This window comes from Amycolatopsis endophytica, assembly GCF_013410405.1.
GTDB classification, from domain to species: Bacteria; Actinomycetota; Actinomycetes; order Mycobacteriales; family Pseudonocardiaceae; genus Amycolatopsis_E; species Amycolatopsis_E endophytica.
Genome location: NZ_JACCFK010000001.1, coordinates 57,451 through 112,606 on the forward strand (window position 1 = coordinate 57,451; position 55,156 = coordinate 112,606).

Consider the following 55,156-nt stretch of genomic DNA (forward strand, 5'->3'; position numbering starts at 1 on the left):
ATGAGCCCCAGCACGAGCGCGCCGACGGTCCAGCCGCCGTGCTTGACCGCTTCGAAGACGGCGAACGCGAGCAGGAAGGCGGCGACGAGGGCCCAGGCGACGCGCGTCACGGGAACACTCCTCCGAGATCGGTTATCCGACTTGAGAGCAGTGCTCTCATACGGACGAATATGGCCCGGATGGCATTCCTTGTCAAGAGCAGTGCTCTCGCTACGAATCGCCGCTCACTCGGCGGGCTGCTGCTGACTCGGCAGGCGGCCCTGGGCCATCCGCTTGGCGACGTCGTTGCGCAGCCAGAGCGCCCACAGCCAGAACGCCAGGAACAGCAGGCCGATGATGCCGATGGCCACCGTGTCGACGAAATAGGCGACCAGCGCGACCTGCAGCACCAGGATCACCGGCACCGCCCACCGCTTCTTGAGCGCGCCGCACAACAGCACGTGCAGGACGGCGATCACGATGACGCCCCAGCCCTGCAGCGTGCCGACGCCGTCGCCGAGGTTCGCGATGATCGGCACGGCCAGTCCGACGGTGATCGCCTCACAGATCAGCGTCCCGGCCATGACGCCGCGGAAGGACTTCATCGGGTCCTTCGCCGGCGGCCGCACCGTCTTCTCCTCGCTCATGCCGGTTCCTTCCCGAACAACGTCCGCGCGTCCCCCACCGTGACGACCGAACCGGTGATCAGCACGCCGCCACCGGCCAGCGGTTCGCCCGGTTCCTCGCTCTCCTCGACCAGCGCGACCGCCGTCTCGACCGCGGCGTCCAGACTGGACTCCGCGACCACCCGGTCCTCGCCGAAGATCGACAGCGCCAGGTCGTTCAGCTCGTCCAGCGGCATCGCGCGCGGCGAGCTGTTCTTGGTGACCACGACCTCCGAGACCACCGGTTCCAGCGCCTCCAGGATGCCGCGCACGTCCTTGTCGTCGAGCACCCCGATCACCGCGGCGAGCTTGCGGAAGGCGAACTCCTCCTCGATCGCGGTGGCCAGCGCGCGGGCGCTGTGCGGGTTGTGCGCCGCGTCGAGCAGCACCGTCGGCGCGGCGCGGACGCGCTCCAGCCGTCCCGGGTTCTCCACCGTCGCGAACGCCTCGCGCACGGCGTCGATGTCCAGGCGGCGGTCCTTGCCCGCCCCGAAGAACGCCTCGACCGCGGCGAGCGCCAGTAGCGCGTTGTTCGCCTGGTGGGCTCCGTGCAGCGGCAGGAAGACCTCGTCGTAGACGCCACCGAGACCCTGCAGGCTCAGCATCTGCCCGCCGACCGCGATCTCCTTGCGCAGCACCCCGAACTCGCTGCCCGCGCGCGCGACCGTGGCGTCCACCTCGACGGCCCGCTCCAGCAGCACGCGCAGCGCGTCGGGCTCCTGCTCGGCGATGATCGCGATGCCGCCCGGCTTGATGATCCCGGCCTTCTCCCCGGCGATCCCGGCCAGGTCGCTGCCCAGGTAGTCGACGTGGTCGAGGCCGACCGGCGTGATCACGGAGACCTGGCCGTCGGCGACGTTGGTCGCGTCCCAGGTGCCGCCCATGCCGGTCTCCACCACCGCGGCGTCGACCGGGGCGTCGGCGAACGCCGCGAACGCCATGCCGGTGAGCACCTCGAACTTGCTCATCTTCGGGCCGCCCGCACCGTCCACCATGCCGATGTAGGGCGCGATGTCGCGGTAGATCTCCACGTACTTCGAGGCGGCGATCGGGGCGCCGTCGACGGCGATCCGCTCGGTGACCAGCTGCAGGTGGGGGCTGGTGTAGCGGCCGACGCGCAGGCCGAGGCGGGACAGCAGCGCGTCGATCATGCGGGTGACCGAGCCCTTGCCGTTGGTGCCGGCCACGTGCACGACGGGGTAGGTCTTCTGCGGATCGCCCAGCACGGTCATCAGCGCGGCGATCCGGTCGAGCGAGGGCTCGATCTTCGTCTCCGGCCAGCGCTGGTTCAGCTCGGCCTCGACCCGCAGCAGCTCCTGGCGGGCCTGGCGCTCGATCTCCGCGAGGTCGACCGGATCGATCTCCTCCGGGTCGTCGGGCAGGGGCCCGGCCACGAAGTTGCCGCCGCTGGACAGCTCCGCCGGGTACTCCTCGTCCTCGCCCGATGTCACACGTTCTCCCTCATCAGCTGGGATCCTCTACCCGGCCGAGTCTACTTTCGCGGGTGCTGGCAGGTTGGGCTGCATGCCGTTCGACCACAACCACGCCTACCACCGGTTGTTGCTGCGGCACGTTCCGCGCGGGGCGCGCACCGCTCTGGACGTCGGTTGCGGCTCGGGGCTGTTCACGCGGCGGCTCGCGGCGGCAGGGCTGAAGGTGGAGGGCATCGACCCATCCGCCGGGATGATCGCCGCGGCGCGGGCGCTCGGAGCCGGCATCACCTACCGGCAGGAGGACATCACCGCGGCCGAGCTGGGCCGCTACGACTTCATCTCGTGTCTGGCCGCGCTGCATCATGTGCCGTTCGAGACGGTGCTGTCGTTGCGTGCGGCTCTGAATCCGGGCGGTGTCCTGGCGGTGCTCGGGCTGGCCCATCCGCGGTCGTTCACCGACTGGGCGAAGTGGGGCCTGCTCGCCCCGCCGGTCAACCTGGGCGCGCGGCTCGTGGTGGCGGCCGGGGAGCACCTGAACGGCGGACCCGACGCGGTCGCGAAGCCACCCGTGCGGGCCTGGGACATGACCATGACGCGACTGCGCCACCGGTCGGCCGAGCTGCTGCCGGGCTCGACCGTGCGGACGCTGTTGTTCTGGCGCTACCTGCTGGTCTACCGCGCCTGACGCGCGGCGATGCGCGCCTGCACCTCGGGCCGTCGCAGGGGCGGCACCGTGGCGGGCGGCTGGCGCCGGGCGGGCAGTTCGCCGAGCAACCGGGTGGTGATCCCGGCGATCTCGGCCACGGCCCGTTCGAAGGGTTCGCGAGTGGCGTCCGACAGCGTCTGCACCCCGCTCACCTTCCGCACGTACTGACGCGCGGCGGCCTCGATCTCTTCGTCCGTCGCGGAGGGCTCCAGCCCGCGGAGCACCGTGATGTTTCGGCACATGTGGGGAAGAGTACGCGCGCGCTGCCCTCGACGGGGTCACACTGATCGGGCAAGCTCGTTCCCGTGCACGAGGAGGTGTCCGCGCTGACCACGGATTTCGGCGCCTACGTCGAGCGCCACCCGTATCCCGGAACCGGAATCCCCTTCGCCGTCAAGGACTTCCTCGACGTCGCCGGTCAGACGACACGCAACGGCACGCCGGGGCTGGGGCACCACGCCGCCACGGAGGACGCCGAACCGGTCGCCCGGCTGCGTGCCGCCGGTTACGTGCCCGTCGCCCGGACCGCCGTCCCGGAGCTCGCGTGGTCGGTGCGCACGCCCGGCTGCCGCAACCCTCGGGACCCGGAGCGCGACGCGGGCGGGTCGAGTGGCGGCTCGGCGGTCGCGGTGGCCACCGGGGACGTGCCGGTCGCGCTGGGCACGGACACGGGAGGCTCGATCCGCATCCCGGCCGCGTTGTGCGGTGTCGTGGGCCTGCGGCCGACGCACGGCACCGTTCCGATGCGCGGGGTGACCGCGCTGACGCCGTCCATGGACACCGTCGGGCCGATCACGCGAACCGTCGCCGACTGCCTGGAGGTGCACCGGATCCTGGGCGGCGCGGTCGAACCCGTGCCGGACACCGTCGAGGGACTGCGGGTGGGCTGGCCGGAACACCTGTGGGGGACGAAGGCCGATCCGCCGGTGCTGCGATCGGTCGAAACGGCCAGGGACGCCCTGCGCGCCGCGGGCGCGCGGATCGTGCCGGTCGAGCTGCCGCTGGGCCACCGGCACGCCCGTTCCGCCGGGTTCACGACCATGTTGTTCGAGTCGGCGCGCCTGTGGTGGCAGGACTACCAGGACGATCCGTCCGGCCTGCGGGGACGCGCGATCGGCCAGCTCAAGGCGGGCAGCGAGGTCACCCAGGATGAGTACGACGCCGCCCGCGCGCGGGCCGACGGGATCCGGAACGAGCTGGACGCGGCGTTCGCGCAGGTGGACGCGCTGCTGATGCCGACGGTGCCGGTCACCGCGGCGCCCGCGGACGTCGACACCGTCGAGATCGGCGGACGCGCGGAGGCGATCGAGAACGCCTACTACCGGCTGACCGCGCTGGCCGCCGTGAGCGGGCATCCCGCGCTGACGGTCCCGGCGGGCCTCGCCGGCGGACTGCCCGTCGGTGCCCAGCTCGTCGGACCGCGACGGCAGGAGGCCCTGCTGTGCCTGCTCGGCACCGTGATCGAAGGAGAAACCCCGCGACCGCGCTGACCGGGTGAGGCGGCGCGGGGCCTACCCGTGCTGCCCGAGGAACGCGTCGATTTCCGCGTGACCGGGGGCGGTGGCCGGTCCCCTGCGCTGCACGGACAGTGCCGCCGCCGCGTTGGCCCGTCGCGCGGCGGTCGCCAGGTCCGCGCCCGCGAGCAGTTCCGCGGCGAGCACACCGCAGTGCGCGTCCCCGGCCCCGTTGGTGTCCACCGGCTCGACCGGGAACCCGGGAATCTTCCGCACCACACCGTTTTCGGCGAGCAGGCATCCGGCGGGGCCGTCGCGCACGACAACGGTCCCGCCCAGCACTGACGCGGCCGCGGTCAGCGAGTCCTTTCCGGACAGTGTCCGCGCCTCGGCCGCGTTGCAGCTCAGGATGTCCACGTACGGCATCACCAGGTCGACGGGCAGGTCGGCGGCGAGCGGGCCGGGATCGAACAGCACCCGCGCGCCGGAAACCGAGGGCAGCCAATCCAGCAGCGCCTCCCGGTTCGCGGGGTGCGCGAGCGTGTACCCGCTGACGTAGACCACGTCACCCGGCGACACCGCGACCGTCGCGAACTGGCCGGGTACCATCCGCCCTTCCGCGCCGGTGCCGGTCACGAACGTGCGCTCACCGCCGTCGTCCACCAGCACCACGCACACGCCGGTGTCCACATCGGACAACGGCGGGCCGGCGACCGAGATGCCTTCCGCGCCCAGCGCGGCGCGCACCGCGTCACCGAACCGGCCGATGCCGTGAGCCCCCGCGTACACGACCTCGGCGCCCGAACGCGCGGCGGCGGCCATCACGTTGAACCCGCCACCGGGGGTCAGAGCCATGCCGGAAGCGAGCAGATCACCACCGCGTTCCGGCAGGCCGGGCACCTGGAGCACCAGGTCGACGATCACCTGCCCGGTGTGCACCAGCCTGCTCATCGCGACGTCTTCCGCGCGCCGCCGAGCAGCGCGTACAGTCCGCCCGCGACGACCAGCGTGATGACCCAGCCCAGGCCGTTCTGCCCGGGCCAGGTGCCCGCGAACGGTCCGGTGAACCAGACGTCCTCGCCGGTTCCGGCCGTGGTGAACAGGTAGCCCGCGACGATCCCCGCCGCCCAGGACAGCAACGCGCGCGGCTCGACCCCGAGCCGGTACCAGTACCCGCTGGTCCGGCCCAGGTCCATCAGCGCGTCCGGGTCGTAGTGGCGGCGGCGCAGCATGTCCACGCCGAACACGCCGACCCACGCCGTGATCGGCACCGCGAGCAGGCTGATGAACGCGATGAACGGCCCGTAGAAGTTGTCCGCGACCAGCATGAAGTAGGCCGCGCCCGCGAACGTGACGACGACGTCGACGACCACCGCGTAGACCCGCTTGATCCGGATGCCCAGCGTCAGCGTGGTCAATCCGGCCGAGTACACCGACAGGTGGTTGGACAGCAGCAGCCCGCCGAACGCCGCCAGCAGGTAGGGCACCGCCATCCACGCGGGCAGCATCGAGCGGATCGCCGCGACCGGGTCGTCGGCCTGCGCCAGCGTCGGATCGCCCGCGGAGAGCAGGCTGCCCAGCCCGATCAGCAGCACGAGCGGGATCCCCGCGCCCGCCGCGGCGGAGAGCACGAGCGAACCGCCGCGCACCGACGGGGACTGGTAGCGGGACATGTCGGCGGAGGCGTTCGCCCAGCCGATCCCGGTTCCGGCGGCGATCGTCCCGATCCCGGCGATCATCGCTCCTGCCGACGCGGGTTCCGCGGCCGCGACCGCAGGCCAGTCGATCGTCGCGATCAGGCTCACCGCCACGACGATGTTGAGGGCCCCGAAGATCCACGTCGCCCAGCGCTGCACGGCGACCAGTACCGCGTGCCCGAGCCCGGAGACCACCACCGTGCAGGCGACGAAGACCGCGATGCACACGATGGTGAGCACCGGCGCCGATTTCGCGTCCGAACCGGTTCCGAACACGATGGCGCACAACGACAACAGCGCGAACGCGGCGGTCGTGGTGTTGACCGTCTCCCAGCCCAGACGGGACAGCAGTGACACCACGGTCGGGCCCGCGTTGCCCCGCACCCCGAACACCGCGCGGGACAGCGTCAGCCCCGGCGCTCCCCCGCGCCGCCCGGCGATCGACACCGCGCCGACGATCGCGAACGAGCCCACCGAGCCGATCACCGCGACGATCGCGGCCTGCCAGAAGGTCAGCCCCTGGATCGCGACGAGCGTGGCGCCCAGCGGCAACCCGAGGATCGAGATGTTCGCCGCGAACCACACCCAGAACAGCTGCCCGGGCCTGCCGGTCCGTTCGCCCTCGGGAACGGGTTCGATGCCGCGGGTCTCCAGCGCGCCCGCGCGGGACTCGACACCGGTGTCAGTCGCCATGTGACTTCCCTTCACGAAGTTCGAGCAACCCGTCGACGACGGGGCCGAAGTCCAGCCCGTTGACCTCGACGACCGCGGCGACCTCCTCGGCGGGCAGACCGGACAGACCGTGCTGCGCGCCAAGGATCGCGCCGCACATCGCGGCCACGGTGTCGGTGTCGCCGCCGAGCCCGGCGGCGAGCGCGAGGGCGTCGAAGGGACGCTCCCCCAGAGCTTCCGCCAGCGCGAGGGCGGCGACGACGGATTCCTGTGCCGCCACGGAGGTGCCGACGACCTCGTAGACGGCGTCCGCGAGCGCCTCGGGCCCCACGCCGCGGACCCAGCCGCGCGCCCAGCGGATGCGGGCGGCGATATCCCCGCCCGCGCTCCACTGTCCACAGTGGGCGCCCGCGGCGGCGGCGCGCTCGGCGTGGTCGAGCGCCTCACCCAGCGGCGCGCCGTCGATCCCGGCGGACACCGCGGCCGCGACCGCCGCCGCGCCCGCGATGCCGAGGCTGGAGTTGTGGGTGATCAGGCTGGCCGCGGTGACGGCGCCGAGCAGCGGATCGAGAGCGGGCGGGGTGGCGATGGCGACGGGCGTGATGCGCATGGCTGCGCCGTTCGTGCTGCCGCCGCGGCCGGCCTCCTCCGGGGGCACGCCGGCCTGCAACAGGTCGAGCGCCCGTTTCGTGGACGGACCGAGCAGGTCGGCGGACCCACGGCGGATCATGTCGGCTTCCCAGTCGAGCAGCGCCTTCGCGAACACCAGCGGTTCGACCCGGCCGCCACCGTCGACGAGCAATCGCGCCAGCAGCAGGGCCTGTTCGGTGTCGTCGGTGATCGATCCCGCAGGCATCCCGGGCGCGATCGGCTGGTCGGGCACCGCGTCGAGGAGCCGGTCGACGGTGCCGTAGCGGCGGGCGATCTCCGCGCGCGACATCGACTGCGTGGGCATGCCGAGCGCGTCTCCGAGTGCCAGCCCGGCGAACGCGCCGAGTGCCCTGTCCCGGGCGCTCACGGGCGGCCGAACGTGAGGTGGAACTGGAACCGCGCCGGATCCAGGAGGCTGACGACGTGCTCGACGAGCCCGCCACCGGCGTCGGTGCTGGTGCGCACCGCGCGCAGGAACAACGTGCCGGGCGGGCGTTCCAGCAGCCCGGCCGTCTCCGGGGTGAGCGCCTCGGTGCCGATCCACTGCTCACCGCCCTCGGCGCGCAATCCGGCGTCGGCCAGGGTCGCGGTCAGCGAACCACCGACGAGGCCGCGTTCGGGCAGCTCGGCGAGGATCCCGGCGGCCGGTACGAGCGCCACTTCGAGCGAGACCGGGCCCGCCGCCTGGTCCCGGCGCAGGCGGCGGACGGAGACGAAGGACTCGACTCCGAACCTCGCGGCGAGCGCGTCGTCCCGCACGTGCTCGATCGCCAGGAGATCGGTGGTGATCCCGAACCCGGACCGGGCCAGCGCGGTCGCCCAGCCGACGGCCCGGTCGAGCTGGACACCGTCGAACGTGACGAACGAGCCGACCCCGCTCTCCGTCGTGATCAGCTCACGGCGCTGGAGCTCGGACAGCGCGCTGCGGACCGTGCCCCGGCTGACCTGGTAACGCTCGGCCAGCTGGTGCTCCCCCGGGAGCCGGTCGCCGCGGGCGAGGCGGCCGGAGCGGATCTGGTCGGCGAGATCGGCGACCAGGCGGTGCCGCTTCGAGAAACCGACCTGTTCAGTCCTGTCCATACCTGTACATTACCCCGGTCGGTGGAAGACGCGGCGGCCCACCCGAATGGCGGCGGCAGCGGCGCGCGGCGAGAGTTAAGAAGAATCCATGCGCCGCAGCCTGATCGTCCTCGTGATCGCCGCCTGCACCCTCCTCGCGTCGACCCTCACCGCGTCCGCCGCGCCCCGTTACCGGCACTACGTCGCCCTCGGCGACTCCTACACCGCCGGCCCGCTGATCCCCCTGCAACGACTGGACCCGGTGGGCTGCCTCCGCTCCACCGCCAACTACCCGTCGCTGCTGGCCCTCACGCTGCGAGTGGGCTCGTTCACCGACGTTTCGTGCAGCGGCGCCGACACCCACGACCTGGCGACGCCGCAGGACGTGATCCTCGGCCCGAACCCGCCGCAGCTGGACGCGCTGCGGCCGGACACGGACCTGGTCACGCTCGGCATCGGCGGCAACGACTACAGCGTCTTCGGCACGATCATCGGCACCTGCCCCGGACTGCGGGAATCCGACCCGGCGGGCAACCCGTGCGAGCGGCACTTCACGGTCGACGGCGTGGACACGATCAAGGCCCGGCTGCCGCTGACGCAGGCCAACGTCACCGCCGTGCTGGGCGAGATCCACGACCGGGCGCCGGACGCGGACGTGCTCGTGATCGGCTACCCGCGCATCGCCCCGCCGCGGGGAACGTGCCCGGACGTGCTGCCCTTCGCCGACGGCGACTACCCGTGGCTCAACAGCGTCGAAGAGGAACTGAACTCGGCACTGGCGAAGGCGGTCGCCGACGACGGTGACGCGTCCTATGTGGACACCTTCGGCCCGTCACTCGGACACGACGCGTGCGCGCCCGCCGGTCAGGCGTGGATCAACGGCAAGGACCTGAAGCCCTGGGCCGCGAACTACCACCCGTTGTTCCGCGGAATGCAGGGCGTCGCGGCGACGACCTACGCCCAGCTCCGCGTCACCTCCTGACGCCGCACCGACTCCCCCGATGTGGCATGGGGGAACCGTCAGGCGATGGAGCGGCGCCGGGTGTCGTGCGGCAGCTGCCAGACCATGGACACCGTGGTGCCCTCGTTGCTCGCGGTGACCTCGACGTGCCCGGCCAGCCCGCGGATGAGCCGCAGACCCCGCCCGTCGGCCATGGTGCGTCCCGGTGGGGGCGGCTTCCACCGGCCGCGGTCGATGACCGTCACCGCGATCAGGTCGTGGTCGCGGCTCGCGTGCAGCTCGACCGGACCGTCCGCGCCCGCCGGGTAAGCGTGCGTCACCGAGTTCGTCAGCGCCTCGTAGCCGGCCAGCCCGATGGCGTGCGCGAGGTGCCCAGGGAGGTCGAGGTCCTGCGCCCAGCGCACCAGCTCGTACCGCAACGCGGTGATGTCGCGCGGCGAGGCGGGCCAGCGGCAGTGCAGGCTGGTCTCGGTGAGCCCTGGCCTGGGCGTCGTGTCCATCGACTTTCCCCACTCGCGGGAGTACAGGTCTGCTCATCTTCACACCGTGGCGTGAACGGGTGAAAGGGACCTTGGACCCCAGTGGGTCCCCTGCCACGCAACCCGGTGGCCTTCCCGGAACTACCTTGATATGCTTCGAGTGCGGGTCGATGAGGTAGGATGAGGAACAAATGGCGCAGGAGCTGTACACGGTCGAGCAGGTGGCCCAGCGGCTGGGGCTGCACGTCCGCACCGTGCGGAACTACGTACGGGACGGGCGGCTCAACGCCGTCCGGATCGGCAAGCAGTACCGCATCGCGCGGGAAGACCTGGACGCCTTCACCGGACGGCCGGCGGAGAGCCCGTCCACCGAACGGCGGGTGGAGGTGTCCAGCATCGTGCAGATCGAGGGGGTCGACCAGTCGGCTGCCGATCGCATCGCGTCGGTGCTCCGGGGAGTGGCGGATCCCCGGCCCGGCGAGCCACCGATGCGCATCGACACCGTGTTCGACGCCGGGCGGAGATCGATGAAGGTCGTCGTGCTGGCCGACCTGACGTCGAGCACCCAGGTGCTGCGGCTGGTGTCGTCACTGGCCGAGGAGTGAGATGACTGACGCGGCTACCCGCGTGCCTGACCGTCCAGCGTTCATCGGGTGATGAGCACCGAGCGCGGCGATGTCCGGCCGCCCAGCGGCAACGCGGACGAGAAGACGACCCCGGTGACCTTCCTGGCCTACCTGCGCGAGGCCATCGCCGCGAAGGTGCAGGGGGTGTCCGACGAGGCCGCCCGCTTCGCCGGCGTCCCGTCCGGCACCAGTCTGCTACGGCTCCTGAAGCACCTGATCGCGGTCGAGCACAACTGGTTCGTCTGGGCCTACCACGGCGACGGCTCCCTCATGGACGACAACGCCTTTCCCGCCGGCACCGACACCGCCGCGTCACTTCTCACCGAGTACCGCGAGACTATCCGGCGCTGCGACCGGATCATCGCCACCTGCCACGACCTCGACCGCCCCGGCGCGCGGCCCCTCCGCGAAACGGAGCCCCCGTCGATGCGCTGGCTGCTCGTCCACATGATCGGGGAAACCGCCCGGCACGCGGGCCACGCCGACATCCTGCGCGAACAGATCGACGGCTCCACCGGGCGCTGACCACCCACGGTGCCCCGGTGGGCCGATCGCTCCGCCCTTCGCGAAAGCGGTGCAACCGGCGGGGGAACGGGAGCACCATGGCGCAATGGATTTCGTCTTCCTGCACGGCACCACCCAGTCCCCGGCGGACTGGGACCGCCTCACCGCGCTCCTCGCCGCTCGTGGTCACCGGACCCACGCCACCGACCTGCCGACGAACCACCCCGAATGGGGCGCGGCCGACTACGTGGAGGGTTTCCCGGGGCAGATCCCCGTGGACTTCGACAGGCCGGTCGTGGTCGCGCATTCCGGCGCCGGTCTGCTGCTCCCGGCCGTCGCCGCCGCGCTGGAGATCCGCCACCTCGTCTGGATCGGCGCGGCGGTGCCGGACGTCGCCGGTGGCAGGAGCTTCGTGCAGGACCTCGTCGCGGGAGACGTGGTCGACAACGAGTGGCGGCTGGCGAGGGCCGAACCCTCCGTCCCGGCTGGATGCGCCACGCAGCCCGCGAACGCCTCGGCACCGAACCGGTCGAGATCGGAGCCGGACACTGCCCACACGTCTCGCGACCGGACACCATCGCCGACATCCTCGACCGGATCACCTAGCCACCACCGGCGAGAGCACACGGGCCGTCCGCGGGAAACCCGCGGACGGCCCCGCGAAACTCACGCCGCGGGCAACGAACCCAGCCGCGCGGTCAGGCGCTCGATATCCGCCGCCGCGGCATCACGCCGCACCTTGATCTTGTCCACGACCGCTGCCGGCGCCTTGTCCAGGAACGCCTGGTTCCCGAGCTTGCCCTCGGTCTGCTTCAGCTCCTTCTGGGCCGCCGTCAGGTCCTTCTCCAGCCGCTTCCGCTCGGCTGCCACGTCGACCGCGCCGGAGAGGTCCAGTTCGACGTGCACGGTGCCGCCGGACAGGCTCACTTCGAGCGAAGCCGAGGCGGTGAAGCCGTCCTCCGGGGCGGTCAGCCGCGCCAGCGCGCGAACCTCCTCGTCGTGGCCGGACACCTCGGTGAAGCCGTCACCGCCCACCCGCGCCGCGACGCGCTGTCCCGGTTTGAGGCCCTGGTCCGACCGGAACCGGCGGATCTCGGTGATGAGCTTCTGCACGTCGGCGATCCGGGCGTCCGCCGCCGCGTCCACGTACGAAGCGTCCGGCTTCGGCCAGGGCGCGATCACGATCGACTCACCACCGGTCAGCGCCCGCCACAGCTTCTCGGTGATGAACGGGATCACCGGGTGCAAAAGCCGCAGCACCGTGTCGAACACGTGCCCCAGCACCGCGCGGGTGCTCTCCGCCCTGCCGCCGGCGATCTGGACCTTCGCCAGCTCCAGGTACCAGTCGCACAGCTCGTCCCAGGTGAAGTGGTAGAGCCGGTCGGTGGCCTTGGCGAACTGGAAGTCCTCCAGCAGCTCGTCCACTTCGGACAGCGTGGTGGCGAGGCGGCCGAGGATCCAGCGGTCGGCCTCGGTCAGCTCGGCGGCGGGCGGCACCGGTGTCGCCACCGTCGCGCCGTTCATCAGCGCGAACTTGGTGGCGTTCCACAGTTTCGTGCAGAAGTTGCGCGAACCGGCGGCCCACTCCTCGGCCACCGCCATGTCCGATCCGGGGTTCGCGCCGCGCGCGAGGGTGAAGCGGGTGGCGTCCGCGCCGTAGCTGTCCATCCAGTCCAGCGGGTCGATGCCGTTGCCACGCGACTTCGACATCTTCTTGCCGAACTGGTCGCGGATCAGGCCGTGCAGGTAGACGTGGTCGAACGGCTGGACACCGTCACCGCCGTACAGGCCGAACATCATCATCCTGGCGACCCAGAAGAAGAGGATGTCGTAGCCGGTGGACAGCACGCTGGTCGGGTAGAACTTCGCCAGCTCCGGCGTCCGCTCCGGCCAGCCCAGCGTCGACAGCGGCCACAGGCCCGACGAGAACCAGGTGTCCAGGACGTCCGGGTCCTGCGTCCAGCCCGCACCGGACGGCGGCTGCTCGTCCGGCCCGACGCACACGGTCTCACCGTCCGGGCCGTACCAGACCGGGATGCGGTGCCCCCACCACAACTGGCGCGAGATCGTCCAGTCGTGCATGTTGTCGACCCAGTCGAAGTAGCGCTTCTCCAGCTCCGGCGGGTGGATCTTGGTGCGGCCGTCGCGGACCGCGTCACCGGCCGCGCGGGCCAGCGGCTCGACCTTGACCCACCACTGCAGCGACAGCCGCGGCTCCACGACCGTGTCACACCGCGAACAGTGCCCGACCGCGTGCAGGTACGGGCGCTTCTCCGCGACGATCCGGCCCTGCTCCCGCAGCGCGGCGACGATCGCAGGACGCGCCTCGAACCGGTCGAGCCCCTGGAACGGCCCGGCCGCGGTGATCGTGGCGCGCTCGTCCATGATCGTCGGCATCGGCAGGTTGTGCCGGCGGCCGATCTCGAAGTCGTTCGGATCGTGCGCCGGGGTCACCTTGACCGCGCCGGTGCCGAACTCGGGGTCGACGTGCTCGTCGGCGATCACCGGGATGCGGCGGCCGGTCAGCGGCAGCTCGACCTCGGTGCCGACCAGGTGCCGGTAGCGCTCGTCGTCCGGGTGCACGGCGACCGCGGTGTCGCCCAGCATCGTCTCGGCACGCGTGGTGGCCACGACGATCGAGTTCTCGCCGTCGCCATACCGGATCGAGACGAGTTCGCCCTCGTCCTCGGAGTGGTCGACCTCGATGTCCGACAGCGCCGTCATGCAGCGCGGGCACCAGTTGATGATGCGCTCGGCGCGGTAGATCAGGCCCTCGTCGAACAGGCGCTTGAAGATCGTCTGGACGGCCTTGGACAGGCCCTCGTCCATCGTGAAGCGCTCACGCGACCAGTCGACGCCGTCGCCGAGGCGGCGCATCTGGCCGAGGATGCGGCCGCCGTACTCGGCCTTCCACTCCCAGACCCGCTCGACGAACTTCTCGCGGCCCAGGTCGTGGCGCGACAGGCCGGACTTGGCCAGCTCGCGCTCCACCGCGTTCTGGGTCGCGATGCCGGCGTGGTCCATGCCCGGCAGCCAGAGGACCTCGTAGCCCTGCATGCGGCGGCGGCGGGTCATCACGTCCATCAACGTGTGGTTGAGCGCGTGACCCATGTGCAGGCTGCCGTTCACGTTCGGCGGCGGCAGCACGATGGTGAACGGAGGCTTGTCCGACGCGGCGTCGGCCGTGAAGTAGCCCGCGTCTACCCACCGCTGGTAGAGGGCGGCTTCTTCCTCGGCCGGGTTCCACGCGGCCGGGAGGGCGGACTGCTGGTCAAGGGCGTTCTCCGTCACAACCGGTAAGTGTACGAACCGGCCGATCGGCGCTGCATCCGCAGTACCCCGCGGCCCGGAATGATCCGGGGCACACGCCGTAACGATCTTCCGCTTCCGGCGACATGGGAGCGAGATCGAAGCGGCAGGCGGGTCCGAAGTGGACGAGCCCAGACCTGGAGCGAGCCGGTCGGCGGCCTGGCCGTCCCGCCCGCGGCCCGCCCCGGATCACCGGCACGATCACGGCGGCGGGGGGACGCGACGCCTCGCCCCTGGCGCTCCACGCCACCTGCTCGGTCGCCTACGCGTTCGCTCCGGGCAGCCATGCCCGACCCTGAGGCCGGGCGACATCGACGCCTTCCTCCGGTACGAGGTCGTCCGGGGTACTTCCGTCTACAGCGAACCGAACCCGGGCATCGACGACACCGGAGGCTTCGACGAGGCGGCCACGGACGACGTCACCGAGCCGATGCCCGGGTTCACCGGCAGTTGCGAGTGAGTTCGACAGGCTGAACTCAACAGCCTAGGCTGTCTAAATGACCCGCGTACCGAACGATGTCGCACGCCTCGCCGGTGCGCTGCGCGGCGTCGTCGGCCAGTTGCATCGCCGCCTGCGGCAGGTCGACAACGCCGAGGTGCTGACCCCGTCGCAGTCGGCTGTGCTCGCGCGGCTGCACCGGGACGGGCCTGCCACCCAGGCGCAGCTCGCGGCGGCCGAGCACGTGCGCCAGCAGTCGATGGCGGCCACGCTCGGCGCCCTCGACGAGCTGGGGTACCTCAGCCGCACCCGCGATCCGGGCGACGGCCGCCGCGTGGTCATCACCCTCTCCGACCTGGGTGAGAAGACCGTGCGCGGCGTGCACCAGCACCGGGAGGAATGGCTGGCCACGGCGCTCGTCGACGGCCTGACCCCCGAGGAGCACCGGAGACTCGACGAAGTGCTGCCCCTGCTGCGGAAGCTGGCACAGCGATGAGGAAGTGGTGACGACGGTTCAGCGCACGAGCACGCGATCTCCGGCCGCATACCCGCCGCGCATGGTGCTCCCCCTGGTGGCCAGCGCGGTGCTGAACCCCATCAACTCGACCCTGATCGCCGTGGCGCTGGTGCCGATCGGCGAGGCGTTCGGCGCCTGTCCGGGCGCGACGGCGTGGCTGATCACGTCGCTGTACCTGGCCACCGCCGTCGGGCAACCGGTGGTCGGCCTGTTCGTCGACCGCTTCGGCGCGCGGCGCGTGCTGATCGCCGGTGCGGTGATCGTGCTGGTCGCGGGTATCGGCGGGCTGCTCGCGTTCTCGCTGGGCTGGCTGATCGCGGTCCGGGTCGTGCTCGGGATCGGCACGTGCGCGGGCTTTCCCGCGGCGATGGCCGTGCTGCGCAAGCGCGCGGACGCCATCGGCGGCGGGGTGCCGAGCCGGGTCCTGTCGGTGCTCGCGATGTCTTCGCAGACCGTCATGGTGATCGGCCCGACGCTGGGTGGCGCGCTGATCGGCCTGGCGGGCTGGCCGGCGATCTTCGCCGTCAACATCCCGCTCGCGGCCGTCGCGCTGGTGCTCGCGCTTGTCTGGGTGCCGAAGGACCCGGTGCACACCGGCCCGCGGGAGCCGGTCGACGTCGCCGGGATCGCCCTGTTCTCCACGACGCTGCTCGCGGTGCTGCTGTACGTGATGGCGCCCGCCGTGTCCGACCTGTACCTGCTCGGGCTGGCCCTGGTGCTCGGCTGGCTCTTCGTCCGGGTCGAGCTGCGGGCCCGCCGACCGTTCGTCGACCTGCGGATGCTCGCCGGTAACGGCCCGCTGCTGCGCACCTACCTGCGGCAGGCGCTGGCGTTCCTCATCGTCTACTCGATCATGTTCGGTTACGTCCAGTGGCTGGAGTCCGCGCGCGGGCTCAGCGAGTCGGCGGCGGGCGCGCTGCTGACGCCGATGTCGGTGGTCGCCGTGCTGGCGGCGGCTTCGGCGGGCAAGCCGACGCGGCTCAAGGGCCGCCTGGTCGTCAACTCGCTGGCGCTGCTCGCCGGGTCGGTGCTGCTGCTGTTCGTCGGGGACGGCACGTGGATCGGGGCGCTGGTCGTGCTCGCCGCGGTCTTCGGGCTGGGCCAGGGGCTGACCAGTGTGACCAACCAGACCGTCCTCTACGAGCAGACCCCGCCGGAGGTGATCGGCACCGCCAGCGGCCTGTTCCGCACCGCCCAGTACCTCGGCGCGATCGGCTCGTCGACGCTGATCGCGCTGTGCTTCGGCGACCGGGCCGGCTCGCTTGGCCTGCACGAGCTGGCGGCGGCGCTGATCGTGATCGGCGCCGTGCTGTTCACGCTGACAGTGGCCGACCGGCAACTCGGTACTCGCGCGAAAGCGGCCGCTGACGCAAGATAGTGGACGTGACACGCAACGCCCCTCGCGCCGACATCGACGAAGCCGCACTCGAAGTGCACAAGCCCAAGGAGTGGGCGGCAGGAATTCCCGGGGTGGCGGTGTCACTCCTGCGCGGCGTCGAACAGATGGGCACCGGCCGCACCGTGAAGACGCTGCGCCTGCTCAACCAGCGTGAGGGGTTCGACTGCCCCGGCTGCGCCTGGCCGGAGCCGCGCGCGGAGGACGGCGAGCACCGCAAGCTCGCCGAGTTCTGCGAGAACGGCGCGAAGGCCGTGGCCGAGGAAGCCACGAAACGGCGCGTCGGCCCGGAGTTCTTCGCCCGGCACTCCGTCGAGGAGCTGCACGGCCGCACCGACTTCTGGCTCGGGCAGCAGGGCAGGCTCACCGAGCCGATGGTGCTGCGTGAGGGCGGCACGCACTACGAACCGATCACCTGGGACAGCGCTTTCCAGCTGATCGCGGGCAAGCTCAAGGCGCTGGACAGCCCGGACGAGGCGGTCTTCTACACCTCCGGCCGCACCAGCAACGAGGCCGCGTTCCTCTACCAGCTGCTGGTGCGCTCGTTCGGCACCAACAACCTGCCGGACTGCAGCAACATGTGCCACGAGTCCTCCGGCGCCGCGTTGTCGGAGTCCTACGGGATCGGCAAGGGGTCGGTGAGCCTGGCCGACATCCACCACGCGGACCTGATCGTGGTCGTCGGCCAGAATCCGGGCACGAACCACCCGCGCATGCTGTCCGCGCTGGAAGAGGCGAAGGGCCGCGGCGCGAAGGTGATCGCGGTGAACCCGTTGCCGGAGGCCGGGTTGATGCGGTTCAAGAACCCGCAGAACCCGCGTGGCGTGGTCGGCAAGGGCACGCCACTGGCGGACGAGTTCGCGCAGATCCGTCTCGGCGGCGACCTGGCGTTGTTCCAGGCGATCGGGCACCTGCTGCTCTCGTGGGAGGAGGACGCGCCGGGCACGATCGTGGACCGGGCGTTCGTCGACTCCTCCACGCACGGCTTCGACGACTGGGCGAAGAGCCTGCAGGAGATCGACTGGTCCGCGATCGGCGAGGCCACCGGCCTGGACCGCGAGCAGATCGAACGGATCGCGCGGATGATCGCCACGTCCGAGCGGACGGTCTACTGCTGGGCCATGGGGATCACGCAGCACCGGCACGCGGTCGCGACCATCCAGGAAATCTCCAACCTCGCGTTCGCGCGCGGCATGATCGGCAAGCCGGGGGCCGGCCTGTGCCCGGTGCGCGGGCATTCGAACGTGCAGGGCGACCGGACGATGGGCGTCTGGGAGAAGATGCCCGAGACGTTCCTGGGGCGGCTGGAAGACGAGTTCGGCATCCCCGTGCCGCGGAAGCACGGGTTCGACACGGTCGACGCGATCCGCGCGATGCGGGACGGCCGGGGCAGGGTTTTCCTCGGCATGGGCGGCAACTTCGCCGCCGCCACACCGGATTCGGAACTGACCGAGCGGGCGTTGCGGTCGTGCGAGCTGACCGTGCACGTGTCCACGAAGCTGAACCGGTCGCACGTGGTGCCGGGGAAGATCGCGCTGATCCTGCCGACGCTGGGCCGCACGGAGCGCGACACGCAGGCCGCGGGCGAGCAGTTCGTGACGGTCGAGGATTCGATGTCGTGCGTGCACGTCTCACGCGGGCGGTTGAAGCCGGCGAGCGCGGAGCTGCTGTCCGAGGTGGCCATCATCTGCCGCCTCGCCGCCGAGTTGTTCGGCGACGACCACGCCGTGCCGTGGCGCGACTTCGAGGGTGACTACGACCGGATCCGCGACCGGATCGCGCGGGTCGTGCCCGGTTGCGAAGACTACAACGCGAAGGTGCGCCGGCCGGACGGTTTCGTCCTGCCCCACCCGCCGCGCGATTCCCGGTCGTTCGTGACCTCGACCGGCAAGGCGAACTTCACGACCAGCGACCTGGAGTTCCCGCGTGTTCCGGCGGGACGGCTGCTGCTGCAGACGCTGCGCAGCCACGACCAGTACAACACCACGATCTACGGCCTGTCCGACAGGTATCGCGGCATCGAGGACGCCCGCCGGGTCGTGCTGGTGAACCCGGAGGACGTCGCGGCGCTGGGCTTCACGGACGGTCAGCTGGTCGACCTGGTCTCGGAGTGGGAGGACGGCAGCGAGCGCCGGGCGGACCACTTCCGCATCGTGGCCTACCCGACGGCGCACGGTTGCGCCGCGGCGTACTTCCCCGAAGCCAACGCCCTGGTACCGCTGGACTCGGTCGCCAAGAAGTCCAACACACCGGTCTCGAAGGCGATCGTGGTCCGCCTGGAACCGGCGAGCGCCAGCGAGCCGGAGTAACACCCGAAGCTGGGTGGTCATCCCGGAGCCAGCCCGTCCGGCGAGGACAATCCCTTGATCTTTGAACCCGCGCGTGGGGCAGGCGGCCGCTGGGCGCGCCGCCGTCGAGTAGTCGGTCACCACAGACCGCCCCCGCCCCTCCTCGCGGATGGTTTCGGGCTTGGGATGAGGGGCGGGGGAGGTCTGGGCCGGTCGGGTGTGGGCTTGCGTTGCCGGGCGGCGGTCCGTTCGTCCTTAGAGAACCGTGTTGCCGTACATCTCGCCGAGCGGGTCGGCGATCAGCTCGATGCGGGCACCGTCGGGGTCGCGGAAGTAGACCGAGACGTCGCTGTGCACCGCGTGCTCGACGTCGGCCTCCTCCAGCTTCGTGACGAGCCTTCGCCACCTCTCCGGATCGACCGAGATGGCGATGTGGTGCAGGCCGCCGAGCACCTCGGCGTAGGGGCCGACGTCCAGGCCCGGGAAGTCGAAGAACGCCAGGAGGTTGCCGTTGCCGATGTCGAAGAAGAAGTGCGACGAACCGGGGTAGTCGCGGTTCTCGATCAGCTCGGTGAGCGGGAACTCCAGCAGGTCCTGGTAGAAGCGGACGGTGCGCTCCACGTCGCTGCTGACGAGCGCGGTGTGGTGCAGTCCGCGCGCGGACGACGGTGGCCGCTGCCCGGCGGGTTTGAGGTGCGTGTCGCGGATGCGGTCCCGCTCCCGGCGGACCGCGTCGAGGTCGACGGAGGTCATGGCTGGCGTTCCTTTCCCAGGGTGGGCCCGGCATACCCGCCGGGCACCACCGCTATCCGTGTCAGGCGGCCTTGATCGCGGAGATCTCGAACTCGAGGGTGACCTTCTCGCTCACCAGGACACCACCGGTCTCCAGCGCCGCGTTCCAGGTGACGCCGAAGTCCTTGCGGTTGATGGTCGTCGAACCCTCGAAGCCGATCCGGGTGTTGCCGAACGGGTCCTGGGCGGTGCCCTCGAACTCGAACGGGACGGTGACGGACTTGGTCACGCCCTTGACCGTCAGGTCACCGGTCACGTCGAAGCTGCTGTCGCCGGTCTGGGCGATCGACGTGGACACGAAGGTGATCTCCGGGTGCTCGTCCATCGCCAGGAAGTCGTTGCTGCGCAGGTGCGCGTCGCGGTCGGCGTTGCGGGTGTCGATGCTGTTCGCGGCGATCTTGACCGACACCGACGAGTTCGCCGGGTTCCCGCCGTCGATCTTCGCGCTGCCGGAGAACTCGTTGAACGACCCGCGCACCTTGGTCACCATCGCGTGCCGGGCGTGGAAACCGATCCGGGTGTGGGTCGGGTCCAGGGTGTATTCACCGGTCAGCTGTGCGAACGTGGCCGAAGTGGTCATGAGGTCCTCCCCTGTGGTTGATATGTCGTCGTCACCGTGGCACAACTTAGATGACGCGTCAACTATTCCCGTATACTCGATGCCATGACCCGGTGGCTCGATGATGGCGAACAGCAGGCGTGGCGTGCGTACGTGAAGATGCAGAGTCACCTGAACGCGGCAGTGGGCCGCCGCATGCAGGCCGATTCGCAGCTGTCCCTGCCGGACTTCGAGGTACTGGTCCAGCTCACCGACACCGCCGAGGGCCGGGTCCGGGTGTTCGAGCTGGCGCGGGCGCTGGACTGGGAGAAGAGCAGGCTGTCACACCACCTGCGGCGCATGCAGAAGCGCGGCTTGGTGTCACGCGAGGAGTGCCCGGACGACGCCCGGGGCGCCTTCATCGTGCTGACGGCGGAGGGCCGGAAAGCGATCGAGCAGGCCGCGCCGCACCACGTGGAGACCGTGCGGAAGCTGGTGTTCGACGTGCTGACGCGTGAGCAGGTGGACGCCCTCCAGGCGATTTCCGAGCAGATCCTGCGCGCGGTCCGCCCGGAGGACTGCCCTCAGGACCGCAGGTAGGACGCCCCGTTGAGGTCGAGGATCGCGCCCGAGGCCCACTCGGCCTCACCCGAGGCCAGGTAGACCACGGCCGCGGCGATCTCCCCCGGCTCCGCGACCCGGCCGAGCGGTGACTGGGCACGCAGCGCGTCGCCCCGCTCCCCGGTCAGCCAGTCCGCCACCCGTTCGGTCGCGATGAACCCGGGTGCGACGGAGCTGACCGCGATGCCGTGCGGCGCCAGGTGCACCGCGAGCGACTGGCCCATCGAGTGCAGCGCGGCCTTCGTCGCACCGTAGGCGGGGTGGTCCGGCTCACCGCGGAAGGCGCCGCGCGAGCCGACGTTGACCACGCGTCCGGCGGCGCCACGGGCGATCATGTGCCGGGCGACGCAGAACGTGAGATCGGCCGCGCCGAGCAGGTTGACCTCGACCGACTGCCGCCACACCGCCTGCCAGTGCTCGAAGCTGGTGTCCGCGAGCGGGTGCGCGGTGTCGGCGGTCGTCACCACGGCCGCGTTGTTGACCAGGACGTCGACGCCGCCCAGGGCTTCCTCAGCGGCGTCGGCGATCCGCTGGGCCTCGCGAATGTCGCCCTGGACCAACGTGTGACCCTCGCCCGGTAACCCGGCCAGCGTGGCCTCCGCGTCGGCGCGGTTGCTGTTGAAGTGCACCGCGACCCGGTCGCCACGACCCGCGAAGGCCGTCGCGACCGCGCGGCCCAGCCCGGACGCGGCGCCGGTGACGAGAACTCCGCGGCTCACTTGGCGAACAGCTGCGACTCGTCGCGGAACGCCTTGAACTCCAGCGCGTTGCCCGCCGGGTCGTGCAGGAACATCGTCCACTGCTCACCCTTCTCCCCCGCGAACCGCTGGTAGGGCTCGATGACGAACTTCGTGTCCGCGGCCTTGAGCCGTCCGGCCAGCTCGTGGAAGCCGTCGACGGTCAGGACCAGGCCGAAGTGCGGGACCGGCACGTCGTGGCCGTCGACCGGGTTGCGGCCCGCCTCGCTGCGCGCGCCCTCGACGACGTGGGTGACCACCTGGTGGCCGTGGAAGTTCCAGTCGACCCATGTGGTGTCGGACCGTCCCTCGGACAGGCCGAGCACCCCGCCGTAGAAGTCCCGGGCGCGGCCGAGGTCGTCGACCGGGATCGCGAGGTGGAACGCGGGGCGGGTCATGGGGCCTCCTCTGTTCGTCGTCTCGGGCCAGCTTGACCCGGCCAATGTCGGAATGTCAACATTCGAACATGCAACCCGCCCGTCGGCGCGGACTGGCCGAGGAGGCCGCCGACCGCATCCGCGACGAGATCCTCACCGGCCGCTTCGCACCCGGCAGCGCGCTGCGGGAGGTCGAGCTGGCCGCATCACTGCAGGTCAGCCGCGGTTCGGTGCGCGAAGGGCTGGCGATCCTGGAACACGAGGGGCTGGTGCGCGGTGAGTGGCACCGCGGAACGCGGATCATCGAGCTGACCGAGACCGACATCACCGAGGTCTACGCGGTGCGCGCCGCCTTGGACCGGCTCGCGACGCTGACCGCGGCCCGCTTGGGGCGCCCGGAACAGTTCGACGAGCTGGACCGGCTGGTCGAGGCGATGGACCGCGAAGCGGGCGGAAGGGCGGACGGCGCACGGTTGGTGGCGCTGGACATCGAGTTCCACGACTGCGTCTACGCGATGGCGGGCAACGGGCGGCTGATCAGCGCGTGGGAGGCCGTGCGGTCACAGGTGCACCTGTTCCAGGCGCACCGGGTCCGGCTGTCGCATGAGCACTACCGCACCCGCGTGGTGGACGAGCACCGCGAACTGGCGACCCTGCTGCGCGCCGGGCGCGTGGAGGGCCTCGGCGACCTCGCGGAGGAACACGTGCAGTCCGCGAGCCGCGGGCTCATCGAGAGCCTGCGGAGCTGACCGCGGCGGCCAGCCGCCGGCAGAAAGCCCGCTCCTCCACCGACAGCGCCCCGAACCGCTCCGCCACACACTCCGCGAACCGGGTCCGGATCCGCTCCCGTAGCTCCTCCCCCGCCTCCGTCAGCACTACGCGGCTGACGCGCCGGTCCTTCTCGTCCGGCTCGCGCGCCAGCAGGCCACGCTTTTCCAGACGGTCGACCATCCCGGTCACGTTCGTCTTGTCGCAGCCCAGGATCGTCGCCAGCTCGCCGAGCGACGGACGCTGCGACAGGGCGCACAGGATCTGCGTCTGCTGGCTGGTCAGCTCGAACTCACGCGCGATCCCGGCGTAGAGCACCGCCGCCTCGCGGTGGAGGGTGGCGACCGCGGAAGCGAGGTCCTGCGTCATGTCGCACAGCATAGTTGACATGCTCGACCAATTAGTCGAGCATCTCGACTATCGATCATCTGGAGGAGATGTGCTGAACGACAGGGTGACGCTGGTGACCGGCGGTTCACGGGGCATCGGGCGGGGTATCGCCGAACGGCTGGGCGCGGACGGCGCGCGCGTGGTCGTGAACTACCGCGCGGACGCGGACGCCGCGGCGAAGGTGGTCACCGCCATCGAGAACAACGGCGGCCAGGCCACGGCGATCCAGGCCGACGTCACCGATCCGGCACAGGTCGTGGGCCTCTTCGACGCGGTGGAGGAGACCTTCGGCGGGCTCGACGTCTTCGTCGGCAACGCGGGCACCGCCCGCTTCTCCCCGCTCGGCGAGGCGACCGACGAGGACTTCGGGCTGATGTTCGCCACCAACACCCGTGCCACCTTCACCGCTCTTCGGGAGGCGTCGAGGCGGCTGCGAGACGGCGGGCGGATCGTGGTCATCTCCAGTGGCGCCACCGTCACGGCGCGCCCGAACAGCGGTGTGTACGCGGCCAGCAAGGCCGCCGCCGAGCAGCTCGTGCGCGCCGCGGCCAAGGAACTCGGCTCCCGCGGGATCACCGCCAACAGCGTGCTGCCCGGCGCGACCCGCAGCGACGCACTCGAAGCGGGCATATCCGCGGACCGGCTCGCGGCGACGAAGGCCCAGACGCCGCTGGGGCGCCTGGGCGAACCGTCGGACATCGCGGCGATCGTGGCGTTCCTCGCCTCCGACGACGGCCGCTGGGTCACCGGGCAGACGATCCACGCCGGCGGCGGGCTGTTCTGAGGGTCAGCCGCCGAAGAGCTTGATCACCTTGAGGATCAGCTCGTAGAGGCCGTAGAGGAAGGGAACGCCCACCCACAGCCACGCGAGGGTCATCAGCCAGACGCGGCTGCGCGCGGGCGTCTGCTCCGGCGTGCTCATTTCGCCTCCTCGTGCGCGGTTTCGGCGCGCTCGGGCTCGTGGTACTTCGCGTTGACCGGCCGCACCAGCTCATTGGCGACGAAACCCACCACCAGCAGCGCGATCATGATGTAGAACGAGGTGGTGTAGAGGTCGGGCCCCTGCTTGCCCGTCCGCTCCTGGCTGTCCGCGATCGCGTTGACGATCAGCGGGCCGAGCACGCCCGCGGCCGACCACGCGGTGAGCAGCCGCCCGTGGATGGCGCCCACCTGGTAGGTGCCGAACAGGTCCTTGAGGTAGGCCGGGATCGTGGCGAAACCCGCGCCGTAGAACGAGAGGATCACCATCGCCGCGAGGATGAAGACCACTTTGGACGAGTTCCCGACGAGCGCGATCACCAGGTACAGCAGCGCGCCGACCCCGAGGTACATGCGGTAGATGTTCTTCCGCCCAATCACGTCCGAAGTGGACGACCAGACGAACCGGCCGAGCATGTTGGTCAGCGACAGCAGTGCGACGAACCCGGCCGCCGCGGTCGCGCCGACCGGCACGGACGTGCCGCGGAAGAAGTCGGTGATCATCGGCGACGCCTTTTCCAGGATGCCGATGCCCGCCGTCACGTTGAAGCACAGGACGACCCACAGGCACCAGAACTGGGGCGTCTTGATGGCGTTGGCCGCGGACACGTTCGCCGAGGTGATCATCGACTTCGCCTTGGCCGCCGCCGGGTCCCAGCCCTTCGGCTTCCACCCTTCGGCCGGCACGCGGACCAGGAAGACCCCCAGCGACATGAAGATCGCGTAGACCACACCGTGGATCACGAACGCGGTGCCGATGCCGCTCGGGGTGGCCCCGAACGACTCCAGCATCTGGCTCGACCACGGCGAAGCGATCAGAGCGCCCCCACCGAAGCCCATGATGGCGATGCCGGTCGCCATGCCCGGCCGGTCCGGGAACCACTTCATCAACGTCGACACCGGTGAGATGTAGCCGATGCCGAGCCCGACGCCGCCGATCAGGCCGTAGCCGAGCACCACCAGCCAGTACTGCGAGGTGAACGCACCCAGCGCGGACACCAGGAATCCGGTGGAGAAGCAGGTCATCGACACGAACATCGCCCAGCGCGGCCCGTTGCGTTCGACGAGCGTGCCACCGAAGGCCGCGGACAAGCCGAGCATGACGATGCCGAGCTGGAACGGCAGAGCGCTCAGGGTCCCGGACAGTCCCAGCGCCTTCTCCAGCGGTGGCTTGAAGACGCTCCACGCGTAGGCTTGGCCGATCGCGAGGTGCACCGACAGGGCGGCGGGCGGGATCAGCCACCGGCTCCAGTCCGGGGGCGCGATGCTGCGCGAACGGTCGAGGAATGTGACGGCCACGGGAGGCTCCCCTACGCTGGTCATTGAGCCTGCAATTTCTTACTAGATAACTGACGGCACGGCAACCACCGTCGCCGATGAGCGGAACGAAGGTGACCCCATGGGGCGGGTGACGGTACGGCGTCCGGTGCGGAAGCTGACCGGCGAGGGGCAGCGGCGGCGGGCCGACCTGCTGGCCGCCGAAGAACCGCTGGAGTTGCGGGTCGACGGCAAGGCGCTGGCGGTGACCATGCGCACCCCCGGGCACGACGTCGAACTGGCGCACGGGTTCCTGCTGTCCGAGGGCGTGGTCTCCGCCCGCGCGGACGTGTTCGCGGCGCGCTACTGCGACGGCGTCGACGACCAGGGACGCAACACCTACAACGTTCTCGACCTCACCCTCGCCGAGGGCGTCGCTCCCCCGGAGACGGGCGTGGAGCGCAACTTCTACACCACCTCTTCGTGCGGCGTGTGCGGTAAGGCGGCGCTGGACGCGGTCAAGCTCAAGACCCGCTTCGCGCCCGGGGAGTCGCCGTTCGCCGTGACCACCGAGGTGCTGGCCGGGCTGCCGGAGACCTTGCGGGCGCAGCAACGCGTCTTCGCCAGCACCGGCGGGCTGCACGCCGCCGGACTGTTTCACCCGGACGGGTCGCTGCTGGCGGTGCGGGAGGACGTGGGCAGGCACAACGCGGTGGACAAAGTGCTCGGCTGGGCCCTGCTGGAGGGCCGGGTGCCGTTGTCGGACTGCGGGCTGCTGGTGTCCGGGCGCGCGTCGTTCGAACTGGTGCAGAAGGCCGCGATGGCGGGCATCCCGTTCCTCGCCGCGGTGTCCGCGCCGTCGTCGCTCGCGGTGGAGCTGGCCGAGGAGAACGGCATGACGCTCGTCGGGTTCCTGCGGGGCAGCAGCATGAACCTCTACACCGGCGACCAGCGGGTGCTGGAGGCGGCCGCGGCGTGAGGGTCAGATCCGGGGCATGACCTCGGCGGCCAGGCGTTCCATCTGCTCGGCCTGGTCGGCGAACGGGGTGAACAGGATCATCTGCGCACCCGCCTCCGCGACCTCCCGCACCCCGGCCACGCACTCGTCGGGTGTCCCGGCCACGGCGACCGCGTCCAGCTTGCGGGTGCCGTAGACGCTCGCCAGGCCCTCGGAGGCGCGGCGGTGGGCCGTGTCACTGTCGTCGTCCACGGCGATGTAGACGCGCTTGGCGATGCGGAAGTCGTCCCGCCCGGCCTCGGCCAGCACTTCACGCAGCACCTTGACCTGCCCGGCGAAGGCCTGGGTGGTCGAGGAGCCAGCGCCGAAGAAGCCTTGGCCGTAGCGCACGGCGCGCTTGAGGGCGTTCGGATGCCCGCCGCCCAGCCACATCGGCGGGTGCGGCTTCTGGAACGGCTTCGGCTGCATCGAGGCGCCTTCCAGCTGCCAGAAGCGGCCGTCGAAGTCCGTCTTCGGTTCGGTCCACAGGGTCTTCATCAGGCGCAGGCCCTCGGTGAAGCGGGCGAGGTAGGCATCCCCGTCGATGCCGAAGGCCGCGAACGGACGGTTCTTGCCACCGCTGCCGACGCCGATCTCCAGGCGCCCGCCGCTGAGCTGGTCGAGCGTGGCGAGGCTCTTCGCCAGGTGGGCGGGGCTGTGCAGCGGGGTCACGTACACGGCGCAGCCCAGGCGCAGCCGCTCGGTGCAGGCGAACGCGTAGGCCATGGTCTCGTTGGGCGCGAGCTGCGCGGACGGGCCGATGATCTGTTCCTGGGTCCAGCCGCTGTCGAAGCCGAGTTGCTCGGCCCGCTGGACGTAGGCGCGGAAGGCGGCCGGGTCGAAAGTCCCGTCGGCCACGAACTGGGGGATGGAGATCGCGAACCGCATGGGCACGAGATTAGTCCCCTCGGTGTATCGCCCGCGCTACTTCTCACGACAGGGTTATCGGGACTGATGTTGAATGGCGCGGGGAGGTCAGGTGACCGAGGACGAAGCGACCGCACCGCGCAGGCGGCCCAGCCGCCGTTCCGTGCTGATCGCGGGCGCGTCGGGTCTCGGGCTCGCCGGGGTCGCGGCCGGCGCGGCCACCGGTGTCCTGCCGGTCAGCGAGGCGGTGCAGCGCGTGCTCGGCGTGGCTTCTTCCTCTCCGGCGACGCAGCTCGGTGCCGCACGGGTCGAGCGAGTGTGGTCGCACTACCGCAACCGCATGGTCGACCTGGTGACGCTGCTGCCGACGAAGTCGCCGCCCCGGAACCTGCCGATGTCGCTGCTGCTGCACGGCCTGCGTGGCCGGGCCCGGACGGCGGCGCCGACCGGATCCCTGAACGAGCTGGCCAGTCAGGTCGCCCGGAAGCGGACCCGGCCCTACGGTTTCGTGGCCGTGGACGGCGGCGACAACTACTGGCACGAAAACATCCCCGGCGACGATCCGATGGGCATGCTGCTGGAAGAGGTCCCGCAATGGCTGCGGGAGCGCGGCCTCGGCGGTACCGATGGACTGCCGTTCGCCTGCACCGGAATGTCCATGGGCGGCTTCGGCAGCCTGCTGTACGCCCGGCGCCGAGCCGAGCGCCGTCAACCCGTGAGCGCGCTCGCGCTGCTGGCGCCCGCGCTCATGCTGTCCTGGACGGAGATGGCCAAGCGGCGCGCCTTCCACGACGAGGCGGACTGGGCCTCGATGGACCCGCTGCGCAACCCGACCGCGACGGCCGGCGTGCCCACAGCCGTATGGTGCGGGACGGAGGACGCGTTCATCAGCGGCGCACGACGTTTCATCGCGACGACCAGGCCGGAAATCGGGTACACGGCGCGGGGAAAGCACGGGGATTCGTTCAACCGGACCGTGGTGCCCAGCATGGTGGGTTTCCTGGGACGACACCGGCCGACGCCGTAGGCAGACGAGCTGACCGCTGGGCGCGTGGGCGGCCGGTAGTTGGTTCGGCTTGCGTTGCCGGGTGCCGGGCTCAGCTGACCCAGTGGCCCATCACCGAAATGAGCCACAGGCCGAGCAACGAGCCCGCGAACATCAGGCATGACCACAGCAGCAGGGGGCGGTGGTCGCTGCCCGCCGAGCGCATCCGGTGCAGCGCGTAGCAGGCCACGCCGATCACCGGGAGCGGGATCAGGGGCAGCACCGACAGTCGTACGGGGGCGGCGGCTACGCAGGCCAGCGCCATCAGCGTCAGCAGCACCAGCATGGTCTTGTACAGCACAGCGCTGCTCAGGTACGGGGTGAGGATCCGGAAGGTGAGGTCACTGATGCCACGCACGTCGTCCCGCCCCTCCGGAACGACGGTGTCCCCGGCCTCTGCCGCCGGAGCGGTGCCCTCGCCGGCACCCGAACGGGGACCAGCCCCCTCCACGCTCATCCGACTAGCTTAGCGAGCGCGGCGAAGTGGCCTACACGCAGATCAGGCCGTCTTCTCGCCACGTTCACTGCTGCGGCGCCGCGACGGCTGACGCGACACGATCGTGGGATTGACGTTCTCGCGGACGGTCTGTTCGGTGATGACGACCTTGGCGACGTCCGAGCGGCTCGGGATGTCGTACATCACCGGCTGCAGGACCTCTTCCATGATCGCGCGCAGGCCGCGGGCGCCGGTGCCACGCAGGACCGCCTGGTCGGCGATGGCCTCGAGCGCGGTCTTGGTGAACTCCAGCTCGACGTTGTCCATCTCGAAGAGCTTCTTGTACTGCTTCACCAACGCGTTGCGCGGCTCGGTGAGGATCCGGACCAGCGAGTGCTTGTCCAGGTGCGTCACGTTCGCCACCACCGGCAGACGGCCGATGAACTCCGGGATCAGCCCGAACTTGATCAGGTCCTCGGGCATGGTGTCGGAGAAGACGTCGCTCTCTTCGATCTCGGCCTTCGTGCGGATCTCGGCGCCGAAACCGAGGCCGCGCTTGCCGACCCGCTCGTTGATGATCTTCTCCAGGCCCGCGAACGCGCCGGCCACGATGAACAACACGTTCGTGGTGTCGATCTGGATGAACTCCTGGTGCGGGTGCTTCCGCCCGCCCTGCGGCGGCACCGAGGCCGTCGTGCCCTCCAGGATCTTCAGCAGCGCCTGCTGCACGCCCTCGCCGGACACGTCACGCGTGATCGACGGGTTCTCCGACTTGCGGGCGATCTTGTCGACCTCGTCGATGTAGATGATGCCCGTCTCGGCGCGCTTGACGTCGTAGTCGGCGGCCTGGATCAGCTTGAGCAGGATGTTCTCGACGTCCTCACCGACGTACCCGGCCTCGGTCAGCGCCGTGGCGTCCGCGATCGCGAACGGGACGTTGAGCATCTTGGCCAGGGTCTGCGCGAGGTAGGTCTTGCCGCAGCCGGTGGGCCCGAGCAGCAGGATGTTCGACTTGGCGAGCTCGACCGGCTCGTCCTTCGCTTCCTTGGGACCGGTCTTGTCCTCGGACTGGATGCGCTTGTAGTGGTTGTACACCGCCACGGCGAGCGAACGCTTCGCGTCGGACTGGCCGATGATGTACTGGTCGAGGAACTCGTGGATGTCGAGCGGCTTGGGCAGCTCGTCGAGCTTGACGTCGCCGGCCTCGGCCAGCTCCTCCTCGATGATCTCGTTGCACAGCTCGATGCACTCATCGCAGATGTAGACCCCGGGGCCGGCGATGAGCTTCTTCACCTGTTTCTGGCTCTTCCCGCAGAAAGAACACTTCAGCAGGTCCCCGCCGTCGCCGATCCGTGCCATGACCGTTGACCTGTTCCCCTCCGGTACGCCTGCCGGCACACCTGGTCGTGTTCCTGCCCTCGCCACCGGGCCAGCGGGAAATGATGGCCGCTGTCCCTAGACGGTACCCGCCCGGAGCGCCGCGCGGGAGGACCAGCGGGCACCGGGCGCCCCGAGACCCTAAACCGGGGGCCAGCGCGCACCGCGGACGACACGCACTGGCCCCGGGCAGGAGTCCCGGGGCCGGGACTCAGCCGTTCTGCGACGCCTTGCGGTACGGCAGCACCTCGTCGATGATGCCGTACTCCTTGGCCTGCTCGGCCGTGAGGATCTTGTCGCGTTCGATGTCCGCGCGGACCTCTTCGGGGCTCTTGGTCGTGTGCTTGGCCAGCGTGGTCTCCATCAGGCGGCGGACCCGCTGGATCTCGTTGGCCTGGATCTCCAGGTCCGAGACCTGCCCGTAGGTGCCCTCGGTGGCCGGCTGGTGGATCAGCACCCTGGCGTTGGGCAGCGCGAGCCGCTTGCCCTTGGTGCCGGCCGCCAGCAGGACCGCGGCCGCGGAGGCGGCCTGGCCGAGCGCGACGGTCTGGATGTCCGGGCGCACGAACTGCATGGTGTCGTAGATCGCCATCAGCGAGGTGAACGAGCCACCCGGCGAGTTGATGTAGATCGTGATGTCGCGGTCCGGGTCCTCGTGCTCGAGGTGCAGCAGCTGGGCCATCACGTCGTTGGCCGACGCGTCGTCCACCTGCACGCCCAGGAAGATGACCCGCTCCTCGTACAGCTTGTTGTACGGGTTCGACTCCTTGTGGCCGTAGCTGGTGTGCTCCACGTACGACGGCAGGATGTACCGGGACTGCGGAAGCTGGAAGTTGTTCATGAGAGCTTTCTCCTCGTCAGGCCCGGTCAGCGGCTGCCGTTGCTGGACGGGAGCTGGTTCTCCCTGGTGAGGACGTGGTCGACGAAGCCGTACTCCCGCGCCTCCTCGGCGGTGAACCAGCGGTCCCGGTCGCCGTCCCGGATGATCTGCTCCATCGACTGGCCGGTCTGCTCGGCGGTGATGCGCGCCAGCTCCTGCTTCCACTTGCCGAAGACCTCGGCCTGGATCGCGATGTCGGAGGCGGTACCACCGACACCGGCCGAGGGCTGGTGCATGAGGATGCGCGCGTGCGGGAGCGAGTAGCGCTTGCCGGGCGCGCCGGAGGACAGCAGGAACTGTCCCATCGAGGCGGCCAGGCCCATCGCGTAGGTCGCCACGTCCGGCTCGATGAGCTGCATCGTGTCGTAGATGGCGAACCCGGCGGTGACCGAACCGCCCGGCGAGTTGATGTAGAACCGGATGTCGGACTCGGAGTCCTCCGCGGACAGCAGCAGGAGCTGCGCGGTGATCCGGTTCGCCACGTCGTCGTTCACCTCGGAGCCGAGGACGACGATGCGCTCCTGGAGCAGCCGCTCGTACACCGAGTCGGTCAGATTGAGGCCCGCGGTCGAGCTGCGTGCCTCTGCCTTGTGCTGCGTCACGTCTGCCTGCCTTTTCACCGCTGTGGGGCTCCCGAGGGGAGATCCACTGTGCACTGTCGAAGATGCTGAGATCTTGTCATCGACCCTAACGAACTCGGGCGGCCCGGCATGCCCGGTACCGCCCAAGTTCGCTGACAGCTTTATTTCTCGGAAGCGGCTGCGGCCTCCTCGGTGACCTCGGTCTCAGCGGTGGCCCCGGGGGCCTCCTCCTCGTCCGCGCCGAAGAGCTCGCTCAGGTCGATCTCGGCGCCGGAGCCGTCGGTGACCGTCGCCCTGCGCACGATCGAGGCCAGCGCCTTGCCGCGGCGCACGTCGGCGAAGATCGCGGACAGCTGGCCCGACTGCTGGGCGCGCTGGACGTACTCGTCCGGGCTGACACCGAAGCGCTGGGCCTGGTAGATGATCCGCTCGGTCAGCTCGGCGTCGCCGACCTGGACCTCCTCCGCGTCGGCGATGCTGTCCAGCAGCAGCTGGGTGCGCACCGCCTTCTCGGCGTCGGTCTGCAACTCGGCGTGGAACTCCTCGAGGGTCCTGCCCTCGGACTCCAGCACCTTGGCCAGCGCTTCCTCGTTGTGGTCCAGGTCGTGCACCGCGTCGTGCTTGCGGTTCTCGACCTCGGCCTCGACGACCTTCTCCGGCAACGGGACGTCGACCGACTCCAGCAGGTCGTCCAGGATCTTGTCCCTGGCCTGCACGCCCTGCTGGACCTTCTTCATCTTGCCCAGGCGCTCGCGCAGATCGGCCTTGAGCTCGTCGATGGTGTCGAACTCGCTCGCCAGCTGGGCGAACTCGTCGTCGGCCTCGGGCAGCTCGCGCTCCTTGACGCTCTGCACCGTCACCGACACCTCGGCGTCGCGGCCGGCGTGCTCACCCGCCACCAGCTGGGTGGTGAAGGTCTTCGTCTCGCCCTCGTTCGCGCCGATGATGGCCTCGTCGATGCCGTCCACGAGCTGGCCGGAGCCGATCTCGTAGGACAGGCCGCTGGTCGCGGCCTCCTCGACCTCCTGGCCGTCGACCGTCGCCGACAGGTCGATCGACACGAAGTCGCCGTCCTGGGCGGGGCGCTCGGCGGCCTTGAGGGTGCCGAAGCGGGCGCGGAGCTGGTCCAGCTCCTGCTCGACCTCTTCGTCGGTCACCTCGACGTCGTCGACGCTGACCGACAGGCCGTCGAAGTCGGGGAGGGTGATCTCGGGGCGGATGTCCACCTCGGCCGTGAACTCCAGTACCTCACGGTCCTCGAGCTTGGTCACCTCGAAGTCGGGCTGGCCGAGGGTGCGCACCTCGCCCGCCCGTACCGCCTCCAGGTACTTCGCCGGGATGGCCTCGTTGACGACCTCATCGAGCACCGGCGCGCGGCCGATCCGGCTCTCCAGGACGCGAGCGGGCACCTTGCCGGGGCGGAAGCCCGGAATGCGGACCTGCTGGGCGATCTTGGAGTAGGCGCGGTCGAAGTTCGGTTTGAGTTCGTCGAACGGCACCTCGACATTGATCTTGACTCGCGTCGGGCTGAGCTGCTCGACGGTGCTCTTCAACGTGTTCTCCTCGAGCCGTGAAAACCTGGTTTTCGGGTGGTAGCCGACTGCGGGCACGGCGGTGCCCAAAGGCCGAGTCTAGGCCAGCGACTTGACACGACAGGCCGGGGCCTGCTTGGGCCGGGAACGGATCGCGGCCCGTACACTCCGTTTACATTTGGACGCGGTTTGTCTACGGTCGTGATCCGCCAGTTCCGCCGTCCCCAGGAGCCCGGTCCGTGACAGCCGATGCCCAGGTCCAGGGCCTTTCGCAGGGTCTGGCGAAGCCCCGGACGCGACTGCCGGCCGTGGTCGCGCCGACGGTGGCGTTGTTCGGCGGCGCGCTCGCGCTGTGGGCGTGGGCGACCTGGCTCTCCCTCGTCTGGCACCTGCCCGCCTGGTCGACCGTCCCGCTGCACACGCTGGCCGTGTTCGGCCTGTTCACCGTGCTGCACGAGGCCGCACACCACGCCGCGGGCAGCGTGACCTGGCTGAACGGCGCCCTGGGGCGGCTGACGGTGCCGTTCGTGTCGCCCTTCGGCGGCTTTCCCGCCGCCCGATACGTGCACCTGACGCAGCACCGCTCCGGATCGCCGGAGCACCTGACGCCGTGGAACACGCGCGGGCCGTCGTGGACGCTGCCGCTGCGCTGGGCCACCGTCGACCTCTGGCACGCGTGGCGTTACCTCAGCACACCGGGCAGGCCGACCGCGGAGAGCGCTGAGATGCTCGCGGTGCTGGTGTTCCTGCCGTGTGTGCTGGCCGCCGTGGCCGGGACGGGCCACGGGTGGGAGCTGACCGTCGTGTACCTGCTTCCGCAGCGGCTGGCGCTCGTGCTGGTGTCGTGGTGCCACGACTGGCTGCCGAGGCGGCGCGCGAGCGGCTACCACCAGGTACACGCCGCGCGGCCCGGCCAGCCGTTCTACCGCTTCGCCGCGGTGCCGGCACCGCGCGTTTCGTCGCGGTCGGCCGTGGCCGCGGAAGCGCCGTCGGAGTTCCACCCGCTGACCGTGACCGGCGTGCGGTGGCTGACCGGCGAGGCCGTCGCGGTGAACCTGGCCGTGCCCGCGGAACTGCGGCAGGTGTTCCGGTTCGAGCCGGGCCAGCACCTGGTGCTGCGCGCGCTGGTCCAAGGCGAGCAGGTGGAGCGCAGCTACGCGATCTGCGCGAGTCAGGACGAGCCGGAGCTGCGCGTGGCGATCAAGCGGGTGCCGGGCGGACGGTTCTCCGAGTACGCGCTGGGCCTGCGGCTGGGTGACCGGGTGCTGGCGCGCCCGCCGTCGGGGCGGTTCGGGTTGCCTGCCGCGGCCCGCGAGGCCCGGCACGTCGTGGCCGTCGCCGCCGGGTCCGGGATCGTCCCGGTACTGCCGGTCGTGGTGCACGCGCTGGCGACCTCGCCCCGCACCCGCGTGACCCTGCTCTACGTCAACCGATCCGGTGACGACACCCTGTTCGCCGACGACCTGTCCGAGTACACGCGCCGCTTCGAGGGACGCCTGCGGGTGATGCACTACCGGACCGACGAACGCGACCCGTCGCTGCGGCACGCCCGCGGCGCGAAGCCGTTCGACAGCATCGGCCAGGCGCTGGCCATCTCCTACGAGCGCTACCTGCCTGGCGGGCTGGACACCGGGCGGATCCGGTCACTGCTGGAGTCACGACTACACCCGTCCAAAGTGGACGAGTGGCTGCTGTGCGCGCCGCCCGAGGTCGCCGAGCCGGTCCGCGAAGCACTGGCGGAGCACGATGTCCCCGACGGCGCCGTGCACGTGGAGCACTTCCACCGCGGCCGGCGTTGACTCCCCTGGGCCGCCCGGATCTCCACGTCAGTTCTGGCCCGGATCGGCGGTGCCGTCCTCGCGCCGCGGCATCGTGCCCTGCCGGCCCTGCTGCCCGCCGGACTGGTCGCTGCCCTCCGTGACGGTGTCGGCGGTGGCCGTTTGCCCGGACACCGAAGCGACGACCGTGACGGTGTCGCCGGTGGCGATGCTGCTGAGGTCGGCGTCGTTCCCGGCCGCGGTGTCGCTGTCGATCGTGTAGGTCCTGGTGTAGCCGTCGTCGCTGTGGGCGGTCAGCGAGGTCGAGCTGATCCCGGTGACCGTGCCGATCTGCATCGCCTCGGTCGTGTAGCCGCCCTTGCCGTCGGAGACCACGTACTCGCCGTGCAGCGCGCTGGACAGCGCGGCCTGCGAGCCGCCGGGCCCGCCCGGCATCTGGATACCGCCGCCCGGTCCGCCCTGCGTCGCCGACGCGTCGGTGGAGCCGCCTGCCGCGTAGATCGCCACGCCGCCCGCGCCGGCGACGCCGACCGCGATCGCGGCGGCCGCGACGGTCTTGCGCGCCGACCACTTCGACGGTGGCTGCTGGGCGCCCCATTCCCGGGCCTGCGATGCGGGCTGCTGTTCGGTCATCGTCGCTTCCTCTCACTGGTGCGTCGAGGACCAGCTTCGGCCGCGCCGCTGTGCGGGGACTGTGGGACGGATAGCGGATTTCTGTGTCCCGGACAGACACAGCTTCCGCACAGGAACCACACAACGACCCCACACGAACCCGACGGAAAGTCGGGGCGTGAACCTGCCCCACCCTGCCCGCTCGCGGGCCGGGACGCGACCGCGGCGCGTCCGGCCGCTGCGGACGAAGCTGATCGCGGCGCTCGTCACGCTGCTCGCCGTGGTCTGCCTGGTGGTCGGCGTGATCAGCGAGTTCGCGCTCAGCAGGTTCCTCACCGAGCAGGTCGACGCGCAGGTGCGGGACGCGGTCGAACGGACCCGGCACTTCGACGATCCGGCCGGTGGCGATCCGCTGCACATCCCGGGCACCGCGACCGGCACGCTCTACGCGCGGCTGTCCGGTGGCCAGATCCGCGAAGCGGCCACACTCGCGCCGGTCCAGGGTTCGCCGGAGAACGAAGCACGGGCGCTCGACGCCGCCGACGCCGCGGCCCTGCTCACCGTCCCGGTCGACGGCCAGGCCCACACGCTCGCCCTGTCCGGCGGCGACTACCGCGTGATCGCGACGCCGGCCCAGGGGTCGGTGCTGCTCCTCGGCCTGCCGATGGACCAGGCCGAGGACACTTTGCTGACCGTCGGGGTCATTCTGGCCGCGGTCGCCGCGGTCGCCGTGCTGGGCGCGGGTTTCGTCGGCGCGTTCGTCGTGCGCCGCACGTTGCGTCCGCTCGACCGGGTCGCCGCCGCCGCGTCGAAGGTCACCGAGCTGCCGCTGGAACGCGGCGACGTGGCCCTGTCCGTGCGCGTGCCGGTCACCGACACCGACCCCACGAGCGAAGTCGGCCAGGTCGGCCACGCGCTGAACCGGATGCTGGTGCACATCGACAACGCCCTCGACGCGCGCGCGAACAGTGAGATGCGGGTGCGTCAGTTCGTCGCCGACGCCAGTCACGAGCTGCGCACACCGCTGGCCGCGATCCGCGGGTACGCCGAGCTGACCCGGCGCAGCAACGGGCGGGTGCCGCCGGACATCTCGAACGCGATGAGCCGCGTCGAGTCCGAAGCGGACCGGATGACCACGCTGGTCGACGACCTGCTGCTGCTCGCCCGCCTCGACGCGGGCCGCCCGCTGGAGGTCGCCGAGGTCGACCTGACCCGGCTGGTCGCCGACGCGGTCAGCGACGCGCGCATCAGCGGCGGGCGGCATCGGTGGCGGCTCGAACTGCCGCCGGACCCGGTCGTCGTGCGTGGCGACGCCCAGCGCCTGCACCAGGTTCTGGCCAATCTGCTCGCCAACGGCCGCACGCACACCCCGCCGGGCACGGCCGTGACGACCCGGCTGGCCGTGTCCGCGGACGGCAGTGCCGTGGTCACCGTCACCGACAACGGGCCCGGCATCGCGCCCGACCTGCTGCCGCACGTCTTCGAACGCTTCGCCCGCGGCGACTCCTCGCGTTCCCGCGCGGCAGGCAGCACCGGTCTCGGCATGGCGATCGCCGCCGCCGTCGTGGCGGCGCACCGCGGCACGGTCGACGTGCGTTCGAGGCCCGGCCGCACCGAGTTCGAGGTGCGGCTGCCGCACACAGCTTTCGCACAGGAACGGCACAACCACGGCCAAGTTCGGCCGGTGAAAGTGAACCTATGACGGCCCTCGCCGAGCGCGGCTCCGCGCCCTCGACCCCCGAACCACCCGCCAGTCCGCGCCGCCCCGGATGGGTGCGACCGGCGCTGGGCGGTCTGCTGATCGCCACCGCGGTGCTCTACCTGTGGGGGCTGAGCGCTTCCGGCTGGGCCAACGCGTTCTACTCCGCGGCGGCGCAGGCCGGTGGTGACAGCTGGACGGCGTGGTTCTTCGGGTCCAGTGACGCGGCGAACGCGATCACCGTCGACAAGACACCCGCCGCGCTGTGGGTGATGGGCCTGTCGGTGCGGCTGTTCGGGCTCAGCTCATGGAGCGTGCTGGTGCCGCAGGCGCTGATGGGCGTCGGGTCGGTGTGGGCGCTGTTCGCGACCGTGCGCCGGGTGTCCGGCCCCACCGCCGGGCTGCTCGCGGGTGGCGTGCTCGCACTGACCCCGGTGGCCGCGCTGATGTTCCGGTTCAACAACCCGGACGCGCTGCTGGTCCTGCTGCTCGTACTGGGCGCGTACGGCGTGGTGCGGTCGCTGGAGAAGGCGAGCCCGAAGTGGCTGGCGCTGGCGGGGGTCGCGGTCGGATTCGGGTTCCTGGCGAAGATGCTGCAGGCGTTCCTGGTGCTGCCCGCGTTCGGCATCGTCTACCTGATCGCGGCGCCGACCTCGCTGCGCAAGCGCTTGCTGCACCTGCTCGGCGCGCTGGGCGCGACGGTCGTCTCGGCGGGCTGGTACCTCGCGGTGGTCGAGTTGTGGCCGGCGGATTCGCGGCCGTTCATCGGCGGCTCGCAGCACGACAGCATCCTCGAACTGACCCTGGGCTACAACGGCGTCGGCCGCATCACCGGCGACGAGGTCGGCAGCCTCGGCGGCGCGCAGAGCAGCGGCAGCTGGGCCCGGCTGTTCGGCAGCGAGATGGCGGGCGGCATCGCGTGGCTACTGCCCGCCGCCGCCCTCGCGATCGGCGCGCTGGTCTGGCTGACCTGGCGCGCGCCGCGCACCGATCGCACGCGCGCCGCCACGATCGTCTGGGGTGGCTGGCTGATCGTGACCGGTGGCGTGTTCAGCTTCATGAGCGGAATCATCCACCCGTACTACACGGTGGCGCTGGCCCCGGCGGTCGCCGCGCTCGTCGGCACCGGCGTGGTGGGGTTGTGGCACGCGCGCACGCATCCGATCGCGTCCGGGCTGTTGTCCAGTGGTGTCGTGCTGACCACGCTGACCGCGTACCTGTTGCTGGAGCGGGAATCCACGTGGCTGCCCTGGCTGAAGTACGTGGTGCTGGTGCTCGGGCCGGCCGCCGCGGTGATGGTTTTGGTGTCCGACCGGCTGCCGCGGGCGGGCGGGCGCGGTGTGGCCGTGCTGGCCCTGCTCGCCACACTCGCCGGATCCGGCGCCTACACCGTGGCGACCGCGACCACCCCGCACTCCGGCGCGATCCCGTCGGCCGGACCGAGCAGCGGCGGGTTCGGCGGTTTCGGCGGGCCGGGCGGTCCGCCCAGTGGCGGTCAGGGCGGGATGCGCGGCGGCATCGGCAGCCTGCTCACCACGACCACCCCCAGCGCCGAGATGACCGCACTGCTGCAAGCCGACGCCGGGAACTACACGTGGGTCGCGGCCACGGTCGGTTCCAACCCCGCCGCGAGTTACCAGCTGGCCGCCGGTTTCCCGGTGATGGCCGTGGGCGGGTTCAACGGCACCGACCCCTCCCCCACGCTGGAGGAGTTCCGGGCGTACGTGGCCGCGGGGCGGATCCACTACTTCATCGGCGAACCCACGCAAATCAACAGCACCGGCGGAAGCGACGCGGCCGAGGAGATCGCCGAGTGGGTCGCGTCCAATTACACCTCGACCACAGTGGACGGTGTCACGGTGTACGACCTGACTTCCTAGGCGGACGACAGTGCCCGGACGCCGCGGTCACACAGAGCGGCCGCGGTGGCCAGGCTCACGAGCGCGGCGCCGGTGAACAGGGTGGCCCGCACGCCGATTGCCGAGGCCGGGCCCACCACCATCTCGCCCACGGGCACGGCGACCAGGGAGCCGAGCGCGTCGAACGAGTACACCTTCGCCAGCTGGTCCTCGGGAATATGGTGCTGCAACGAAACATCCCAGGCAACGGCGAACTGCTCGATCCCGAAACCGGCCAGCACCATCGCGACGAGCAGCGGCACCACCGCGGGTGCCGCTGCCATGACGGCCATCGGCACCGCCAGCAGGGCGGTCGCGGCGACGCCGACGAACAGGGCGTGCCGTGACCGCCCCCGGGCGGCGAGCACGCCACCTGCCAGGGCGCCCACGGTCTCCGCCCCCAGGACGAAACCCCAGGCGGTGCGGCCGATCGTGGCGTCGGCGATCCCCGGGCCGAGGACCTGGACGCATCCGGCGAACACCGCGTTGACCACCATGAACTGCAGGACCACGACCCACACCCACGACCGGCTGGTGAACTCCCGCCAGCCTTCGCGCAGGTCCGCCGGCGGCCGCCCCGGCACCGGTCGCGGACCCGCCGGACCGATACGGCGATAGCACCCGGCGGCGAGCATGAAGGCGACCCCGGCCGCCGCGAGCGCCCACCCCGGACCGGCCGTGGCGGCGAGCAACCCACCGAGCGGCGCGCCGGTGATCGTCGCGGTGTTCTGCGCCATCCTGGCCACCGCGTTTGCCGGGCGGAGCAGTTCCGCCGAGACGGTCTGCGAAGTGAGGGCCAGCGCGGCGGGCAGCGCGGCCGCCGCGACCGCGCCGTTGACGACGTTCAGCCCGACCAGCAAAGGCACCGAGGCTGCCCCGGTGAGGACGGACGCGGCGATGGCGACCTGGCTGAGCGCGGCGACCGCAGCCGTCCCCTGGAGGATCACTGGCCGGGGCAGCCGGTCGGCGAGAACCCCGCCGCACAACAGAAGCACCACCATCGCGACCGACCGCGCGCCCACCACGACACCGACGTCGACCACCGACCCGGTGAGATCCAGCACGGCGAACGCGAGGGCCACCGGCGCCACGGCGTTACCCAGGTAGCTCGCGAACCTGCCCGCCGCGAGGCCCCGGAACTGCCGGTACCGCAAGGGATCCCGGAGTCCGGCGCTCATCGCCGTGGGTCCATGGGGAACAGCGACACCGTCGCACTGACCCGTACCGTTCCCGGCGTCCGCGGAGGCTTCGCAGACGCGTGGAGCAACTCGCTCACCTGACGCGCGTGGTGCATAGCCGCTTGCCAGACGCGCGGCTCCACCCAGACTTCGGCGTCGGTCACGGTGCTCCGGCCTCGCGGGCTGCGCAACTCGGTCCGCCTGCGAAGCTCCTCACCGAGGGCAGCCGCCATCGCGACGTGGTCCTCCTGCCCGGAGACAAGCCGCTCGCCGCTGGCCGGATCGTGCCGGTACCGCTTCGCGCGGCCGCCGCGAATCGACACCTCTTCCGCGATGCGCAACAGGCCCGCCGCGTGCAACCGCCGCAGGTGGTAGCTGACGTTGGCCTGGCTCTCCCCCAGCTCCCGGCCCACCTCCGCGGCGCTCATGGAGGCACCGGTCAGCAGCGAGAGGATGCGCAACCGCAGCGGATGCGCGACCGCGCGGAAGCCGAGGAGCCGTTCGTCGTTGGTCACGTCGGCGAGTCTGCGGCGTCGCTGTCCAGCCAGTCAAACATCTCTTTGGGGGTCGCGAAAGCTCATAGTCCCCACACAGTCCGGGCACAAGGACGCCCCAGCGCGCGGCGGAACCGTGGGGGCATGACAGTCACGCTTCCCGCGGCGGGCCCCGGCACCACCCGCATCGACACCCGGACCACCACCCCGGTGCTCGATGTCGTCATCCCGGTCTACAACGAGGAAACCGACCTGGAGCCGTGCATCCGCGGGCTGCACGCGCACCTCGCCTCGACGCTGCCCTACCGCTTCCGGATCACCGTCGCCGACAACGCGAGCACCGACGCCACCCTGCCCATCGCCGAGCGGCTCGCGCGTGAGTTCGCCGAGGTCGAGGTGCACCACCTGGACCTCAAGGGCCGTGGGCGAGCGCTGAACGCGGTGTGGTCCGCCTCCGACGCTCCCGTCGTGGCCTATCTGGACGTCGACCTGTCGACCGACCTCGCCGCACTGGCACCGCTGGTGGCTCCGCTGATCTCCGGGCACTCGGACGTCGCGATCGGCTCGCGGCTGGCGCGCGGTGCCCGTGTGGTGCGCGGGCCGAAGCGCGAGTTCATCTCCCGCTGCTACAACCTGATCCTGCGTGGCGCGCTCGCCGCGAAGTTCTCCGACGCGCAGTGCGGGTTCAAGGCGATCCGCTCGGACGTGGCCAGGCAGCTGCTGCCGCTCGTCGAGGACACCGGCTGGTTCTTCGACACCGAACTGCTCGTGCTCGCCGAACGAGCGGGCCTGCGCATCCACGAGGTCCCGGTGGACTGGGTGGATGACCCGGACTCGTCGGTCGACATCGTGAAGACCGCGACCGCCGATCTCAAGGGCGTCGCCCGGATGCTGCGCGCCTTCGGCAAGGGCACGTTGCCGATCAGTGAGCTGCGCGCCCAGCTGGGCCGTCACCCGATCGGCGTCTCGGCGCCCGGCGTGCCACCGAAACTGGCCACGCAGCTGGTGCGGTTCGCCGCGATCGGCGTCGGCAGTACGCTCGCCTACCTCCTGCTGTTCCTGGTGTTGCGCCTGGGAATGGGCGCCCAGCTCGCGAACTGTCTCGCGCTGGGCGTCACGGCGGTGGCCAACACCGCCGCCAACCGCCGGTTCACCTTCGGCGTCCGGGGCGCCCAGGGCGCCGGGCGGCACCAGTTCGAGGGCCTGATCGTGTTCGGGCTCGGGCTGGTCCTCACCAGCGGATCGCTCGCACTGGTCAACAGCCTCACGGCGCCAGGACTCGCACTCGAACTGACCGTTCTGGTGCTGGCCAACCTCGCCGCGACCGTCCTCCGGTTCGTCCTGCTGCGCGGCTGGGTGTTCCACCCGCGGCGCCGGAACTGACCTCCTCGTCGACGAAAGAGAGATCCGCCATGACCAGCGTCCTGACCGAGCCGGCCCGCACCGGGCCGCGGCACCGGGCCGGGGAACCCGCCGGCTCCCCGCCGCGAGGCCGCCTGAACCGCCTCCTGCGGGGCCCGGAGAACCAGCCCGCCTGGGTGCGGCCCGCGGTGCTCGCGCTGCTGGCCGCGACCGCGGTGCTCTACTTCTGGAACCTCACCGCCTCCGGCTACGGCAACGGCTTCTACGCCGCCGCCGTGCAGGCGGGCACCCAGGACCCGAAAGCCTGGTTGTTCGGCTCGCTCGACTCCGGCAACTCCATCACCGTGGACAAACCACCGGCCGCGCTGTGGGTCGCGGTCGCCTTCGCCCGCGTCTTCGGGTTCTCCAGCTTCACGGTGCTGGCCCCGCAGGCGCTCATGGGCGTGGCGTCGGTCGGCGCGCTGTACGCGACGGTGAAGCGCACGTCGGGTCCCGTGGTCGCGTTGTTCGCCGGTGCCGCGTTCGCGCTGACCCCGGTGGCCGTGCTGATGTTCCGGTTCAACAATCCGGACGCGCTGCTCGTGCTGCTGCTCATCGCGGGCGCCTACTGCACCGCGCGCGCCACCGAGAAGGCGAGCGGGAAGTGGCTGGCGCTGGCCGGTGTCGCGATCGGGTTCGCCTTCCTCACCAAGATGATGCAGGCGTTCCTGGTGCTGCCGGCGTTCGCACTGGTGTACCTGGTCGGCGCCGACACTCCGTTGCGCAGGCGGCTGCTGCACCTGCTCGGCGCATTGGTCGCGGTGGTCGCGTCGGCGGGCTGGTTCGTCGCGCTGGTGGAGATCTGGCCCGCGTCGTCGCGCCCCTACATCGGCGGCTCGACCACCGACAGCCTGCTGGAGCTGGCCCTGGGCTACAACGGACTGGGCCGGATCTTCGGCGGCGACGGCAACATGGGCGGTGGCGGGGGTGGTGGTACCGGTTTCGGCGGTGACACTGGCATCTTCCGGATGTTCAACACCTCCTTCGGCACCGAGATCTCCTGGCTGCTCCCGGCGGCGGTGATCGGGCTGGGCGCCGGACTGTGGTTCACCCGCCGCGCCCCGCGCAGCGACCGCACCCGGCTTTCGCTGCTCCTGTGGGGCGGCTGGCTGGTCGTGACGGCCACGGTGTTCAGCTTCATGAGCGGCACCGTCCACCCGTACTACTCGGTCGCGCTCGCCCCGGCGATCGCCGCGCTGAGCGCGATCGCGGGCAGGGCGCTGTGGCGGGGCAGGGCGAACTTCTCCGCCCGCGCGGTGCTGGCCGGCATGGTCGCGGTGACCGCGGTGTGGACCTACATCCTGCTGGCGCGCACCCCGGACTACCTGCCGTGGTTGAAGTTCGTGGTCGTCGCGCTCGGGTTGGTGGTGTCGACCGGCCTGCTGGTCGGGGCCACGCAGTTCAAGCGGATCAGCGCGGTGGTGGTGACGGCCGCGGTGCTGGTGTTCGGCCTCGGTGGCGCGGCCTACGCGGTGTCCACGGGGAGCGTCGCGCACACCGGTTCGACGCCGTCCTCCGGGCCGAGCAGCAGTGCCATGGGCGGCACGGGTGGCATGGATGGGTCGGCTTCGTCGGAGCTGACCACGGCCCTGTCGCGGACCACCACCAAGTGGGCGGCCGCGGTCAGCGGATCGCAGCAGGCGGCGAGCCTGGAACTGGCCACCGGCAAGGCGGTCATCGCGATCGGCGGCTGGGACGGCAGCGACGATTCGCCGACGTTGGAACAGTTCCAGGACTCCGTCGCGGCCGGGGAGATCGGGTACTACGTCTCCGGTACCGGGATGGGCGGCGGCATGGGCGGCGACGGCTCGGCCGGGGAGATCCAGGAATGGGTCGAGGCCACCTTCACGGCCACGACCATCGGCGGCACGACGGTGTACGTGCTCAGCTGACCAGCACCGGAGCGAAGGGCCGGGCGGGCGCGCCCGGCCCTTCTTCGCGGGTGAATCACAGGCGGACTTCACGCCGGTCTCAGCGGAACCTCAGGCGCGCGGTCGAAAGTGGAGGTATAACAGCACGAAGGAGGCCACCATGCATCGCCTCACCCACGGCCCCGTCTGGGGCACAGCCACCGCCCGCGGTCCGCGTTCGGTGAACGCCGACGCCACCGCCGCCTACACCGACCCGAGCACCGGTGAGGTCGTGTTCGCCCTGGCCGACGGGGTCGGGGACGAGCAGTCCGCGGCGCGTGCCGCCCGGATCGCCGTGTCCACCGCGGTCCAGGTGCCCGCCTCGCAGGGCCCCGCCGCCGCGCTGGCCGCCGCCCAGCGGGCCGTCCGGGCCTCCTCCGGGGGCGGGGACTGCGTGCTGGTGGTCGCGTCCCCGTTCGACGGTGGGTACCGGGTGAGCTGGGTCGGCGACGTGCGGGCGTACGCATGGAACGGCGACTCGCTGCGGCAGCTGACCAAGGACCACACGCTGGCCGAGTACTTCCGCGACCGTGGGCACACGCCCGCCCCGACGATGGAGCACCTGGTCACGACCAGCGTCCGCACGGCACGACTGGAGGAGGTCGGTCACGCGGAGGCCGTCGGCCCGGCTGGGCTGTTGCTGACCAGCGACGGGGTCCACAAGGTCCTGACCCGCTCGGCGATGGCCGAACTGCTGCGCGTGCCGCCCCAGGGCGCCCAGGCCCTGGTCGACGCCGCGCTCGCCGCGGGCGGCCACGACAACGCGACGGCACTGATGGCGGAATTCGCCCCCAGCCTGCCCGACCTGACCACCACCCCGCTGCCCACGGCGTCTCCCGCCTGAACCCACGCTCTCCCGAGGCCACTTCCGTCACGCGGAGGTGAGTCAGGCGGGGGTGCCGGGCACGGCGTTGTCCCGGATCACCTGCGCGTAGAAGTGCGCGCTCCGCTTGAGGGTCCGCACCTGGCTGCCGTAGTCCACGTGCACCAGCCCGAACCGCTTCGAGTACCCCTCGGCCCACTCGAAGTTGTCCAGCAGCGACCAGTACGAGAACCCCCGCAGGTCCACCCCGCGCGCAAGGGCGGCGTGGGCCGCCCGCAGGTGCGCGGCCAGGAACTCGACCCGTTCCACGTCGTCGATCCAGCCGTCCGGCCGCATCGAATCCGGGTAGGCCGCACCGTTTTCCGTCACGTACAGCGGCACGGCCGGGTACTCCCGGTGTACCCGCACCAGTGTCTCGGCGAGCCCGTCCGGCTGCACGGACCAGCCCGAGTGCGTCACCGACGCCGCCACGTCGGGCACGAACCCGATCCCGTCGGCGCCCACCCATTCCAGTCCGCCCGGCTCCACACCGGGACGGAGCGTGCCGGTGACCTCGTAGCCGCGGTAGTAGTTGATGCCCATCTGGTCGATCGGCGCGCCGATCAGCTCCAGGTCACCGTCGCGGACGTGGTCGCCGAACCCGAACGGTTCCAGGTCGGCCAGCAGGTCGTCGGGGTACTGCCCGCGCAGCACCGGGTCGAGGAACAACCGGTTCTGCAGACCGTCCACGCGTCGCGCGGCATCGAGGTCCGCCGCCGACGACTCGTCCTCCGCGCGCACCGGGTACAGGTTCAGCGTGATCCCCGACTCGGCGTCCGGCGCGTACCGCCGGATCTCCGCCAGGCCGAGCCCGTGCGCCAGCAGCAGGTGATGCGCCGACGCCACGGCGGCGCGCGACTCCTGACGGCCCGGCGCGTGAATCCCCTTGGCGTATCCCAGGAACGCGGAGCACCACGGCTCGTTCAAAGTGGACCAGAACGGCACCCGGTCGCCGAGTCGCTCCGCGGCCGCCTCCGCGAAACCGGCGAAGCGGTAGGCGGTGTCGCGGTTCGCCCAGCCGCCGTCCTCCTCCAGCGCCTGCGGCAGGTCGAAGTGGTACAGCGTCGCCCAGGGTGTGATTCCCCGTTCCAGCAACGCATCGACCAGGCGCTCGTAGAAGTCCAGGCCCTTCGGGTTGACCGCGCCACCGTCCGGCCGGACTCGCGACCACGCCACCGAGAACCGGTACACCCCGAGCCCGAGTTCGGCCATCAGCGCGACGTCATCGCGGAAGCGGTGGTAGTGGTCGGCGGCCGGGTCCCCGGTGTCACCGCCCACGACCGCACCGGGACGACGGCAGAAGGCGTCCCAGATCGAGTCGGTACGACCGTCCACAGTGGTCGCGCCCTCGATCTGGAAGGCCGCCGTGCTGACCCCCCACCGGAACCCGGGCGGGAACTCCAGCCCGGCGGTGACCTCTTCACCCAGAACCGACATGCTCACCCTTTCACCGCACCCTGCATGATCCCGGCCACGATCTGGCGGCCGAGCAGGAGGAAGACGATCAGAACCGGAATGGTCGCCAGCGTGGTCCCCGCCAGCACCAGCGAATAGTCGACGTAGTGGCCGCTCTGCAGCTTCTCCAGCGCCACCTGCACGGTGGGGTTGCCCGCGTCGAGCACGATCAGCGGCCACAGGAAGTCGTTCCACGACATCATGAACGTGAACATCGCGAGCACCGCGGCCGCCGGGCGGATCGCGGGCAGGCAGACGTGCACGAAGGTCCCGAACACGCTGCACCCGTCCACCCGCGCCGCCTCGATCAGCTCGTACGGCACGGCGTCCACGATGTACTGCCGCATCCAGAACACACCGAACGCGGTGACCAGGTTCGGCACGATCACCGCCTGCAGGTGCCCGGCCCAGCCCAGGTCGGACATCATGATGAACAGCGGGATCACGCCCAGCTGCGTGGGCACCGCGAGCGTCACCACGATGAACACGAACAACCCGTTCGAACCGCGGAACCGCATCTTGGCGAACGCGAACCCGGCCAGCGCGGAGAACAGCACCGTGGTCAGGGTGACCGTGCCGGCGACGATCACGCTGTTGCCCAGCGCCTTCCAGAACGGCACCGAGTCGAACACGCGGCTCGCGTTGGACCAGAAGTTGCCGCCGGGCAGCAGCGGCGGCAGGTGGTCCGACAGCATGCCGGTGTCGCGGCTGGCCACCAGGAACGACCAGTAGAACGGGAACAGCGAACCGGCGATGAACGCGATCAGCGTGGCGTAGACGAAGAAGCGCGATCCGCCGCGCCGCCGGTGGAGTCGGAGTACGGTCATCGTTTCAGTCCCGTCGTCGCGGCGAGGCGCCGGGTGATCAGGAAGTTGGCCAGCGCGATGAGGATGATCAGCAGGAACAGCAGCCACGCGATCGCCGACGCGTAGCCGAGGTCGAAGCCCTCGAACGCCGACTGGTACAGGTACAGCGTCAGCGTCTGGAACTGGTGCTGCGAACCGCCGTTGTTCGAGCCCGGCATGGCGTCGAACAGCTTGGGCTCGGTGAAGATCTGCAGACCACCGATCGTCGAGGTGATCACCACGAAGATCAGCGTCGGCCGCAGCATCGGCAACGTGACGGAGAAGAACCGGCGGACCGCGCCTGCTCCGTCGACCACCGCCGCCTCGTACACGTCGCGCGGCAGGGCCTGCATCGCGGCCAGCACGATCAGCGCGTTGTAGCCGGTCCAGCGCCAGTTGACCATCGTCGCGATCGCCAGATGGCTGGCGAAGCGGTTGGCCTGCCACTCCACCCGGTCCAGCCCGAACGTCTCCAGCATCGCGTTGACCAGCCCGTACCGCGGTCCGAAGAGGTTGGCGAAGATGATGCCGAGCGCGACCAGGCTGGCCGAGTACGGCAGCAGGATCCCGACCCGCCAGCTCGCCGGGAACCGCAACCGCAGCGACAGCAGCGCCGCCAGCAGGACCGCGATGATCACCTGCGGCACACTGGAGAGCAGGAAGATCGAGATCGTGTTGACGAGGGCGTTCCAGAACTGCGCGTCGCCGAAGAGCGTCACGAAGTTCTCCAGCCCGATGAACTTCGGATCGTCGTCGCCGATCTCCCAGTCGAACAGCGAGACGTACGCCGTGTAGAGCAGGGGGAACAGACCGGTCAGGCCGAACACCACGAAGAACGGCGCGATGTAGACGTACGGCGAGAACTTGACGTCCCATCGGGACAACCGGTGCCGCAGCGTCGGTTTCGCCCGTTCCCGCGGTGCGTCCTGCCGCGGCGGTTTCTCGACCACGGTGGTCATCGGCCTGATCCCCCTCGGCTCACTTCACGATCTTCTTGGCGCCGTCGACCACCTGTTGCCAGGCCTCGGCCGGCGAGGTGCCCTGTTCGACGGCCTGCAGCGCGGGACTGGTGACGTTCTCCTGGATCTGGCCGTCACCGGGACCCTTGTACTGCGCGCGCGTCACCTTCTTGGCCTGGTCGGCGTAGAGCTGGCCGATCTTGGTGTCACCGAAGTAGGGCTCGGTCTGCTGCAGCAGCTGCGGCGAGGTCAGCGCCTGCGTCTGGCTCGGGAAGTTGCCCCGCGCCTGGAACGCCTTGAGCTGCTGCTCGGGCGCGGTCAGCCAGGCCGCGAGCTCCGCGGCTTCCTTCGGGTGCTGGCTCTGCTTGGGCACCGTCAAGTACGAGCCACCCCAGTTGCCGCCACCGTTGGGGAAGGCGTCGGTGACCGCCCACTTGCCCGCGTTGTCAGGGCCCGCGTTCTCCTCGACGACCCCGAGCATCCACGACGGGCACACGGTGGTCGCGAAGGATCCCTGCTGGAAGCCGGTCTTCCACTCGTTGCCGAACGCGACGAGCTTCGCGGACTGTCCACCCTGGATCGCGGTGGTGATGCGGTCCCAGGCCGCCCTGATGCCCGGGTTCGATTCGATGGTCAGATTGTCGTCGCGGTCGAGGTAACCGGTGTCGAGCTGGTTGACCATCGAGTTGTACAGCTGCGAGGACGCGTCGAACCACGCCTTGCCGCCGGTGCTGGCCACGTACTGGGCGCCCGCCGCGAAGTAGGAGTCCCAGGTGGCGAACAGCGCCTTGACGCCCTCGGGGTCCGACGGCAACCCGGCGGCCTGCAGCAGGTCGGTGCGATAGCACAGCGCCAGCGGGCCGATGTCGGTGCCGTAGCCGATCAGCCGGCCATCGGAGTCCTTGCCCGCCTCGTACTTCCAGTCCAGCCACCGGTCCGGGGTCACGTCCTTCGGGCCGATCTCGGTGAGGTCGTTGAACTTCGACGACTTGTCGATGATGTCGGAGAAGTGGCCCTCCTCCACCGCGACCACGTCCTCCAGGCCGTTGCCCGCGGCCAGCTTCGTGATCAGGTTCTGGTGGTAGGGGCCGCCCTCGCCGGTCTTGTGATGGGTGATCTTGATGTTGGGATGGAGCTGCTCGTACTCGGTGATCAGGTCCTCGTAGCCGAACTCGGTGAAGGTTCCGATGGACAGCTCGATCTGCCCGCTGTCCGACGAGGAGGACGAGCCGCCGCCGCAGCCGGCCAAGCTCGCGCCCAGCACCGCCAGCCCGATCGCGAAGCTCACGCCCTTGTGAAGATGTCGCACGTCGATTCCCTTGCTCGTGGGGTTCCGGGGAGGGAGAGATTGTGGGAGCGCTCCCAGAACGGGATCGAGTGTGTCCCGCGTCGCAGGGCTTGTCAAGGTGCGCTAGGCTTGGAAGCGCTCCCATCGATGGCGGAAGGTGACGCGGTGACCGCACATGGCAACCACGAGGGCCGTCCGACGCTGGAGGACGTGGCCGCGTTCGCCGGGGTCTCGCGTTCGACCGCCTCACGTGCGCTGAACGACGACCAGAACGTCAGCGCCCGCGCCCGTGAGGCGGTGCGGGCGGCGGCGGCCGACCTGGGTTACTCGCCGAACCAGGCGGCGCGGTCACTGGTGACGCGGCGGACGGGCGCGGTGGCGGTGGTGCTGTCGGAGCCGGAGGAGGTCCTGCTCGGTGACCCGTACCGGACGGCCGTCATGCGTGCCGGGTACCGGGAGCTGGCCGCTTCGGGCATCCAGATGGTGTTGATGTTCTGCGACGGACGGGAGGATCTGAGCCGGACGCTGCGGTTCCTGGAGGGCGGGCACGTCGACGGCGCGCTCGTTTTCGCGCCGCACCAGGCGGATCCGCTCCCCCGCGCGTTGCGGTTGCTGCGCCTGCCGGTCGTGTTCGGCGGCCCGGCGGGTGGCGTGGCGCGCGGCGTGCACGTGATCGACTTCGACAACGAGTCCGGCGCGCGCGTGGCGGTGGAACACCTGGTGGGCCTGGGACGATCCCGGATCGCGACCGTCACCGGCCCGCAGGACCAGACCGCGGCGGTCCACCGCCTGGCGGGCTGGTACAAGACGCTGGCCGACGCGGGCCTGGACACCGCCGGCCTGGCGGAGGAGGCGGACTTCACGTTGGTCGGCGGACGGGACGCGATGGACCGTCTGCTGGCCAGGCGCCCCGACCTGGACGCGGTGTTCGTCGCGAGCGACGTGATGGCCGCCGGTGTACTGCAGTCGCTGGGCGCCGCGGGACGACGGGTACCGGGCGACGTCGCGGTCGTGGGTTTCGACGACCACCCGGCGCTGGCCGCGGCGATGAACCCGCCACTGACCACAGTGCACCAGGACCCGGCCGCCCAGGTCCGTCACATGGTCGCCACACTGACAGCCTTGCTGGGCGGGGAAGCCGTGCGGCCACGGCGACAGGTCCTGCCGGTGTCACTGAAAGTCCGCGAATCGGCTTAGCGGTCCGTCCACTCCGGACTGCCCGAACCGAGCAGAGCCCCGACGGCGGCCGCCGCCTTCGCCGCATCCGGTTCTTCTCCGACGATCAGATCGGCGTAGATGAACGACTCCGCGATGCGCGTGATCACATACGCCGTGTCGCGCACGGGCAAGGGCAGCCGGAGCCCGGAACTGACCTGCTCGGCATCCAGCAGTCCTTCGAACAGCGCGATCACGCGGGTCTGGTGCACACCCGCCCGCGTGGTGAGCAGCCGTAGCGCCCGGTCTCGCTCGCGGCGGAGGTAGGCGCGGAAGAACCCGGCCTCGATCACGGCACTGCTGAACGCGTGGAACACCGACACCACCCGGGTCACACCGGTTCCTTCGGCGCCCCGGACGGCGCCCTCCCAGGTACGCACGCACAGCGACCAGATCACCTCGGACACCAGCTCGTCCCGGTTGCCGACCCAGCGGAACAGGGTCGCCCGGTCGACTCCCAGCTTCGCGGCGAGCGCCCCCATGTCGACGCGCTCACCGGCGAGGAATTCGCGGCGAGCCACCCGGAGGGCCCGTCGGGGACCGGCGTTGCGGGGCTCCTGCCCGGCGTACAACTCCAGCGACAGCCGGGTGTACGGCTCGCGGCGCGCGGAATCCACCGCCGCCCCTGCCGCCAGCCTGCTCCAGGTCGGATTCGCGGTCACCGCACGACTGTAGGACAGGCCGCGACCGGATGCAACGTTTTCAGATATGTTGCGCCACGGGTGACCGTGCCGCTAGGGTTCGCCGCACCCCAAGCCGATCTTTCGGAGAAAGGCAGCAACGATGCGCCTTCATCGTGTTCTCCTGGCGGCAGCGCTGATGGCTGTCGCCGTCTCCGCACCAGCCGCCGCCGACCCACTGGCTTTCGCGCCGGTGGACCGCCCGGGCCCGGAACTCACGGTTCCCGCCGAGGAGCTGGCCAAGAGCGTCACCTGCACCGCGAACGCCGCCGACGCGACCGAGGACGTCGTGCTCTTCGTTCCGGGCACGACGTTGACGCCGACACAGAACTTCGGGTGGAACTGGTTCCGGGCACTGGACCTCCTCGGCAGGCCCTACTGCGCGGTGACCGAGCCGGACCAGGCGATGTCCGACGCGCAGGTCTCCGCCGAGTACGTGGTCAACGCGATCCGGTACGTCCACCGGATCAGTGGCCGCAAGGTGGACATCCTGGGCCACAGCCAGGGAGGCACCGAACCCCGTTTCGCCCTGCGGTTCTGGCCCGACCTGCGTCCGATGGTCGACGACTACGTCGCGTTCGGCGCGACCAACCACGGCAGCGTCGTGATCAACGCGATGTGCCCGCCGGTCCTCGGGTGCGCGCCGGCGTTGTGGCAGCAAACGCTGAACTCCGACTACGTCCGGGCGATGAACTCCGGCCAGGAGACCTTCCCCGGCATCTCCTACACGGCGATCTACACCCGCACCGACGAATTCGTGCAGCCCAATCTCGACGGGCGCGGCACCACCAGCCTGCACGGTGGTGGCGGGCAGATCACCAACGTCGCCCTGCAGGACGTGTGCCCGGCCGACGTGGCCGGGGAGCACCTCGCGATCGGCACCTACGATCCGACCGCGTACGCGATCGCGATGGACGCCCTGGACCACCCCGGTCCGGCCGACCCGGCCCGGATTCCCCGCGAAGCGTGTGGCCACCTGTTCATGCCGGGCGTTGATCCGGTGCGGTTCGCGACCGACTACGCCGCACTGGCCGGTGTGGTCGGCGAGCAGCTCGCCCTGCACAGCCGGGTACCGGCGGAGCCGCCCCTCAAGTCCTACGTCTACGCCGCGGGCTGACGCCCGTCTCGGGCCAGTGGCCGTGCGGGGAGCGGGAACGGCTCCCCGCACGGCCACTCTCAGCCGCCGGGCTGTCCGATGTGGACCACCTTCGTCACGGTCATCTCGTCCAGCAGCTCGGGCCCGTACCCGAACCCCTCGCCACTCGCCTTCCGGGGATGCGCCGCACCAGCCGGCGCGCCGCCGAACACGTTGTTCACCTTCACCGTCCCGACGGGCAGTTCCCGCCAGGCGCGCTGCGCGTGGGACATCGACTCGGTCAGGACCGTCGCCGTCAGGCCGTAGGAGTCGTCGGCTGCCTCGGACAGCGCCTGCTCGAAGCTGTCGACCACCCGGACGGGCGCGACCGGGCCGAACGTTTCCTCGCGCAGCACCCGCATCGACGGCGTGCAGCCACTCAGGACGGTCGCCGGGTAGCGGGCGCCCGGGCCGTCCGGAGGCACCCCGCCGGCGAGCAGTTCGGCGCCCTGTTCGAGGGCGTCACGCACCTGCTCGTGCACGTGGTCACGCTGGCGCTGGTCCACCAGCGGGCCCATCGGCACCTCGTCCGGGCGTTTGCCGGCCTCCTCGACCAGCGCCTCCAGGAACTCCCGTGCGACAGCTCGGTGCACGTAGATCCGTTCCACGGAAACACAGATCTGCCCGGCATTGGCGAACGACCCCAGCGCGGCCTGCGACGCGGCCCACCGCGGATCGACACCCTCGTCGACGATCAACGCGTCGTTGCCGCCGTTCTCCAGCAGCACCTTCGCCCCGGTCCGCGCCGCCGCCATCGCGACCGAGCGGCCCGTCGCGGTGCTCCCGACGTGCGCGATCACGTCGACGTCCTCCGAGGAAGCGAGCCACGCGCCCACGGCACCGTCACCGTCCAGGCAGGCCAGCACGTCCGGCGGCAGGTGCCGCGTCAGCACCTCGGTCAGCAGCCGCCCGACGTGCGGGCACCGCTCGCTCGGCTTGTGCACCACCACGTTCCCGGTCGCCAGCGCGGCGCCGAGCAACCCGCAGGCCACCGCGACCGGGTCGTTCCACGGCGTCAGCGCCACCACGACACCACGCGGCCCGGGCACCATCAGATCGGTCGCGTCCCAGCCGCCCTGCAGGCTGCGCCCGCGGTGCGCCGGACCCAGTTCGGCGTACTGGTCCAGCGTTCCGGCACCAGCCAGGACGCCTTCGCGTGCCTCGTCGAGCAGCTTGCCGGTCTCCCGGTTGTTCATCGCCGCCAGCTCGTCGGCCCGCTCACGCAGCTCGGCCGCCGCCGCTTTCAGCGAGGCCGCCCGCTCACCCGCCGGCGTCCGCGCCCACTCCGCGAAGCCGGTCCGCGCCGCGGCGACCGCGCGCGTCACGTCCTCTTCGGTGGCGGTCGTGACGCGTCCCACCAGCTCCCCGCTGGCCGGGTCGTGCACCTCGATGGCTCCCGGCGCTTCCCGGGTCAACAGCTCAGTCATCGCACCTCCTGTCCCCGGTGCGAGTACCCCTGCTCCTGCCCGGTAACACCCGCGGAGTCAGCCCTCCGCGATCTGCTGCGCGCGTGCGTAGGCCAGCTGCAGGAAATCCGCACCGGTGAGCGCGGCGAACGCAGCGACAACCGTCCGGGTGAGACGCGGCACGAAGACGTGACCGAGCGTGAACGCCGTCACCACCCACATATCGAGGCAGAACGGGCAGGTCAGCAGCTCCCCGACGCTGTGCCGCACCCCGGAAGGCTTACGCACCTCCTCCATCACCTCGGCGGGGCCACCGGTCTCGGAGTACCGGGCGAACGGCGCGCGCAGCGGGCTGGTGACGGCGTCCTTGCTGAGGGTCCTGGCGAGTTTGTGGGTGCCCATCGCCATCAGCGCGATGTCCTGGACCCGCAGGTCACGCGGGAGTTTCCGGCCGGTCAGCATCGCCGCGACGGCCGCCGTGGTGACGAGCGAGACGTACACGGCCATGACGACGAGATAGCCGCCCAGCGGACGGTCGTCGTTCCCCCGGTAGGCGTCGGCTTCGGCGCGACCCGCGGCGGCGAGATCTCGGAGTCCGGCGTTGCTCGCCATACGCTCTCCTGAAGTCGGCTGTTCGTGCGGCAACCGGGTACCCCCGAGGTCCGCGGGCAACCGCCCGGCCGTGAAGGAGGCGACATGCCCGGACACAAGTACCTCTTCCGCCGCGCCACGGCCGAGGACGCCGACGTCATCCGTGAACTGGTCCACGCCGCATACGCCAAATGGGTGAATCTCATCCGCCGTGAGCCGCTCCCGACGCGGACCGACTACGACCAGGCCGTTGTCGCCCACCAGATCGACCTGCTCTACGACGACGATCACCTGGTCGCGTTGATCGAAATGATCCCGGCCGTGGACCACCTGCTGATCGAGAACGTCGCCGTGCGCCCGTCGGTCCAGGGCGCGGGGTACGGGCGCCTGCTGATGCGGCACGCCGACCTGTTGGCCCAGTCGATGGCGCTGCGCGGCGTGTGCCTCTACACCAACGCGAAGTTCACCGAGAACATCCGGTTCTACCGGCGGCTGGGTTTCCGGGTGGACCGCGAGGAGCCGTTCCTCGACGGGTCGCTGGTGCACATGAGCAAAGCGGTCTGAGCACTCAGCCGGGTGAGAAGGCCACGGTCGCGGTCTTGAAGAGGCTCGCGACGCGCCGTTTGCGGCGAGGGCGCAACGGCGTCAGCGCCGCTCCCCCGAGCACGGCCGCGACCTCCCGTGCGTCCGGGCGCCCGGACGGGTCGCGGTCACCCATGCGACGCAGCAGGTCCGCGAACTG

Annotated in this window: 57 protein-coding genes and 1 pseudogene (2 of these 58 running past the window's edge); 24 read left to right on the forward strand and 34 right to left on the reverse strand. The window is 70.7% G+C overall.

Features of this window, described 5'->3' with window-relative positions:
- From HNR02_RS00260 to folC, 3 genes are all read right to left on the reverse strand, one after another.
- On the reverse strand, positions 1-110 hold the 5' end (the start) of the coding sequence (locus tag HNR02_RS00260) for a DUF4260 family protein (protein ID WP_179771214.1). 256 nt of this gene lie to the left of the window's left edge; the window shows 110 of its 366 coding nt (coding positions 1-110); its start codon is at positions 108-110; its stop codon lies beyond the left edge, outside the window.
- Positions 111-224: 114 nt separating this feature from the next.
- The gene (locus tag HNR02_RS00265) at positions 225-626 is read right to left on the reverse strand and encodes a DUF4233 domain-containing protein (protein ID WP_179771215.1); all 402 of its coding nucleotides are present in this window, start codon (positions 624-626) and stop codon (positions 225-227) included.
- Entirely contained in the window at positions 623-2,095 is a 1,473-nt protein-coding gene (folC, locus tag HNR02_RS00270) for a bifunctional tetrahydrofolate synthase/dihydrofolate synthase (protein ID WP_179771216.1), read from the reverse strand. The genes HNR02_RS00265 and folC overlap by 4 nt, the downstream gene beginning before the upstream one ends.
- Positions 2,096-2,168: 73 nt before the next feature.
- Here folC and HNR02_RS00275 point away from each other — a divergent pair, with 73 nt between their 5' ends.
- On the forward strand, positions 2,169-2,762 hold the full coding sequence (locus tag HNR02_RS00275) for a class I SAM-dependent methyltransferase (RefSeq protein WP_179771217.1): 594 nt from the start codon (positions 2,169-2,171) through the stop codon (positions 2,760-2,762).
- Here the strand turns inward: HNR02_RS00275 and HNR02_RS00280 are convergent.
- Positions 2,750-3,025, reverse strand: a complete 276-nt coding sequence (locus tag HNR02_RS00280) for a DUF2277 domain-containing protein (RefSeq protein ID WP_179771218.1) — start codon at positions 3,023-3,025, stop codon at positions 2,750-2,752. The genes HNR02_RS00275 and HNR02_RS00280 overlap by 13 nt on opposite strands.
- Before the next feature lie 63 nt (positions 3,026-3,088).
- Between HNR02_RS00280 and HNR02_RS00285 the strand changes: the two genes are divergently transcribed.
- Entirely contained in the window at positions 3,089-4,273 is a 1,185-nt protein-coding gene (locus HNR02_RS00285; RefSeq protein ID WP_179771219.1) for an amidase, read from the forward strand.
- Between the two features lie 21 nt (positions 4,274-4,294).
- Here HNR02_RS00285 and HNR02_RS00290 read toward each other — a convergent pair whose 3' ends face one another.
- From HNR02_RS00290 to HNR02_RS00305, 4 genes are read right to left on the reverse strand one after another with little or no spacing between them, the layout of a single operon-like run.
- Entirely contained in the window at positions 4,295-5,188 is an 894-nt protein-coding gene (locus HNR02_RS00290) for a PfkB family carbohydrate kinase (protein WP_179771220.1), read from the reverse strand.
- The gene (locus HNR02_RS00295; RefSeq protein ID WP_179771221.1) at positions 5,185-6,627 is read right to left on the reverse strand and encodes a purine-cytosine permease family protein; all 1,443 of its coding nucleotides are present in this window, start codon (positions 6,625-6,627) and stop codon (positions 5,185-5,187) included. Before HNR02_RS00295 ends, HNR02_RS00290 begins: the two co-directional genes overlap by 4 nt.
- Positions 6,617-7,624: an ADP-ribosylglycohydrolase family protein gene (locus tag HNR02_RS00300; protein WP_179771222.1), complete on the reverse strand. Its 1,008-nt coding sequence runs from the start codon at positions 7,622-7,624 to the stop codon at positions 6,617-6,619. Before HNR02_RS00300 ends, HNR02_RS00295 begins: the two co-directional genes overlap by 11 nt.
- Complete coding sequence (locus tag HNR02_RS00305; protein ID WP_179771223.1) at positions 7,621-8,337, reverse strand: GntR family transcriptional regulator; 717 nt, start codon at positions 8,335-8,337, stop codon at positions 7,621-7,623. Before HNR02_RS00305 ends, HNR02_RS00300 begins: the two co-directional genes overlap by 4 nt.
- 88 nt (positions 8,338-8,425) lie before the next feature.
- Here HNR02_RS00305 and HNR02_RS00310 point away from each other — a divergent pair, with 88 nt between their 5' ends.
- Positions 8,426-9,298, forward strand: coding sequence for an SGNH/GDSL hydrolase family protein (locus HNR02_RS00310; RefSeq protein WP_179771224.1), 873 nt, complete (start codon positions 8,426-8,428; stop codon positions 9,296-9,298).
- Between the two features lie 38 nt (positions 9,299-9,336).
- Here HNR02_RS00310 and HNR02_RS00315 read toward each other — a convergent pair whose 3' ends face one another.
- A complete protein-coding gene (locus HNR02_RS00315) occupies positions 9,337-9,777 on the reverse strand; it encodes an ATP-binding protein (protein WP_179771225.1) in 441 nt (146 codons plus the stop codon).
- A 170-nt stretch (positions 9,778-9,947) separates the two neighbouring features.
- Here HNR02_RS00315 and HNR02_RS00320 point away from each other — a divergent pair, with 170 nt between their 5' ends.
- From HNR02_RS00320 to HNR02_RS36695, 3 genes and pseudogenes are all read left to right on the forward strand, one after another.
- Positions 9,948-10,361: a helix-turn-helix domain-containing protein gene (locus tag HNR02_RS00320; protein WP_179771226.1), complete on the forward strand. Its 414-nt coding sequence runs from the start codon at positions 9,948-9,950 to the stop codon at positions 10,359-10,361.
- A 51-nt stretch (positions 10,362-10,412) separates the two neighbouring features.
- Entirely contained in the window at positions 10,413-10,907 is a 495-nt protein-coding gene (locus tag HNR02_RS00325; RefSeq protein ID WP_179771227.1) for a DinB family protein, read from the forward strand.
- A gap of 85 nt (positions 10,908-10,992) precedes the next feature.
- Positions 10,993-11,313, forward strand: a pseudogene (locus HNR02_RS36695) (alpha/beta fold hydrolase); the annotation flags it as partial.
- A gap of 239 nt (positions 11,314-11,552) precedes the next feature.
- Here the strand turns inward: HNR02_RS36695 and HNR02_RS00335 are convergent.
- A complete protein-coding gene (locus HNR02_RS00335) occupies positions 11,553-14,177 on the reverse strand; it encodes a valine--tRNA ligase (RefSeq protein ID WP_179771229.1) in 2,625 nt (874 codons plus the stop codon).
- A gap of 139 nt (positions 14,178-14,316) precedes the next feature.
- On the opposite strand from HNR02_RS00335, the gene HNR02_RS00340 reads away from it, so the two are divergent.
- From HNR02_RS00340 to HNR02_RS00355, 4 genes are all read left to right on the forward strand, one after another.
- Positions 14,317-14,655, forward strand: coding sequence for a hypothetical protein (locus tag HNR02_RS00340; protein ID WP_179771230.1), 339 nt, complete (start codon positions 14,317-14,319; stop codon positions 14,653-14,655).
- Positions 14,656-14,692: 37 nt separating this feature from the next.
- On the forward strand, positions 14,693-15,130 hold the full coding sequence (locus HNR02_RS00345; RefSeq protein WP_179771231.1) for a MarR family winged helix-turn-helix transcriptional regulator: 438 nt from the start codon (positions 14,693-14,695) through the stop codon (positions 15,128-15,130).
- A gap of 61 nt (positions 15,131-15,191) precedes the next feature.
- Positions 15,192-16,529, forward strand: coding sequence for an MFS transporter (locus tag HNR02_RS00350; protein WP_179771232.1), 1,338 nt, complete (start codon positions 15,192-15,194; stop codon positions 16,527-16,529).
- 5 nt (positions 16,530-16,534) lie between these two features.
- The gene (locus tag HNR02_RS00355) at positions 16,535-18,856 is read left to right on the forward strand and encodes an FdhF/YdeP family oxidoreductase (protein ID WP_179771233.1); all 2,322 of its coding nucleotides are present in this window, start codon (positions 16,535-16,537) and stop codon (positions 18,854-18,856) included.
- 234 nt (positions 18,857-19,090) lie between these two features.
- Here HNR02_RS00355 and HNR02_RS00360 read toward each other — a convergent pair whose 3' ends face one another.
- A complete protein-coding gene (locus tag HNR02_RS00360) occupies positions 19,091-19,588 on the reverse strand; it encodes a VOC family protein (protein WP_179771234.1) in 498 nt (165 codons plus the stop codon).
- 61 nt (positions 19,589-19,649) lie between these two features.
- Entirely contained in the window at positions 19,650-20,207 is a 558-nt protein-coding gene (locus HNR02_RS00365; protein ID WP_179771235.1) for a YceI family protein, read from the reverse strand.
- An 84-nt stretch (positions 20,208-20,291) separates the two neighbouring features.
- Here HNR02_RS00365 and HNR02_RS00370 point away from each other — a divergent pair, with 84 nt between their 5' ends.
- Positions 20,292-20,765 (forward strand): MarR family winged helix-turn-helix transcriptional regulator, encoded by a 474-nt coding sequence (locus tag HNR02_RS00370; RefSeq protein ID WP_179771236.1) that lies wholly within the window; start codon positions 20,292-20,294, stop codon positions 20,763-20,765.
- Here the strand turns inward: HNR02_RS00370 and HNR02_RS00375 are convergent.
- Positions 20,750-21,505: an SDR family NAD(P)-dependent oxidoreductase gene (locus HNR02_RS00375; RefSeq protein ID WP_179771237.1), complete on the reverse strand. Its 756-nt coding sequence runs from the start codon at positions 21,503-21,505 to the stop codon at positions 20,750-20,752. The genes HNR02_RS00370 and HNR02_RS00375 overlap by 16 nt on opposite strands.
- A complete protein-coding gene (locus tag HNR02_RS00380) occupies positions 21,502-21,921 on the reverse strand; it encodes a VOC family protein (protein WP_179771238.1) in 420 nt (139 codons plus the stop codon). The genes HNR02_RS00375 and HNR02_RS00380 overlap by 4 nt, the downstream gene beginning before the upstream one ends.
- Before the next feature lie 68 nt (positions 21,922-21,989).
- Between HNR02_RS00380 and HNR02_RS00385 the strand changes: the two genes are divergently transcribed.
- The gene (locus HNR02_RS00385) at positions 21,990-22,649 is read left to right on the forward strand and encodes a GntR family transcriptional regulator (protein ID WP_179771239.1); all 660 of its coding nucleotides are present in this window, start codon (positions 21,990-21,992) and stop codon (positions 22,647-22,649) included.
- Here the strand turns inward: HNR02_RS00385 and HNR02_RS00390 are convergent.
- Positions 22,627-23,037 (reverse strand): MarR family winged helix-turn-helix transcriptional regulator, encoded by a 411-nt coding sequence (locus HNR02_RS00390; protein WP_179771240.1) that lies wholly within the window; start codon positions 23,035-23,037, stop codon positions 22,627-22,629. The two genes, HNR02_RS00385 and HNR02_RS00390, sit on opposite strands and share 23 nt — an antisense overlap.
- Positions 23,038-23,107: 70 nt before the next feature.
- On the opposite strand from HNR02_RS00390, the gene HNR02_RS00395 reads away from it, so the two are divergent.
- Positions 23,108-23,842 (forward strand): SDR family oxidoreductase, encoded by a 735-nt coding sequence (locus tag HNR02_RS00395; RefSeq protein WP_312860858.1) that lies wholly within the window; start codon positions 23,108-23,110, stop codon positions 23,840-23,842.
- A 3-nt stretch (positions 23,843-23,845) separates the two neighbouring features.
- Here HNR02_RS00395 and HNR02_RS35990 read toward each other — a convergent pair whose 3' ends face one another.
- Positions 23,846-23,980 carry an MFS transporter small subunit gene (locus tag HNR02_RS35990; RefSeq protein ID WP_281377175.1) on the reverse strand — a complete coding sequence of 45 codons (135 nt, stop codon included), beginning with the start codon at positions 23,978-23,980 and terminating at the stop codon, positions 23,846-23,848.
- Entirely contained in the window at positions 23,977-25,335 is a 1,359-nt protein-coding gene (locus tag HNR02_RS00400; protein WP_179771242.1) for an L-lactate MFS transporter, read from the reverse strand. The genes HNR02_RS35990 and HNR02_RS00400 overlap by 4 nt, the downstream gene beginning before the upstream one ends.
- 100 nt (positions 25,336-25,435) lie before the next feature.
- Between HNR02_RS00400 and fdhD the strand changes: the two genes are divergently transcribed.
- Positions 25,436-26,272, forward strand: a complete 837-nt coding sequence (fdhD, locus tag HNR02_RS00405; protein ID WP_179771243.1) for a formate dehydrogenase accessory sulfurtransferase FdhD — start codon at positions 25,436-25,438, stop codon at positions 26,270-26,272.
- Positions 26,273-26,275: 3 nt separating this feature from the next.
- Here the strand turns inward: fdhD and HNR02_RS00410 are convergent, their stop codons facing one another.
- The gene (locus tag HNR02_RS00410; protein WP_179771244.1) at positions 26,276-27,178 is read right to left on the reverse strand and encodes an LLM class flavin-dependent oxidoreductase; all 903 of its coding nucleotides are present in this window, start codon (positions 27,176-27,178) and stop codon (positions 26,276-26,278) included.
- A gap of 73 nt (positions 27,179-27,251) precedes the next feature.
- Here HNR02_RS00410 and HNR02_RS00415 point away from each other — a divergent pair, with 73 nt between their 5' ends.
- Positions 27,252-28,184 carry an alpha/beta hydrolase gene (locus HNR02_RS00415; protein WP_179771245.1) on the forward strand — a complete coding sequence of 311 codons (933 nt, stop codon included), beginning with the start codon at positions 27,252-27,254 and terminating at the stop codon, positions 28,182-28,184.
- A gap of 70 nt (positions 28,185-28,254) precedes the next feature.
- Here the strand turns inward: HNR02_RS00415 and HNR02_RS00420 are convergent, their stop codons facing one another.
- The 5 genes from HNR02_RS00420 to tig form a co-directional block, all read right to left on the reverse strand.
- Complete coding sequence (locus tag HNR02_RS00420; RefSeq protein ID WP_179771246.1) at positions 28,255-28,659, reverse strand: hypothetical protein; 405 nt, start codon at positions 28,657-28,659, stop codon at positions 28,255-28,257.
- Between the two features lie 42 nt (positions 28,660-28,701).
- Positions 28,702-29,997 (reverse strand): ATP-dependent Clp protease ATP-binding subunit ClpX, encoded by a 1,296-nt coding sequence (gene clpX / locus HNR02_RS00425; RefSeq protein ID WP_179771247.1) that lies wholly within the window; start codon positions 29,995-29,997, stop codon positions 28,702-28,704.
- A gap of 229 nt (positions 29,998-30,226) precedes the next feature.
- Positions 30,227-30,856 carry an ATP-dependent Clp protease proteolytic subunit gene (locus HNR02_RS00430; RefSeq protein WP_179771248.1) on the reverse strand — a complete coding sequence of 210 codons (630 nt, stop codon included), beginning with the start codon at positions 30,854-30,856 and terminating at the stop codon, positions 30,227-30,229.
- 26 nt (positions 30,857-30,882) lie between these two features.
- Positions 30,883-31,497, reverse strand: coding sequence for an ATP-dependent Clp protease proteolytic subunit (locus HNR02_RS00435; protein ID WP_179771249.1), 615 nt, complete (start codon positions 31,495-31,497; stop codon positions 30,883-30,885).
- 140 nt (positions 31,498-31,637) lie between these two features.
- Positions 31,638-33,029 carry a trigger factor gene (gene tig, locus HNR02_RS00440; protein WP_179771250.1) on the reverse strand — a complete coding sequence of 464 codons (1,392 nt, stop codon included), beginning with the start codon at positions 33,027-33,029 and terminating at the stop codon, positions 31,638-31,640.
- Positions 33,030-33,247: 218 nt separating this feature from the next.
- Here tig and HNR02_RS00445 point away from each other — a divergent pair, with 218 nt between their 5' ends.
- Positions 33,248-34,807 (forward strand): FAD-binding oxidoreductase, encoded by a 1,560-nt coding sequence (locus tag HNR02_RS00445; protein ID WP_179771251.1) that lies wholly within the window; start codon positions 33,248-33,250, stop codon positions 34,805-34,807.
- Between the two features lie 27 nt (positions 34,808-34,834).
- Here HNR02_RS00445 and HNR02_RS00450 read toward each other — a convergent pair whose 3' ends face one another.
- On the reverse strand, positions 34,835-35,419 hold the full coding sequence (locus tag HNR02_RS00450; RefSeq protein WP_179771252.1) for a hypothetical protein: 585 nt from the start codon (positions 35,417-35,419) through the stop codon (positions 34,835-34,837).
- A gap of 157 nt (positions 35,420-35,576) precedes the next feature.
- Here HNR02_RS00450 and HNR02_RS00455 point away from each other — a divergent pair, with 157 nt between their 5' ends.
- Positions 35,577-37,100 (forward strand): sensor histidine kinase, encoded by a 1,524-nt coding sequence (locus HNR02_RS00455; RefSeq protein WP_179771253.1) that lies wholly within the window; start codon positions 35,577-35,579, stop codon positions 37,098-37,100.
- On the forward strand, positions 37,097-38,977 hold the full coding sequence (locus HNR02_RS00460) for an ArnT family glycosyltransferase (RefSeq protein WP_179771254.1): 1,881 nt from the start codon (positions 37,097-37,099) through the stop codon (positions 38,975-38,977). Before HNR02_RS00455 ends, HNR02_RS00460 begins: the two co-directional genes overlap by 4 nt.
- Here HNR02_RS00460 and HNR02_RS00465 read toward each other — a convergent pair.
- Together HNR02_RS00465 and HNR02_RS00470 are read right to left on the reverse strand one after the other, a co-directional pair.
- Positions 38,974-40,173 (reverse strand): MFS transporter, encoded by a 1,200-nt coding sequence (locus HNR02_RS00465; RefSeq protein WP_179771255.1) that lies wholly within the window; start codon positions 40,171-40,173, stop codon positions 38,974-38,976. The two genes, HNR02_RS00460 and HNR02_RS00465, sit on opposite strands and share 4 nt — an antisense overlap.
- Positions 40,170-40,688 carry an ArsR/SmtB family transcription factor gene (locus HNR02_RS00470; protein ID WP_179771256.1) on the reverse strand — a complete coding sequence of 173 codons (519 nt, stop codon included), beginning with the start codon at positions 40,686-40,688 and terminating at the stop codon, positions 40,170-40,172. The genes HNR02_RS00465 and HNR02_RS00470 overlap by 4 nt, the downstream gene beginning before the upstream one ends.
- Positions 40,689-40,811: 123 nt before the next feature.
- Here HNR02_RS00470 and HNR02_RS00475 point away from each other — a divergent pair, with 123 nt between their 5' ends.
- The 3 genes from HNR02_RS00475 (at position 40,812) to HNR02_RS00485 (ending at position 44,822) form a co-directional block, all read left to right on the forward strand.
- The gene (locus tag HNR02_RS00475; RefSeq protein ID WP_179771257.1) at positions 40,812-42,050 is read left to right on the forward strand and encodes a bifunctional glycosyltransferase family 2/GtrA family protein; all 1,239 of its coding nucleotides are present in this window, start codon (positions 40,812-40,814) and stop codon (positions 42,048-42,050) included.
- 29 nt (positions 42,051-42,079) lie between these two features.
- Complete coding sequence (locus tag HNR02_RS00480) at positions 42,080-43,960, forward strand: glycosyltransferase family 39 protein (RefSeq protein ID WP_179771258.1); 1,881 nt, start codon at positions 42,080-42,082, stop codon at positions 43,958-43,960.
- A gap of 139 nt (positions 43,961-44,099) precedes the next feature.
- Positions 44,100-44,822 (forward strand): PP2C family protein-serine/threonine phosphatase, encoded by a 723-nt coding sequence (locus tag HNR02_RS00485; protein WP_179771259.1) that lies wholly within the window; start codon positions 44,100-44,102, stop codon positions 44,820-44,822.
- Positions 44,823-44,864: 42 nt separating this feature from the next.
- On the opposite strand, the gene HNR02_RS00490 is transcribed toward HNR02_RS00485, so the two are convergent.
- From HNR02_RS00490 to HNR02_RS00505, 4 genes are read right to left on the reverse strand one after another with little or no spacing between them, the layout of a single operon-like run.
- Entirely contained in the window at positions 44,865-46,277 is a 1,413-nt protein-coding gene (locus HNR02_RS00490; RefSeq protein ID WP_179775631.1) for a GH1 family beta-glucosidase, read from the reverse strand.
- Between the two features lie 2 nt (positions 46,278-46,279).
- Positions 46,280-47,122 (reverse strand): carbohydrate ABC transporter permease, encoded by an 843-nt coding sequence (locus HNR02_RS00495; RefSeq protein ID WP_179771260.1) that lies wholly within the window; start codon positions 47,120-47,122, stop codon positions 46,280-46,282.
- Entirely contained in the window at positions 47,119-48,099 is a 981-nt protein-coding gene (locus HNR02_RS00500) for a carbohydrate ABC transporter permease (protein WP_179771261.1), read from the reverse strand. Before HNR02_RS00500 ends, HNR02_RS00495 begins: the two co-directional genes overlap by 4 nt.
- A 19-nt stretch (positions 48,100-48,118) precedes the next feature.
- Complete coding sequence (locus tag HNR02_RS00505; RefSeq protein ID WP_179771262.1) at positions 48,119-49,408, reverse strand: ABC transporter substrate-binding protein; 1,290 nt, start codon at positions 49,406-49,408, stop codon at positions 48,119-48,121.
- Positions 49,409-49,534: 126 nt separating this feature from the next.
- Here HNR02_RS00505 and HNR02_RS00510 point away from each other — a divergent pair, with 126 nt between their 5' ends.
- The gene (locus HNR02_RS00510) at positions 49,535-50,584 is read left to right on the forward strand and encodes a LacI family DNA-binding transcriptional regulator (RefSeq protein ID WP_179775632.1); all 1,050 of its coding nucleotides are present in this window, start codon (positions 49,535-49,537) and stop codon (positions 50,582-50,584) included.
- Here the strand turns inward: HNR02_RS00510 and HNR02_RS00515 are convergent.
- Positions 50,581-51,264 (reverse strand): QsdR family transcriptional regulator, encoded by a 684-nt coding sequence (locus HNR02_RS00515; protein WP_376772811.1) that lies wholly within the window; start codon positions 51,262-51,264, stop codon positions 50,581-50,583. The two genes, HNR02_RS00510 and HNR02_RS00515, sit on opposite strands and share 4 nt — an antisense overlap.
- A gap of 157 nt (positions 51,265-51,421) precedes the next feature.
- Between HNR02_RS00515 and HNR02_RS00520 the strand changes: the two genes are divergently transcribed.
- Entirely contained in the window at positions 51,422-52,399 is a 978-nt protein-coding gene (locus HNR02_RS00520; protein ID WP_312860859.1) for an esterase/lipase family protein, read from the forward strand.
- A 59-nt stretch (positions 52,400-52,458) separates the two neighbouring features.
- Here the strand turns inward: HNR02_RS00520 and HNR02_RS00525 are convergent, their stop codons facing one another.
- Both HNR02_RS00525 and HNR02_RS00530 read right to left on the reverse strand, forming a co-directional pair.
- A complete protein-coding gene (locus HNR02_RS00525; protein WP_179771264.1) occupies positions 52,459-53,844 on the reverse strand; it encodes an aldehyde dehydrogenase family protein in 1,386 nt (461 codons plus the stop codon).
- 57 nt (positions 53,845-53,901) lie between these two features.
- The gene (locus HNR02_RS00530; protein ID WP_179771265.1) at positions 53,902-54,435 is read right to left on the reverse strand and encodes a DUF1360 domain-containing protein; all 534 of its coding nucleotides are present in this window, start codon (positions 54,433-54,435) and stop codon (positions 53,902-53,904) included.
- 84 nt (positions 54,436-54,519) lie between these two features.
- On the opposite strand from HNR02_RS00530, the gene HNR02_RS00535 reads away from it, so the two are divergent.
- On the forward strand, positions 54,520-54,978 hold the full coding sequence (locus HNR02_RS00535) for a GNAT family N-acetyltransferase (RefSeq protein ID WP_179771266.1): 459 nt from the start codon (positions 54,520-54,522) through the stop codon (positions 54,976-54,978).
- 4 nt (positions 54,979-54,982) lie between these two features.
- Here the strand turns inward: HNR02_RS00535 and HNR02_RS00540 are convergent, their stop codons facing one another.
- Positions 54,983-55,156, reverse strand: the 3' portion of a protein-coding gene (locus HNR02_RS00540) for a serine/threonine-protein kinase (RefSeq protein WP_179771267.1). The gene runs 669 nt beyond the window's last position; the window shows 174 of its 843 coding nt (coding positions 670-843); its start codon lies off the right edge, out of view; it ends in the stop codon at positions 54,983-54,985.

Bases quoted from the DNA above. Each gene is read 5' to 3' on its own strand.
- HNR02_RS00265 (WP_179771215.1), bottom strand. From the start codon at position 626: ATGAGCGAGGAGAAGACGGTGCGGCCGCCGGCGAAGGACCCGATGAAG.
- HNR02_RS00275 (WP_179771217.1), top strand. From the start codon at position 2,169: ATGCCGTTCGACCACAACCACGCCTACCACCGGTTGTTGCTGCGGCAC.
- HNR02_RS00280 (WP_179771218.1), bottom strand. From the start codon at position 3,025: ATGTGCCGAAACATCACGGTGCTCCGCGGGCTGGAGCCCTCCGCGACG.
- HNR02_RS00290 (WP_179771220.1), bottom strand. From the start codon at position 5,188: ATGAGCAGGCTGGTGCACACCGGGCAGGTGATCGTCGACCTGGTGCTC.
- HNR02_RS00295 (WP_179771221.1), bottom strand. From the start codon at position 6,627: ATGGCGACTGACACCGGTGTCGAGTCCCGCGCGGGCGCGCTGGAGACC.
- HNR02_RS00305 (WP_179771223.1), bottom strand. From the start codon at position 8,337: ATGGACAGGACTGAACAGGTCGGTTTCTCGAAGCGGCACCGCCTGGTC.
- HNR02_RS00310 (WP_179771224.1), top strand. From the start codon at position 8,426: ATGCGCCGCAGCCTGATCGTCCTCGTGATCGCCGCCTGCACCCTCCTC.
- HNR02_RS00315 (WP_179771225.1), bottom strand. From the start codon at position 9,777: ATGGACACGACGCCCAGGCCAGGGCTCACCGAGACCAGCCTGCACTGC.
- HNR02_RS00320 (WP_179771226.1), top strand. From the start codon at position 9,948: ATGGCGCAGGAGCTGTACACGGTCGAGCAGGTGGCCCAGCGGCTGGGG.
- HNR02_RS00325 (WP_179771227.1), top strand. From the start codon at position 10,413: ATGAGCACCGAGCGCGGCGATGTCCGGCCGCCCAGCGGCAACGCGGAC.
- HNR02_RS00345 (WP_179771231.1), top strand. From the start codon at position 14,693: ATGACCCGCGTACCGAACGATGTCGCACGCCTCGCCGGTGCGCTGCGC.
- HNR02_RS00350 (WP_179771232.1), top strand. From the start codon at position 15,192: ATGGTGCTCCCCCTGGTGGCCAGCGCGGTGCTGAACCCCATCAACTCG.
- HNR02_RS00360 (WP_179771234.1), bottom strand. From the start codon at position 19,588: ATGACCTCCGTCGACCTCGACGCGGTCCGCCGGGAGCGGGACCGCATC.
- HNR02_RS00365 (WP_179771235.1), bottom strand. From the start codon at position 20,207: ATGACCACTTCGGCCACGTTCGCACAGCTGACCGGTGAATACACCCTG.
- HNR02_RS00370 (WP_179771236.1), top strand. From the start codon at position 20,292: ATGACCCGGTGGCTCGATGATGGCGAACAGCAGGCGTGGCGTGCGTAC.
- HNR02_RS00380 (WP_179771238.1), bottom strand. From the start codon at position 21,921: ATGACCCGCCCCGCGTTCCACCTCGCGATCCCGGTCGACGACCTCGGC.
- HNR02_RS00385 (WP_179771239.1), top strand. From the start codon at position 21,990: ATGCAACCCGCCCGTCGGCGCGGACTGGCCGAGGAGGCCGCCGACCGC.
- HNR02_RS00390 (WP_179771240.1), bottom strand. From the start codon at position 23,037: ATGACGCAGGACCTCGCTTCCGCGGTCGCCACCCTCCACCGCGAGGCG.
- HNR02_RS35990 (WP_281377175.1), bottom strand. From the start codon at position 23,980: ATGAGCACGCCGGAGCAGACGCCCGCGCGCAGCCGCGTCTGGCTGATG.
- fdhD (WP_179771243.1), top strand. From the start codon at position 25,436: ATGGGGCGGGTGACGGTACGGCGTCCGGTGCGGAAGCTGACCGGCGAG.
- HNR02_RS00410 (WP_179771244.1), bottom strand. From the start codon at position 27,178: ATGCGGTTCGCGATCTCCATCCCCCAGTTCGTGGCCGACGGGACTTTC.
- HNR02_RS00415 (WP_179771245.1), top strand. From the start codon at position 27,252: ATGGCGCGGGGAGGTCAGGTGACCGAGGACGAAGCGACCGCACCGCGC.
- HNR02_RS00420 (WP_179771246.1), bottom strand. From the start codon at position 28,659: ATGAGCGTGGAGGGGGCTGGTCCCCGTTCGGGTGCCGGCGAGGGCACC.
- clpX (WP_179771247.1), bottom strand. From the start codon at position 29,997: ATGGCACGGATCGGCGACGGCGGGGACCTGCTGAAGTGTTCTTTCTGC.
- HNR02_RS00430 (WP_179771248.1), bottom strand. From the start codon at position 30,856: ATGAACAACTTCCAGCTTCCGCAGTCCCGGTACATCCTGCCGTCGTAC.
- HNR02_RS00450 (WP_179771252.1), bottom strand. From the start codon at position 35,419: ATGACCGAACAGCAGCCCGCATCGCAGGCCCGGGAATGGGGCGCCCAG.
- HNR02_RS00460 (WP_179771254.1), top strand. From the start codon at position 37,097: ATGACGGCCCTCGCCGAGCGCGGCTCCGCGCCCTCGACCCCCGAACCA.
- HNR02_RS00465 (WP_179771255.1), bottom strand. From the start codon at position 40,173: ATGAGCGCCGGACTCCGGGATCCCTTGCGGTACCGGCAGTTCCGGGGC.
- HNR02_RS00475 (WP_179771257.1), top strand. From the start codon at position 40,812: ATGACAGTCACGCTTCCCGCGGCGGGCCCCGGCACCACCCGCATCGAC.
- HNR02_RS00480 (WP_179771258.1), top strand. From the start codon at position 42,080: ATGACCAGCGTCCTGACCGAGCCGGCCCGCACCGGGCCGCGGCACCGG.
- HNR02_RS00485 (WP_179771259.1), top strand. From the start codon at position 44,100: ATGCATCGCCTCACCCACGGCCCCGTCTGGGGCACAGCCACCGCCCGC.
- HNR02_RS00490 (WP_179775631.1), bottom strand. From the start codon at position 46,277: ATGTCGGTTCTGGGTGAAGAGGTCACCGCCGGGCTGGAGTTCCCGCCC.
- HNR02_RS00495 (WP_179771260.1), bottom strand. From the start codon at position 47,122: ATGACCGTACTCCGACTCCACCGGCGGCGCGGCGGATCGCGCTTCTTC.
- HNR02_RS00500 (WP_179771261.1), bottom strand. From the start codon at position 48,099: ATGACCACCGTGGTCGAGAAACCGCCGCGGCAGGACGCACCGCGGGAA.
- HNR02_RS00510 (WP_179775632.1), top strand. From the start codon at position 49,535: ATGGCGGAAGGTGACGCGGTGACCGCACATGGCAACCACGAGGGCCGT.
- HNR02_RS00520 (WP_312860859.1), top strand. From the start codon at position 51,422: ATGGCTGTCGCCGTCTCCGCACCAGCCGCCGCCGACCCACTGGCTTTC.
- HNR02_RS00525 (WP_179771264.1), bottom strand. From the start codon at position 53,844: ATGACTGAGCTGTTGACCCGGGAAGCGCCGGGAGCCATCGAGGTGCAC.
- HNR02_RS00530 (WP_179771265.1), bottom strand. From the start codon at position 54,435: ATGGCGAGCAACGCCGGACTCCGAGATCTCGCCGCCGCGGGTCGCGCC.
- HNR02_RS00535 (WP_179771266.1), top strand. From the start codon at position 54,520: ATGCCCGGACACAAGTACCTCTTCCGCCGCGCCACGGCCGAGGACGCC.